This window comes from Paenibacillus sp. OSY-SE (genome assembly GCF_000283315.1).
In the GTDB taxonomy this organism is placed as follows: domain Bacteria; phylum Bacillota; class Bacilli; order Paenibacillales; family Paenibacillaceae; genus Paenibacillus_B; species Paenibacillus_B profundus.
Genome location: NZ_ALKF01000186.1, coordinates 57,672 through 115,342 on the forward strand (window position 1 = coordinate 57,672; position 57,671 = coordinate 115,342).

At 48.3% G+C, this 57,671-nt stretch carries 56 protein-coding genes, 1 tRNA gene and 2 pseudogenes (2 of these 59 cut by a window edge); 17 read left to right on the forward strand and 42 right to left on the reverse strand.

Features of this window, described 5'->3' with window-relative positions; genetic code table 11:
* On the forward strand, nucleotides 1-370 hold the end of the coding sequence (locus tag A372_RS0116970) for an acyltransferase family protein (protein WP_019422077.1). 1,556 nt of this gene lie to the left of the window's left edge; 370 of the gene's 1,926 nt are visible here — the last part of the coding sequence; the start codon falls outside the window, past its left edge; its stop codon occupies nucleotides 368-370.
* Nucleotides 371-914: 544 nt separating this feature from the next.
* The gene (cdaS, locus tag A372_RS0116975; RefSeq protein WP_019422078.1) at nucleotides 915-1,547 is read left to right on the forward strand and encodes a sporulation-specific diadenylate cyclase CdaS; all 633 of its coding nucleotides are present in this window, start codon (nucleotides 915-917) and stop codon (nucleotides 1,545-1,547) included.
* A gap of 46 nt (nucleotides 1,548-1,593) precedes the next feature.
* Here the strand turns inward: cdaS and A372_RS0116980 are convergent, their stop codons facing one another.
* From A372_RS0116980 to A372_RS0117080, 21 genes are all read right to left on the reverse strand, one after another.
* Nucleotides 1,594-2,205 carry a flavin reductase family protein gene (locus tag A372_RS0116980; protein ID WP_019422079.1) on the reverse strand — a complete coding sequence of 204 codons (612 nt, stop codon included), beginning with the start codon at nucleotides 2,203-2,205 and terminating at the stop codon, nucleotides 1,594-1,596.
* A gap of 27 nt (nucleotides 2,206-2,232) precedes the next feature.
* Nucleotides 2,233-2,844: an alpha/beta hydrolase gene (locus A372_RS0116985; RefSeq protein WP_019422080.1), complete on the reverse strand. Its 612-nt coding sequence runs from the start codon at nucleotides 2,842-2,844 to the stop codon at nucleotides 2,233-2,235.
* Nucleotides 2,844-3,791: a ring-cleaving dioxygenase gene (locus A372_RS0116990; protein ID WP_019422081.1), complete on the reverse strand. Its 948-nt coding sequence runs from the start codon at nucleotides 3,789-3,791 to the stop codon at nucleotides 2,844-2,846. Before A372_RS0116990 ends, A372_RS0116985 begins: the two co-directional genes overlap by 1 nt.
* A gap of 163 nt (nucleotides 3,792-3,954) precedes the next feature.
* Entirely contained in the window at nucleotides 3,955-4,110 is a 156-nt protein-coding gene (locus A372_RS37430; RefSeq protein ID WP_019422082.1) for a hypothetical protein, read from the reverse strand.
* Nucleotides 4,111-4,271: 161 nt separating this feature from the next.
* On the reverse strand, nucleotides 4,272-4,526 hold the full coding sequence (locus A372_RS0117000) for a hypothetical protein (RefSeq protein ID WP_019422083.1): 255 nt from the start codon (nucleotides 4,524-4,526) through the stop codon (nucleotides 4,272-4,274).
* Nucleotides 4,527-4,622: 96 nt separating this feature from the next.
* Nucleotides 4,623-5,687, reverse strand: a complete 1,065-nt coding sequence (locus A372_RS0117005) for a hypothetical protein (RefSeq protein WP_019422084.1) — start codon at nucleotides 5,685-5,687, stop codon at nucleotides 4,623-4,625.
* 166 nt (nucleotides 5,688-5,853) lie between these two features.
* Nucleotides 5,854-6,429 carry an ATP-dependent Clp endopeptidase proteolytic subunit ClpP gene (gene clpP / locus A372_RS0117010; protein WP_019422085.1) on the reverse strand — a complete coding sequence of 192 codons (576 nt, stop codon included), beginning with the start codon at nucleotides 6,427-6,429 and terminating at the stop codon, nucleotides 5,854-5,856.
* 18 nt (nucleotides 6,430-6,447) lie between these two features.
* On the reverse strand, nucleotides 6,448-7,182 hold the full coding sequence (locus A372_RS0117015) for an RNA polymerase sigma factor (protein ID WP_019422086.1): 735 nt from the start codon (nucleotides 7,180-7,182) through the stop codon (nucleotides 6,448-6,450).
* Nucleotides 7,183-7,498: 316 nt separating this feature from the next.
* Complete coding sequence (locus A372_RS39595; RefSeq protein ID WP_019422087.1) at nucleotides 7,499-7,942, reverse strand: YrvL family regulatory protein; 444 nt, start codon at nucleotides 7,940-7,942, stop codon at nucleotides 7,499-7,501.
* On the reverse strand, nucleotides 7,836-8,093 hold the full coding sequence (locus tag A372_RS37980) for a hypothetical protein (RefSeq protein WP_192813619.1): 258 nt from the start codon (nucleotides 8,091-8,093) through the stop codon (nucleotides 7,836-7,838). Before A372_RS37980 ends, A372_RS39595 begins: the two co-directional genes overlap by 107 nt.
* A gap of 153 nt (nucleotides 8,094-8,246) precedes the next feature.
* The gene (locus A372_RS0117025) at nucleotides 8,247-9,230 is read right to left on the reverse strand and encodes a phosphotransferase family protein (RefSeq protein ID WP_019422088.1); all 984 of its coding nucleotides are present in this window, start codon (nucleotides 9,228-9,230) and stop codon (nucleotides 8,247-8,249) included.
* Between the two features lie 155 nt (nucleotides 9,231-9,385).
* On the reverse strand, nucleotides 9,386-11,191 hold the full coding sequence (locus A372_RS37985) for a Gmad2 immunoglobulin-like domain-containing protein (RefSeq protein ID WP_019422089.1): 1,806 nt from the start codon (nucleotides 11,189-11,191) through the stop codon (nucleotides 9,386-9,388).
* Between the two features lie 317 nt (nucleotides 11,192-11,508).
* Nucleotides 11,509-13,503 carry a transketolase gene (gene tkt / locus A372_RS0117035; RefSeq protein WP_019422090.1) on the reverse strand — a complete coding sequence of 665 codons (1,995 nt, stop codon included), beginning with the start codon at nucleotides 13,501-13,503 and terminating at the stop codon, nucleotides 11,509-11,511.
* A complete protein-coding gene (gene zwf / locus A372_RS0117040) occupies nucleotides 13,487-15,031 on the reverse strand; it encodes a glucose-6-phosphate dehydrogenase (RefSeq protein WP_019422091.1) in 1,545 nt (514 codons plus the stop codon). The genes tkt and zwf overlap by 17 nt, the downstream gene beginning before the upstream one ends.
* Before the next feature lie 133 nt (nucleotides 15,032-15,164).
* On the reverse strand, nucleotides 15,165-15,752 hold the full coding sequence (locus A372_RS0117045; RefSeq protein ID WP_237728549.1) for a peroxiredoxin: 588 nt from the start codon (nucleotides 15,750-15,752) through the stop codon (nucleotides 15,165-15,167).
* Nucleotides 15,753-15,791: 39 nt separating this feature from the next.
* Nucleotides 15,792-16,037 carry a glutaredoxin family protein gene (locus tag A372_RS0117050; RefSeq protein WP_019422093.1) on the reverse strand — a complete coding sequence of 82 codons (246 nt, stop codon included), beginning with the start codon at nucleotides 16,035-16,037 and terminating at the stop codon, nucleotides 15,792-15,794.
* A gap of 62 nt (nucleotides 16,038-16,099) precedes the next feature.
* Nucleotides 16,100-17,026: a thioredoxin-disulfide reductase gene (gene trxB / locus A372_RS0117055; protein WP_019422094.1), complete on the reverse strand. Its 927-nt coding sequence runs from the start codon at nucleotides 17,024-17,026 to the stop codon at nucleotides 16,100-16,102.
* Between the two features lie 344 nt (nucleotides 17,027-17,370).
* Entirely contained in the window at nucleotides 17,371-18,108 is a 738-nt protein-coding gene (locus tag A372_RS0117060; RefSeq protein ID WP_019422095.1) for a winged helix-turn-helix domain-containing protein, read from the reverse strand.
* Entirely contained in the window at nucleotides 18,078-18,482 is a 405-nt protein-coding gene (locus tag A372_RS0117065) for a Fur family transcriptional regulator (protein WP_019422096.1), read from the reverse strand. Before A372_RS0117065 ends, A372_RS0117060 begins: the two co-directional genes overlap by 31 nt.
* Nucleotides 18,483-18,821: 339 nt before the next feature.
* On the reverse strand, nucleotides 18,822-19,034 hold the full coding sequence (locus A372_RS0117075) for a hypothetical protein (protein ID WP_019422098.1): 213 nt from the start codon (nucleotides 19,032-19,034) through the stop codon (nucleotides 18,822-18,824).
* A 57-nt stretch (nucleotides 19,035-19,091) separates the two neighbouring features.
* Complete coding sequence (locus A372_RS0117080) at nucleotides 19,092-19,964, reverse strand: LysR family transcriptional regulator (protein WP_019422099.1); 873 nt, start codon at nucleotides 19,962-19,964, stop codon at nucleotides 19,092-19,094.
* 242 nt (nucleotides 19,965-20,206) lie between these two features.
* Between A372_RS0117080 and A372_RS0117085 the strand changes: the two genes are divergently transcribed.
* Both A372_RS0117085 and A372_RS34130 read left to right on the forward strand, forming a co-directional pair.
* Nucleotides 20,207-20,851, forward strand: a complete 645-nt coding sequence (locus tag A372_RS0117085; protein ID WP_019422100.1) for an HAD family hydrolase — start codon at nucleotides 20,207-20,209, stop codon at nucleotides 20,849-20,851.
* 206 nt (nucleotides 20,852-21,057) lie between these two features.
* Nucleotides 21,058-21,357, forward strand: a complete 300-nt coding sequence (locus A372_RS34130) for a hypothetical protein (RefSeq protein ID WP_019422102.1) — start codon at nucleotides 21,058-21,060, stop codon at nucleotides 21,355-21,357.
* A gap of 160 nt (nucleotides 21,358-21,517) precedes the next feature.
* On the opposite strand, the gene A372_RS34135 is transcribed toward A372_RS34130, so the two are convergent.
* On the reverse strand, nucleotides 21,518-22,078 hold the full coding sequence (locus A372_RS34135; RefSeq protein WP_019422103.1) for a hypothetical protein: 561 nt from the start codon (nucleotides 22,076-22,078) through the stop codon (nucleotides 21,518-21,520).
* Between the two features lie 440 nt (nucleotides 22,079-22,518).
* Between A372_RS34135 and coaA the strand changes: the two genes are divergently transcribed.
* The gene (coaA, locus tag A372_RS0117105) at nucleotides 22,519-23,439 is read left to right on the forward strand and encodes a type I pantothenate kinase (RefSeq protein ID WP_019422104.1); all 921 of its coding nucleotides are present in this window, start codon (nucleotides 22,519-22,521) and stop codon (nucleotides 23,437-23,439) included.
* A gap of 185 nt (nucleotides 23,440-23,624) precedes the next feature.
* Here coaA and A372_RS39600 read toward each other — a convergent pair.
* From A372_RS39600 to A372_RS0117125, 4 genes and pseudogenes are all read right to left on the reverse strand, one after another.
* Nucleotides 23,625-23,744: pseudogene (locus A372_RS39600) on the reverse strand (hypothetical protein); the annotation flags it as partial.
* A 1,003-nt stretch (nucleotides 23,745-24,747) separates the two neighbouring features.
* Nucleotides 24,748-25,689: a helix-turn-helix domain-containing protein gene (locus A372_RS0117115; protein ID WP_019422106.1), complete on the reverse strand. Its 942-nt coding sequence runs from the start codon at nucleotides 25,687-25,689 to the stop codon at nucleotides 24,748-24,750.
* Between the two features lie 25 nt (nucleotides 25,690-25,714).
* Nucleotides 25,715-26,719, reverse strand: coding sequence for a Gfo/Idh/MocA family protein (locus tag A372_RS0117120; RefSeq protein WP_019422107.1), 1,005 nt, complete (start codon nucleotides 26,717-26,719; stop codon nucleotides 25,715-25,717).
* Nucleotides 26,720-26,835: 116 nt separating this feature from the next.
* Nucleotides 26,836-27,576, reverse strand: a complete 741-nt coding sequence (locus A372_RS0117125) for an aspartate/glutamate racemase family protein (protein ID WP_019422108.1) — start codon at nucleotides 27,574-27,576, stop codon at nucleotides 26,836-26,838.
* A 150-nt stretch (nucleotides 27,577-27,726) separates the two neighbouring features.
* On the opposite strand from A372_RS0117125, the gene A372_RS0117130 reads away from it, so the two are divergent.
* On the forward strand, nucleotides 27,727-28,269 hold the full coding sequence (locus A372_RS0117130) for a hypothetical protein (protein ID WP_019422109.1): 543 nt from the start codon (nucleotides 27,727-27,729) through the stop codon (nucleotides 28,267-28,269).
* Nucleotides 28,270-28,399: 130 nt separating this feature from the next.
* Here the strand turns inward: A372_RS0117130 and A372_RS34140 are convergent, their stop codons facing one another.
* The 4 genes from A372_RS34140 to A372_RS0117150 form a co-directional block, all read right to left on the reverse strand.
* Nucleotides 28,400-29,101 carry a 4'-phosphopantetheinyl transferase family protein gene (locus A372_RS34140; protein WP_019422110.1) on the reverse strand — a complete coding sequence of 234 codons (702 nt, stop codon included), beginning with the start codon at nucleotides 29,099-29,101 and terminating at the stop codon, nucleotides 28,400-28,402.
* Between the two features lie 159 nt (nucleotides 29,102-29,260).
* Nucleotides 29,261-30,589, reverse strand: a complete 1,329-nt coding sequence (locus A372_RS0117140) for a hypothetical protein (RefSeq protein WP_019422111.1) — start codon at nucleotides 30,587-30,589, stop codon at nucleotides 29,261-29,263.
* 152 nt (nucleotides 30,590-30,741) lie between these two features.
* Complete coding sequence (locus A372_RS0117145) at nucleotides 30,742-31,131, reverse strand: cupredoxin domain-containing protein (protein WP_019422112.1); 390 nt, start codon at nucleotides 31,129-31,131, stop codon at nucleotides 30,742-30,744.
* A gap of 191 nt (nucleotides 31,132-31,322) precedes the next feature.
* Nucleotides 31,323-31,982, reverse strand: coding sequence for a DUF1232 domain-containing protein (locus A372_RS0117150; RefSeq protein WP_019422113.1), 660 nt, complete (start codon nucleotides 31,980-31,982; stop codon nucleotides 31,323-31,325).
* Nucleotides 31,983-32,252: 270 nt separating this feature from the next.
* Between A372_RS0117150 and A372_RS39605 the strand changes: the two genes are divergently transcribed.
* From A372_RS39605 to A372_RS0117180, 6 genes are all read left to right on the forward strand, one after another.
* On the forward strand, nucleotides 32,253-32,507 hold the full coding sequence (locus A372_RS39605) for a DUF3973 domain-containing protein (RefSeq protein ID WP_443146842.1): 255 nt from the start codon (nucleotides 32,253-32,255) through the stop codon (nucleotides 32,505-32,507).
* Nucleotides 32,495-33,115 (forward strand): sporulation membrane protein YtaF, encoded by a 621-nt coding sequence (gene ytaF / locus A372_RS0117160; RefSeq protein ID WP_019422115.1) that lies wholly within the window; start codon nucleotides 32,495-32,497, stop codon nucleotides 33,113-33,115. The genes A372_RS39605 and ytaF overlap by 13 nt, the downstream gene beginning before the upstream one ends.
* A 132-nt stretch (nucleotides 33,116-33,247) precedes the next feature.
* Nucleotides 33,248-33,320: transfer RNA gene (locus tag A372_RS0117165), tRNA-Lys, on the forward strand.
* Between the two features lie 134 nt (nucleotides 33,321-33,454).
* Nucleotides 33,455-34,579 (forward strand): endospore germination permease, encoded by a 1,125-nt coding sequence (locus A372_RS0117170; protein ID WP_026011124.1) that lies wholly within the window; start codon nucleotides 33,455-33,457, stop codon nucleotides 34,577-34,579.
* Nucleotides 34,551-36,056: a spore germination protein gene (locus tag A372_RS0117175; RefSeq protein ID WP_019422117.1), complete on the forward strand. Its 1,506-nt coding sequence runs from the start codon at nucleotides 34,551-34,553 to the stop codon at nucleotides 36,054-36,056. The genes A372_RS0117170 and A372_RS0117175 overlap by 29 nt, the downstream gene beginning before the upstream one ends.
* Nucleotides 36,053-37,249, forward strand: a complete 1,197-nt coding sequence (locus A372_RS0117180; RefSeq protein WP_019422118.1) for a Ger(x)C family spore germination protein — start codon at nucleotides 36,053-36,055, stop codon at nucleotides 37,247-37,249. Before A372_RS0117175 ends, A372_RS0117180 begins: the two co-directional genes overlap by 4 nt.
* A gap of 74 nt (nucleotides 37,250-37,323) precedes the next feature.
* On the opposite strand, the gene A372_RS0117185 is transcribed toward A372_RS0117180, so the two are convergent.
* Nucleotides 37,324-38,205 carry a LysR family transcriptional regulator gene (locus tag A372_RS0117185; protein WP_019422119.1) on the reverse strand — a complete coding sequence of 294 codons (882 nt, stop codon included), beginning with the start codon at nucleotides 38,203-38,205 and terminating at the stop codon, nucleotides 37,324-37,326.
* Nucleotides 38,206-38,339: 134 nt separating this feature from the next.
* Here A372_RS0117185 and A372_RS0117190 point away from each other — a divergent pair, with 134 nt between their 5' ends.
* Nucleotides 38,340-39,617: an adenylosuccinate synthase gene (locus tag A372_RS0117190; RefSeq protein ID WP_019422120.1), complete on the forward strand. Its 1,278-nt coding sequence runs from the start codon at nucleotides 38,340-38,342 to the stop codon at nucleotides 39,615-39,617.
* Between the two features lie 97 nt (nucleotides 39,618-39,714).
* On the opposite strand, the gene A372_RS0117195 is transcribed toward A372_RS0117190, so the two are convergent.
* From A372_RS0117195 to A372_RS0117225, 7 genes are all read right to left on the reverse strand, one after another.
* Nucleotides 39,715-39,930, reverse strand: a complete 216-nt coding sequence (locus A372_RS0117195; protein WP_019422121.1) for a cold-inducible protein YdjO-related protein — start codon at nucleotides 39,928-39,930, stop codon at nucleotides 39,715-39,717.
* A gap of 137 nt (nucleotides 39,931-40,067) precedes the next feature.
* A complete protein-coding gene (locus A372_RS0117200; RefSeq protein ID WP_019422122.1) occupies nucleotides 40,068-40,397 on the reverse strand; it encodes a DUF4870 domain-containing protein in 330 nt (109 codons plus the stop codon).
* A gap of 202 nt (nucleotides 40,398-40,599) precedes the next feature.
* Complete coding sequence (locus tag A372_RS0117205; protein WP_026011126.1) at nucleotides 40,600-41,013, reverse strand: arginase family protein; 414 nt, start codon at nucleotides 41,011-41,013, stop codon at nucleotides 40,600-40,602.
* The gene (hutI, locus tag A372_RS0117210) at nucleotides 41,003-42,298 is read right to left on the reverse strand and encodes an imidazolonepropionase (protein ID WP_019422123.1); all 1,296 of its coding nucleotides are present in this window, start codon (nucleotides 42,296-42,298) and stop codon (nucleotides 41,003-41,005) included. The genes A372_RS0117205 and hutI overlap by 11 nt, the downstream gene beginning before the upstream one ends.
* Before the next feature lie 44 nt (nucleotides 42,299-42,342).
* A complete protein-coding gene (gene hutU / locus A372_RS0117215; RefSeq protein WP_019422124.1) occupies nucleotides 42,343-44,007 on the reverse strand; it encodes a urocanate hydratase in 1,665 nt (554 codons plus the stop codon).
* Nucleotides 44,008-44,054: 47 nt separating this feature from the next.
* On the reverse strand, nucleotides 44,055-45,590 hold the full coding sequence (gene hutH / locus A372_RS0117220) for a histidine ammonia-lyase (RefSeq protein ID WP_443146843.1): 1,536 nt from the start codon (nucleotides 45,588-45,590) through the stop codon (nucleotides 44,055-44,057).
* Nucleotides 45,591-46,389: 799 nt separating this feature from the next.
* A complete protein-coding gene (locus tag A372_RS0117225; protein ID WP_019422126.1) occupies nucleotides 46,390-47,304 on the reverse strand; it encodes a transposase in 915 nt (304 codons plus the stop codon).
* A 487-nt stretch (nucleotides 47,305-47,791) separates the two neighbouring features.
* Here A372_RS0117225 and A372_RS0117230 point away from each other — a divergent pair, with 487 nt between their 5' ends.
* Nucleotides 47,792-48,649 (forward strand): alpha/beta hydrolase family protein, encoded by an 858-nt coding sequence (locus tag A372_RS0117230; protein ID WP_019422127.1) that lies wholly within the window; start codon nucleotides 47,792-47,794, stop codon nucleotides 48,647-48,649.
* Nucleotides 48,650-48,672: 23 nt separating this feature from the next.
* On the opposite strand, the gene aspA is transcribed toward A372_RS0117230, so the two are convergent.
* Nucleotides 48,673-50,097 carry an aspartate ammonia-lyase gene (aspA, locus tag A372_RS0117235; protein WP_019422128.1) on the reverse strand — a complete coding sequence of 475 codons (1,425 nt, stop codon included), beginning with the start codon at nucleotides 50,095-50,097 and terminating at the stop codon, nucleotides 48,673-48,675.
* A gap of 328 nt (nucleotides 50,098-50,425) precedes the next feature.
* Here aspA and A372_RS0117240 point away from each other — a divergent pair, with 328 nt between their 5' ends.
* Complete coding sequence (locus A372_RS0117240) at nucleotides 50,426-51,070, forward strand: metal-dependent hydrolase (RefSeq protein WP_026011127.1); 645 nt, start codon at nucleotides 50,426-50,428, stop codon at nucleotides 51,068-51,070.
* Between the two features lie 93 nt (nucleotides 51,071-51,163).
* Here the strand turns inward: A372_RS0117240 and A372_RS0117245 are convergent, their stop codons facing one another.
* The gene (locus tag A372_RS0117245) at nucleotides 51,164-52,036 is read right to left on the reverse strand and encodes an AraC family transcriptional regulator (protein WP_019422130.1); all 873 of its coding nucleotides are present in this window, start codon (nucleotides 52,034-52,036) and stop codon (nucleotides 51,164-51,166) included.
* 170 nt (nucleotides 52,037-52,206) lie between these two features.
* Between A372_RS0117245 and A372_RS0117250 the strand changes: the two genes are divergently transcribed.
* Nucleotides 52,207-54,420 carry a GH92 family glycosyl hydrolase gene (locus A372_RS0117250; protein WP_019422131.1) on the forward strand — a complete coding sequence of 738 codons (2,214 nt, stop codon included), beginning with the start codon at nucleotides 52,207-52,209 and terminating at the stop codon, nucleotides 54,418-54,420.
* An 87-nt stretch (nucleotides 54,421-54,507) separates the two neighbouring features.
* Here A372_RS0117250 and A372_RS34150 read toward each other — a convergent pair whose 3' ends face one another.
* On the reverse strand, nucleotides 54,508-55,074 hold the full coding sequence (locus A372_RS34150; RefSeq protein WP_036704512.1) for a YkoP family protein: 567 nt from the start codon (nucleotides 55,072-55,074) through the stop codon (nucleotides 54,508-54,510).
* A 298-nt stretch (nucleotides 55,075-55,372) separates the two neighbouring features.
* Between A372_RS34150 and A372_RS34155 the strand changes: the two are divergent.
* Nucleotides 55,373-56,164 (forward strand): annotated as a pseudogene (locus A372_RS34155) (IS256 family transposase); the annotation flags it as partial.
* Nucleotides 56,165-56,472: 308 nt separating this feature from the next.
* Here the strand turns inward: A372_RS34155 and A372_RS0117270 are convergent.
* A protein-coding gene (locus A372_RS0117270; RefSeq protein WP_085981976.1) for an MFS transporter crosses the window boundary here: on the reverse strand, nucleotides 56,473-57,671 show its 3' portion. It continues 22 nt past the right edge of the window; 1,199 of the gene's 1,221 nt are visible here — the last part of the coding sequence; its start codon lies beyond the right edge, outside the window — the gene reads right to left on this strand; it ends in the stop codon at nucleotides 56,473-56,475.

The window sequence follows — 57,671 nt, forward strand, 5'->3', positions numbered from 1 at the left end:
GCTGCAGCAGCTCAAAGAACAAGGTAAACTGGGCGAGTATCTCATTGTTGAGTTGGGAACGAACGGGGTATTCAACAAGAAAGAATTGATTGCCTACTTGAGTTCGCTGGAGGGTGTCCGACAAATCGTATTAGTAAACACCCGTATGCCGGATGAATATGAGAGTCAAGTCAACTCCGCTTTGAAAGAAGTCGCTGAAGCACTGCCTAATGCCACACTCGTCGATTGGCACGCGGCCAGCAAAGATAAAGACTCCTATTTCGCACCTGACAGAGTGCACCTGAATAAGTCCGGAGCCAAGTATTATGCCTCGCTCGTAGCCGAAGCGGTACGAGTAGGATTAGCGCCTGCGAAACGAAATGACGGATAAAATGGTAGGACATCGTGCTCACACAAAGTACGATGTCCTTTGATTTAAGCTAGAACTAAAAGTCATCCAGCGCAGCTCCTCTTAACAAGCGAAAAGGCAGCGATAAAAGCTGAGCCGTGTCCTCCTTGTCTCATCCTACATTGGATTCTGTCCAATGGAACAGCACGTAAACCTCTTTGTCGGTAGGTTTGATTGGAGATCGTCCAATGTTATGACACTCATTTCGCCGCAATCGCAGAAAACAGCCCGATCCACTGTACAAAATACAGTTAAAATGCCGTACAGCCGCCTCATCCATACATTCTACTGTAAATTTTCCAATGGAACTTACTTTGACTGCGGAAAAACAATGTAGATCAACCTATATAGCATTTTTAATCCAAACATCGATTCACCATACAGTTCTATCGGGGACTCTGACATTATTGCAAGGTGCAGTCGGTGCTGGCATTAGTCCTTTCATGAAGTTTCCAGTATAAACAAGTAACTGGCAGTCTACATTAGATTTACATGAAGTCTAAGGCATGATAAGGAGTCTATTGTAATGCAGACTGAAAATTGCAATATGTCCGCAGTGAAACGTAATTTGAGACAACAATTGGAGCAGGTATTTGGCGATATCCGCCACAGTCTGGATGTGCTCGATCGTGAAAATAACTGCTTGCTCGGTATGTTTGAGCATATAAGGAAACAAATCATACAGATCGAATCGACAGCCGCTTCGTTCTATTTGAATTGTTATTTATCTCCGTATACTGACAAATATGCCGAGTTGACATTAGGCATTAATCATTTGACACAGCGAAGGCTCGGTGCGTTGATTGTCGTGCAGCGAGAAGATTCGCTTGAAAATTTGATTCAGCCGGGCACTCCTATTGGTGCAACCTTAACCCATTCGCTGCTCGAGTCCATCTTCATTTCAGGCAGTCCCCTCCATGACGGCGCCGTCATCATCCGAGCGAACGAAATCGTGTCGGCTGGCAATATTTTGCCCCTGTCCCATTCCGTCCCTGCCGGAACGAAAGTAGGAACCCGGCATCGTGCCGCAACGGGATTGAGCGAGCGCAGCGATGCCCTTGTGCTCGTCGTCTCTGAAGAAAGAGGAACGGCATCATTCGCCTTGAATGGCAAACTCTATCCAATTGCTCCCGTTAATCCGAACGACGAACAGCCATAACCACCATCTGTACGACCAATGGAGGTTATGGCTTAATTGCACTCCACTATTGTGGACGCTCTATCGAAAACAGCTTTCCTAATGTGGAATAATAGCTTCCTGCCAAACGGCTGACCGGATTTAACTTTTCGGGATCAATACGGCCATTGTCATAAATGTCATCCGCGATCTGGAAGCGAACGACACGAGCGATAAGCAAATCGCAGGTCGGTATTTCGCCAGTTCCCCCGAGCGGTATGGACCTTTCCAACACACATTCCATTCTGACCTTCGCTTCAGCGATGCCCGGGACGGCAATCGTTTCGCTTGCAACCGGCGTTAAACCGGCTAACTCGACTTCGCTCTCATGCGGTGGCAAGTTGGCCGCCGTTTCGTTTACGGCCGCAATGGCGGCTTCATCCACGATGTGAATGACAAGCGCCCCCATCTCGATTGCATTTCTGGCTGTATCCTTCATGACTCCGTTTTTGCGTTGCACCGATACCGACAGCATCGGCGGCGTACTCGAGACGATCGAGAAATAGCTGAACGGTGCGGCATTTAATACTCCATCCTGCGAGAGCGTCGTTACGAAAGCAATGGGTCTCGGAATTACACTGCCGATGAGCAGCTTATAATTATCCCGTTCGCTTTGCATTGCCGGATCAATCGATATCATATCTATCCTCCTGTTCACCCTGCGCAATTATTTCAAAAATTGTTCCCGAAACCAAGTCGCTGCTGCTGCCGCCTCCGAAGCTGTCAATTGATGGCCGAAGTGCTCCCAATGGATGGCAACCGATGCACCCGCTTCGCTGAGCAGCTTGTTAAGCTCTTCTGTTTCCTGAGGCGAACAAATCGGGTCATTTGTGCCCGCCCCAATAAAGATAGGGGTGTCTGATAAGCCAGGAAGCTCTATGCCTCTCCGTGGAACCATGGGATGATGGAGAATGGCGCCCTTCCATGCAGCTTTATAATGAAATAGCAGGCTGCCTGCAATATTAGCCCCGTTGGAGTAACCGACGGCAACCAGGTTCGTTCTGTCGAGTGAATATTCATCAGCAGCCTGCTCCAAGAAATCGTACACTTCTTTTGTCCGGAAGATCAGATCTTCCTCATCGAAGACGCCTTCGGCCAACCGTTTAAAAAAACGTGGCATCCCATGTTCCAGTACATTGCCCCGGAGACTGAGCACTGAGGATTCAGGCGAAATGATATTGGCGAGCGGCAGCAAATCTTGCTCCGTTCCTCCGGTTCCGTGAAATAGAACTAGCGTCGGCGCCTTTGAATCGGCACCCTTTTCGAAAATATGCTTCATTATTTCCCCTCCTCCAATGTACGTACTTGGATCGGATGCAAGTTTGCTTCAATTGCAGAGCGATGCGGTTCAAACCATTTTGGCAGCATCAATTTCTCGCCTAACGCGTCTGCGTCTTCATCGCGCGCAAAACCTGGCGGATCCGTCGCAATTTCGAATAAGATGCCGCCTCCTTCCCGAAAATAGATGGCATTGAAATATTGACGATCAATTATCGGCGTCGATTGATAGTTGTTATGCTCTACTATGTTTCTCCATTCCTCGTGCTCCGCAAAGTCTTTCGCGCGCCATGCAATATGGTGTACGGTGCCTGCACCCCCATTTCCAGCCTCCAAGCTAGTCAGTGGCACATCAATGAGGTTGCCAAGATCGCCTGCAGCCTGAAAACGAACATATTGGACGTCTTCTCCGACTTTTTTTAATCCAAGTATATTTTCGAGTGTATCTATCGTCTTCTCTGTATTCGTGCTGAATAACACGGCACCGCCAAACCCTTTAATCGCCTTGTCGGTCGGAATGCCACCAAATGTCCACTCGCTATGTGGACCTGCTTGTCGTTCGACGAGTTCGAGCCGCAGCCCTTCATTGTCCGAGAATTGAAGATAATCTTCCGCAAACCTTGTCGCTTTCATGACCGAAATTCCGAAGCGCTTCAAGCGATCTTCCCAAAAACGAAGCGAGCCTGGGGGTACGACATACGTCGTAATTCCCACTTGACCGCCACCGATACGTCCTTTACGCGAATTAGGCCATGGGAAAAATGTAATGATCGTGCCTGGGCTTCCCGCATGATCGCCGAAGTAAAGGTGGTATACTTCAGGAGCATCGAAATTAATCGTTTTCTTGACGAGCCGCAGACCAAGCACTCCAGCGTAAAAGTCGACGTTTGCTTGCGGATCTCTTGCAAAGGCCGTAATATGATGAATTCCTGCAGTTTGCAATGTCATATGTGTTCTCTCCTTTATCGTTCACCAATATAGTCCGATTTCGAACCGTATCCTATCCTAAAAACGTCATAATCATTTACCTATTAGTTCGATGCTTATTATCTTCATTTCGAGATATCATTCCAAAAAAGTTCCGCTGCTAAATAGGATTGTGAGACTATCCTTATTGAACTCTCGGCATGAATGACTCTGCGGTCTTCCTGGCGCCATTACGTTTCATATCATAAACCTCATGATCCATGAGGGTCCGATAGACTTTGGAAAGGACGACGAACAGCTTAAGCGAAACGGCCTGGTCATTATCCATCGTACGGTTCATTCCATGTCACCTCCCGGATAAAGTCTTTACTTTAATTATCTTGAATTAAAGATATTATATTTTCATACTCTTGTCAAGTCAGTACATCCTCTCAACTTTGGGGATTGAAAAAGAACCTGGCGGCAATAATACCGTCAGGCTCAGCAGTACTTACAATTCGATTATAATCCAAACCGGTACCGCTGCCTCTTGGTTCCCGAAAGCCGCATAATCGTTTCCGCGGCGCGCAGTCGATGCTCCTCGTGCTCGGAATCGAGCAATTCAACGAGCACGCGCATCGCTTTATCGTGCACTTCACCCAGCTGCGTTCCTGCCGCGCTCTGCTTCGGCCGCATCCACATCGTTCGCGCTTCCAGCTCGATAGCGGCCTGTTCCATCTCGATCTGTTTCTGTGCGGAATAGTAATCAGGCTGCACTTCAATCACCTCATTCTATAATCGATTCAACCTTTCAAGCTGCCGTCTATGCCTCAAATCTCCTTGTCCCTTGCCGTATTATTCCATCCTTTGACCTTATGAGCTTCCATCCGCGCCCAAACGACCGATGTACATTAATTTGCCTGCCTCGTAATCGTCTGCGCCGCCATCCAAGATGCGCCGCACGTCTTCCAGCGTAACCTGCAGCGATATCCATTCGGCCTTCTTGTTCGTATAAGGCTCCGCGATATAGAACGGCTGGGTGAGAAAGGCTTCCAATCGCTCTCCGCGGCGATACGTCTCGACTTCGTTGTCTGGGATATGCTCCAATCCGTGCACAGTGACGAGCGCGTGCAATTCCCGATAACGGCGCAGCAGCTTCCGCGCGCGTTGTTGAACCGTCAAGTGGGTCGCCTCTAGCTGGGCCCCCTCCAAAATCGTAGAAGTGGAAGCAATCGGGTCCACCGCAGGAAATAATCTGCGGCTCGACAGCCCCATGTCGAACCGCCATAGTGTATCGAGCGGTCCATATGGCAGCTCGGCGTCGACGGACTCACCGCGAGTATCCACGAGCGTAATCGTGACCGGCCGTTCTCCCGGTCCTTGCAGCCGCTCCTGCAAAGCCAGCAGTTCTCCCGACAGCACTACTTCGCGGTCGGCTCCGAGAATGACATCCCGTTCGTCACGCAAGCTCGAGATATGCTCACACACCTCATCCATCGACCTGCATGTAATATCGGCCGCATCGACCGCATCGCTAACCCCGGCGCTTTCATCCGCGGGCATCCAGAACACGGCTGTGAACCCGCGCTGGCGAAGCCGATGGAAGATTTCCGCCAGGACGACCAGCTGTCCCATCCCTGGCCGCGCGACCAGACCGACCGTACCGCCCCGCACAAGCGGAGCGAACAAATCCAACGTTTTTACGCCTGTCTCGATCATGCCCATCCCACTCCCCCGAATGATCAATTCATCTAATGTACAGCCGGCAAGCGCGGCGAGAGTAACCAACGTTCGGACTTCCGCTCGCCCAACGGGTATTTTGCCGGTACACAGGTTCGATACGGTAGCTGGCCTCAACCCGGCTGCCTTGGCCGCTACGGTCAGATTCGGAACCCGCCGCCGCAGCAATGGAACATTCAACTGTAAATGCTCACTCACTTATACTCCCTCCTTTGTTACTTTATATAGTAATTATATTTACTCTAAAAAGCAATGCTTATTTGCATGATTATTCCATAAATCCGCACTAGTCCAAAACAACGCACAAAAAAACCAATCGAACAATATCGAGTTCGATTGGTTTTTCGGTTGTGTTATACCTTTATTACTGGACGATCCGGTCGATCAACCCGTATTTTACAGCCTCCTCCGCATCCAAAAATCGATCGCGGTCCGTATCCTGCTCAATCCGTGCGATTGGCTGGCCGGTATGCTCAGAGAGGACGCGATTAATCTTGTGCCGGGTCTTTATGATCCAATCAGCATGAATCTGGATGTCAGCCGCCTGCCCACGCACCCCGCCGAGTGGCTGGTGAATCATCACCTCGCTGTTCGCGAGCGACAGCCGCTTGCCCTTCGCGCCTCCCGCGAGCAGAACGGCGCCAAAGCTTGCCGCCATCCCTATGCAGATTGTAGATACATCAGGCTTAATGAAGCGCATCGTATCATAAATGGAGAAACCGGAGGTCACCGAGCCTCCCGGACTATTAATGTACATTTGAATATCCTTTTCGGGGTTCTCTGCGGCTAAAAACAGCAGCTGAGCCACAATCGAATTGGCCATCTGATCTTCAATTTCTCCGGATACCATGACGATTCTGTCGCTTAAGAGCCGGGAATAAATATCGTAGCTGCGCTCTCCCCGGCTGGTCTGCTCTACCACATACGGTACTAAATTCATGGGACGCTTCTCCTTTCATTATGCCGCCAACATGGAATAGAAGCTGTAGACGGTGTTTGTCCCCATTCCCTGACTGCGGCGGGCGCGGTGCTCGAGCACTGTCCCTATGCATACAACAGGCTCGATGATATCGTTCATTCCCAAAGCGACGAGCCGGTTCGCATCACCATTGCGAAATGCGGACAGATAAGCTTTCAACAGCTCTTGTTCCGCGTCCTGATCCCAGGGGTCGGGAAGCCGTTCGGCTTCGGAGTCGCCGAAGGATCCAAGCACTGTGCGGGCACGATGAAGCGCTGACTTAATTGCTCCTTCCGTAGTGTTGAGCAGTGTTGCGGTATCGGCTGATGTGTATCCGAACGCCACCCTCAGCAGAAATACGGTCCGCTGCAGCGGCGACAAGTGCTTGAGCATAATCCACAACGCGGACTCCAGCTCCAGTCGGGTATCGACGCCTGACTCAATCGGAAGTTCCGTCGCGTCTTGAAGCCGCTTAGCGGCACGCTCCTTGCGGATGCGGTCAATCCAGGCATGCTTGGCTGTCCGCAGCAAGTAAGCTTCGGGATGAACTGATTCGCCGCCTGTTCGGCGTAAAGCCGGCAACGCCTTGAGGCAAGCTTCCTGAACGAGATCCTCCGCTTCCCACTTCGAAGCAGTCAGGGATAGACAATAGTTCCGGAGCGAAGGGAGCGCCCCAATAAGAGCAGCATGCACCTCAGCTTCGGATGATTGGAAATCGGATTTCACAAAGGCCATGGAAAGGGCCCTCCTTTGCTAAGTCCATCATTTACACTAAGTAAACGTATGAACGATTGAAAAAGATACGCGGCTTCAAAAAATGCATAAATCCCCTATAATTGAACGGGCTGGCGATATCCGCTCCTTCTTTTCTTCCAAAATAATTGTACGGCTATTCTCCTACGGAATTTCTTGCAAAACTCGAAAAAAACGAAGTGAGAGCATTTAAACTACTGGCTCGAGCCACTAAAAACAAGATACGGATACAGGATCTACATACGAAGCAGGGGCGGGAAAATAAGCAGGTACGGCAGAGATCTTCAACTCATGCAGCTTATTCATTTCTTGGTTTATCTGACTCGCGTTTGCTCGAAGATATGGATGTATCAATCAGATATATAATGAGCACAAAACCAATCTCAGAAAGAATAGAGAAGTGAACCGAGGTCATCAATTCATCAATAATATGAATAGCAGAAAAGTCGAGTAAAATCCGAAAAATGGCGGCGTGCCGCTTCTTGACAATTCGCCCGGTTTTATGAAAGTATCTAGCTTTAAAAAATATTAAAATCACATTGACAATAGCATCGGCAATCAATGAAAAACCAAAAAACATTAATATCGACGTCCATGATTCATATTCGACTCCTAATAATTCGAAAATGCCGATATTAAAAAAAAGAAAAAAACAAACAACTCCAATCAGTATAGAAAGCAATAAAATACTTACAATAATGATGGGAATTATCTCTTTTAACATTTCCTTTTTTCTTTTCATTTTTTACCTCTCTCGTTATGATGTGGCTAATAAATGTCATAATTACTTTTGCAATTGCCTCAGCAACATCTTTTGGAACTTTAACCGCAACTGCTGCTTTCACTATTGCCCCTTCTGTCCATTTCTCAATAGAGTCAAGCGCATCAGCCATTTTCGATGAATACTTTCTTACGTTTTTAGCCATCTCTTTGTTAAATAGTTTGAGAAAAGGTTCTAAGGCCCATCCTCCGATTCTTAAAGCATGTTTAATAGTCTTGGCCGTGGCAAAAACAGGGCGCGAATCTTGCAGTTTCCGCTAAAGTCGTCAAAAAGGCGCATATTCATGCAATGTCTTAGTGACTAACCGCTTTAAATCAAGCACTCGGTTTGGCGCCTCTGCCGTCGAATGATTCAGCATATCACATAAGGCAATTAGATCTTCTAACTTAGACAGCAGCTTCCAGTTGGAAGGAAGAACTCCGCCGGATTGCACATACGAGCGAATAAAATGGCGCTCAAACGTAGAGTCGTTCTCTTCATAGCGTAACATGTTGGCGATATCCACAAGCCGGCTTCCGGAAAAAGCGAATTCCCAATCCAATACTGCCGACACGGTGCAGCCTCGCGATTGCTGGATAAGTATATTTAATCCGTTAAAATCGGAATGGACAAGAACTGGTGCTTCCAGTTGCTCCGATAACTGCGGACCATATCGCTGGCTGAATGACCACAGAGCTTGCGCAAGCTCCTCCCCAAGCCAATACCCAGATTTCTTTACAAAAAGACTATCCTCGATAAAAGCAAGAAAATGATCGGAATCCATCCTAAAAGAGTGAGTTACATCGAGATTTTTACCGAAAAATCCGGCTACGGGAAAGGAATGGGCATGAATTTGGGCGAGGCTGCTGCCGACGGAAGCCGCTGTCGCAATGACATCTTCGGCAGCGCCTTCTCTTAGCACATCTCGCAAAAGCGCCCCTTCTTTCCACTCGAGTACGGCCCACGGCCTCTCGAATCTGGTGCAGCTCATATCGGCACACAGAATATGCGGGACAGGGACGGTGTCCTGAACGAACCGGGAAATTGCAAGTTCTTTGTCCGCCACCTCTTCGCCTCCCCTATATAAGCGAAGCACGTAGGGCTTATCTATTCCGTCAAGTTGGATCTTATAGTTGGTATTGCTGTATCCTTCGCTAATTCGTGTTGCAGCAGTCAGTCGTTTGCTGTTAAATAAGGGGCCGACCAGCGCCTCGATTTCAAGCAAGTTAAGTGCTACAGGAGCTTCCGTTCTTTCCCAATTGTCTTTCATAATACGAGCCTCCCTCATGTTCAACATTTTCATTGTAACAGAGCCGCACCTTTATCGCCCCTCCTTGTCTCATCCATTGGATGTTGGGCTACTGCGACCAAGCCAAAAAACCAACCGAACACAAGGCTCGATTGGTTATGACAATACTTCAATCATTAATGTAAAGGCACCATAAGCTTATGTAACTGTTTCGGGCCTTCCTCCGACGGATTCTCTTCATACAGAATGAGCGCTACCGATGATTGCGGTTTTTCTTCAAAGTTGATCTGTATTTCAAACTTGCCCCAGTCTGGACCTCCAGCACTTGCAGTAGTAAATGACTTAATAATCGGCTTCGAATTTTCCATAACTTCAAATTGTACGGTCCCCTCATATACTCGGGCTTCGCCTTTCACGACATAATGGCCGGGTCTTATTTTGTGGATCATTAGGTTGCGGAATGCTTCATTTCCAAGGGGGGTTTGCTTCTCGCCGGCTTGCAGCTCTGCTCCATATATTTGAACGAACTGTCTAATCGGGGTAAAGCTCGTTCCATTCCAATGCAGGACGGTCTCGAGTATTCCCAACCGATCTGCTTCATACTGACCAATAATGTTTTGAGCGGCAGTCAAATCGTAAGTACCGTTTCGTTCGTAATCAATCGGATACAGCCCGCCTACATTACCTACTTCTCCTGTCATTGGTTTTATCAGTTTTCCATTTTGATCATAAATGGATGCCAAATAATCGGCACCTTTATACGCGATATCAATTGTATACTTGGTGCTCATCTGACGATTGATGACATCCACTTTGAAGTTGTCTTTATATACGACATCGTAGTTCTCTTTCGTTTTGTTGTAGATTTCAGAATCAAATATACGTTGAAAATGATCATTCTTAAAGGAATATAGATTAGCGTATATGATGCCGCCGCTTCCTCCAGCATCGATTACAATAAAAATGTCGTCCACTTTATCACCGGTAAAATCCCCTAAAAATATCGTCGGATTGTATCCGGCATTTGCGGCAAGAGGGATTTTTGTAATGTTTTTGGTATGGCCGTCTTGCACGAATAGGTCAATATTATCGAAAAATGGACTTCCTGCTCCGAAAGGTTTGTTTCCCGTCAAAAAGACCCGATCCGGCACCCTATCTCCGTTCACGTCTCCATGCTTCATATCGAGTATCAGGCTGTTAATGCCTTTGGCATCGGCCTTGGGCTTCGATTGAGTATGCTCAAGCTCCTGCTTCAGCTGAAGCAACTTCTCTTTCGATGGATAAGGATGAGGAAGACTGAGCGCATGCTCAATCGATTTCAACGCTAAATTTGGCATGCCTGCCTTGGCCTGCGCGTCGGCAAGATAGTACCAATAAAATGAGAAGCTTGGATGCTCCTTCACTAATGTTTCGTAATAAGCTGCTACCCGTCTGAAGTAATAAGGGTATACATCCTTAGCCGGAATCAGTCCTGCCGGGCTCCAACGGTAAATTTCAACTGTATACGCATCTCCTGTATCATGTTCCCATAACGCGATTTCAGCTTTTCCGTCCTTTCCGTGCTTGCCAGGCATATCTTCGACCTCGAGCTTGCTGAAATAGATTCCCTTAGGAAACAGGTGTTGAAAACCGTGTGGCGTCCATTGCAACCCATCCAATTCCGACCATATGCTTCCAATCTGCCACCCCATGATAATATTATGGGCATTACTTCCTGTAACCGGCGCCGCCAACAAGTTCGTTACGTTATAACCATTCCCCTTTATGACCGCCGACCTTCTCCAAGTGCCGTCAGATTGCTTCAATATCGTGACATATAATTGTTCTTGGTCTTTATATACGGCGACGATCTCATTCTGGCCGTCTCCGTCTACATCAGCAACGATATATGCCGGTCGGTTATTCGGCAATAGTGCAATTTCTGCTCCGGGCGGGAGTGAGCCGGTTATTTCGTGCAAGTAATCAGTGTGATTGACGCTCATACCGAATTCCTCCTCCTTTCTCTGACCGCCACTAAGGGTCATCAGATTGTATGCCGAATCCCGTCATGAACATTCCTTTTGCTGCAATATGCCGCATGATTCAAGCGAATAATAACAAACACCACCTCCCATTTACGGGAAAGTGGTGTATTTGTTAATCCATTCCGAAATCTATCGTTCCAATACATTTTGAACCCAGATTGAGTCCCATTTTACCTAAACCGATTAACCCGACTCTCATGATGCATTGACTTCAAGGATGATGCGTAGCAGGTTATAGCCTTTCTGCATGTTAGCATGTCGTATATTTCGGACTTTCAAACGTTCAAAAGCTGCTTCGCGATGCGTACGGCGTTCTCGACCGTGAATCCGAAATGCTCCATCACTTCATGTCCCGGTCCGGAAGCGCCGAACGTGTCGATCGAGAGCACGTTGCCCTGTGAGCCTGCATATCTTTCCCATCCCATCGAAATACCGGCTTCCATCGCTATCCGTGCTGTCACGGATGGAGGCAGCACCGTTTGCTTATAGTCAGCGGATTGGCGTTCAAACAATTCCCAGCTCGGCATGGCCACGACGCGGACGGAGACACCTTCGCGCTCCAGTTCGGCCTTCGTCTGCACCGCAATGGCCACCTCGGAACCTGTCCCGATAAGAATAAGCTCTGGATTGTCATTCGTCTCGGCTAAGACGTAAGCGCCTTTGGCCAGGGCATTCACATTCGCGGTCGTAGCTTCAAGCACCGGCAAGTTCTGGCGGCTCAATACGAGTGCAACCGGACCGTCCATTTGCTGCAACGCATATGCCCAAGCGCTAGCCGTCTCGTTCGCATCGCTTGGGCGAATGACCGTCAGCCCCGGGATAGCGCGCAGAGCAGCCAACTGTTCGATCGGCTCGTGCGTAGGCCCGTCCTCGCCGACGGCGATGGAATCATGCGTGAACACGTACACGACTGGCAGCTTCTGCAACGCCGCCAGACGGATAGTCGGGCGCAAATAATCGTTGAAGACGAAAAATGTGCTCACGAACGGCTTCACGCCGCCGTGCAGCGCGAGACCGTTGGCGGCCGCTCCCATGGCATGCTCCCGGACTCCGAAGTAAACATTGCGGCCTGCGTACGATTCAACCGCGAACTTCTGCTCCTCGCGAATGTCTGTCATGGTAGAATGAGACAGATCCGCGCTTCCCCCGAATAGGGATGGCACGATCGATACGTAATGATTGATCGCTTCCCCGCTTGCGACACGGGTGGATACCATTGTCCCCGGTTCAAAGGTCAAAATGTGCTGCGGAGCGATTCCTGCCTTACCAGCGATGGCATTCTCCAATTCATCGTGCAAGGCGGGATGTTCCACTTTATAGGAAGCCATCAATTGCTGCCATGCCGCTTCCTTCTCCGCACCTGCTCGCTGCTTCTCTTCGAAATGGGCCTTAACCTCGTCCGGCACGAAGAAGTCTTCTTCGTATTGCCAGCCGTATGCAGCCTTGGTCGCTTGTGCTTCCTCAGCGCCGAGCGGATTGCCGTGCGCTTTGTTCGTTCCGGCGACCTTCGGGCTGCCATATCCGATAATCGTGCGGATTTCGATCAATGTCGGCTGAGCCGTATGCTGCTTGGCCGCTGCAATCGCCTCCGTAATCGCAGCCACATCATTGCCGTCCTCGATCCGGATATAGTGCCAGTTTGCAGACTCCATCCGTTTTTCTATATTTTCCGAGAATGAAAGGTTCAATGTTCCGTCCAGCGAAATGTCATTGGAATCATACAGAACAATCAACTTGCCGAGCTTCATATGACCGGCCATCGACATCGCCTCGTACGATACCCCTTCCATAAGGTCACCGTCTCCTGCCAGCGCATAAGTATAGTGGTCGATAACCGGAAAGCCTTCGCGATTGAACTTTGCAGCCAGATGCGCCTCTGCCATTGCCATGCCAACCGCGGAGGAGATGCCTTGCCCAAGCGGACCGGTCGTCGCTTCAACGCCATCCGTATGTCCGACTTCGGGATGGCCCGGTGTTCTGCTATGCAGCTTCCGGAATTGCTTCAGGTCATCCAGCGTAACTTGATAGCCGAACAAGTGCAGCAGGCTGTACAGCAGACTGGAACCGTGACCCGCTGACAAGACGAACCGATCGCGATTGAACCAGCCCGAATTGGCAGGATTGTGCTGCAAATGGTTAGCCCAGAGAGCGTACGCCATCGGCGCGGCTCCCATCGGCAAGCCGGGATGACCGGAATTGGCCCGGTTCACCGCATCGATGGACAACGTTCGAATTGTAGTAACGCTTAATTGCTCAACGGACGGGTTCATATTTGCACTCTTCTCCTTTTTTGTTGACGATATGTGATACCGTTGCTGCATCTGAATCGAGAGCAGGCCACCAATGAAAGCCGTCTTCTTCCAGAAGGCCCCGGGACGCCTCAGGACCATCGCTGCCTGCTTCATACAAGTGAAGAGGCACAAAATTGTTGGCCTTATCTTCGAACGCCTCTAGAATCGGCTGCACCCATTTCCAGGACAGCTCCACTTCATCCCAACGGGCAAAAAATGTTGGATCACCCACAAGCGCATTATGGATTAGGTTCTCATACGCTTCAGGGACATCGTCCTGATTGGCGGCATAATGAACGCGGATCGGTTCTGTCTTTAAATCGTTGTTTGCATCTTTCACATTCAGCTGGAAGGAGATCCCCTCGTTCGGGCCGATATCGATGATCAGCAGATTCGGAGTGGTCGGCTCATTTGTCCGGCTATATTTATCGAGCGGATCTTTGAATTCGATGACGATGCGGGTCGATTTCTCCGCCATCCGCTTCCCTGTTCGAATATAGAATGGAACCTCGCTCCAGAAGTAATTGTCAATCCACAGTCTTGCGGCAATGAACGTATCATTGTTAGATGCTGCTCCGATACCGGGCTCTTCGGTGTACCCTGCAACAGGCTTGCCATCGATGTATCCTGACGTATATTGGCCGCGGATTACATGATGGATAACTTCTTCCTTGTGGAACTGCCGCAGCGAGGCCAACACCGATCTCTTCTTGTCGGCGACGTCCTCGGCCGTGCTGTGTCTCGGGAGCTGCATGGCGAACATCGTCAGCACTTGCAGCATATGGTTCTGGAACATATCGCGAATTGCGCCGGCCTTGTCATAGTAAGCCGCGCGCTCCTCGACGCCAACCGTTTCGCTCGCCGTGATTTGCACATTGGCGACGTATTGGTTTTTCCATAACGCCTGCAAGATCGGGTTCGTGTATTCCAACATTTGCAGGTTCTGAATCATTGGCTTGCCGAGATAGTGGTCGATGCGGAACACTTCCTCTTCGGCGAATACGCTGCTTAACTGCTCGTTCAAGGCGCGGGCCGATTGCAAATCTCTGCCGAACGGCTTCTCGATCAAGAGACGCTTCCATCCAGACACGCTGCCCAAGCCACTTTCCTGGATGTTCCGCGCAATCGTCTCGAACAATTCCGGAGCGACTGACAGGTAGAAGATGCGGTTCTCGGGAATGCTAAGCTGTTGCTCGCGCTTGCGCACCAGCTCGAGAAGCTGCTCGTAATCTTCCGGAACCGCCACGTTCAGCCGGCAATATCGGAACAGATCCAAGAAAGCGTTCAGCTCGGCCTCATTCACTGCCGGCCGTCTGGAAAATATCCGGATCGATTGTTCCACACGGCTGCGAAAATCGGACTCCGTCCATTCTGTTCTTCCAAGACCAATGACGGAAAACGATGGGGACAATTTACGATCTATATATAAGTTAAAGAGGGCCGGATAGATTTTGCGCTGTGCCAAATCTCCAGTAGCTCCAAATAGTACAAAGGTTGCTGCGTTCATTCAAAACCCTCCTGCCTGTTGTCGAGGTTGTTCAAATAGTGACCTTTTTGAACTCGTATTATTATGAAGTGAAATAATCGTATGAAAAGAAATCCGCTCGGAGGAGCGGATTTCCCATGATTGCGCATGTGCCTCAGCCTAATGTCTTCTGGCCGGGTCTCCAGTTCGCAGGACACAGACCTCCCGCTTGGAGCGCCTGCAAAATGCGCAGCGTTTCGTCGACGCTGCGGCCCACATTCATATCTGTCACCACTTGGTAACGAAGGATTCCTTCCGGATCGATGATGAACAAGCCGCGATGCGCAGCTGCCGTCTCTTCATCGAGAATGCCATAGCTATGAGCAACCTCTTTTGTGAAGTCAGATACCATCGGATAGTTGATCGGACCGATGCCGTTGTGGTCGCGCGGCGTTTGAATCCATGCCCGGTGAGTATGAATGCTGTCGACGGAGGCGCCGAGAATCTCACAGTCAAGCTGTTTGAACTCCTCGTAGCTGTCGCTGAAGGCAACGATTTCGGTTGGGCATACATACGTGAAGTCGAACGGCCAGAAGAAGAACACGAGCCATTTCCCGCGATAATCCTCCAAAGAAATACGCTCTTCGAGTGTCTCGATATTCTTCGTCGAGAGCAGGTTGAAGGAAGGCGCAGGAAGGCCTACTTTGGCAAACGGATAGTCGGTCGTCATTGTCGTAGCTGCTGTCATGGATGTTGGTTGCATCATTTGATATCTCCTCTTACGTTTCGTATTTTCGTATTTTTATTGAAGTTCTGCCAGAGCTTTGTTCAATTGGATTTGGTTGAAACCAAGAATGTTTGCGTCACCGATGACAGTGACCGGTACGGATCTCATCCCGGTATTCCACAATTCCTCGGCATACGTTTCATCCTTGTCGATATTCCGTTCTTCGAATTCGACGCCTTTTTCGTTGAGGAATTTTTTTACTTGCGTGCAATATTGGCAATGCGTGCTGGAATAGACGATTACTTTTTTATTATTGGACATTGGTTTCTCTCCTTTATTAGCTTCATTAAGCCTATAATATTTATCCTCATCAAAAGGGTACATTACGAATGAACGGATTCCAGAAATCGTTCACAATCAAGTGCCGCCATACAGCCGGTACCGGCTGCGCTGATGGCCTGACGATATCGGTTATCCTGAACGTCTCCGCAGGCAAATACGCCTGAAATGTTCGTTGCCGTCGTTCCTGGATTGACCAGCAGATATCCGTGCTCGTCCGTCGTCAGCTGACCGCCGAGGAACTTCGTGTTCGGTGTATGGCCGATTGCCACGAAGATGCCTTGCGTCTCGATGATTTCTTCCTGTCCGGTATCGTTGTTTCTTACCTTCAGACCAGTCACGCCATGTTCTCCTGCTACTACTTCAAGCGGTGTCCGGTTCAAGCTCCAGCTAATTTTGTCATTTTGGCGCGCGCGTTCCTGCATAATTTTCGAAGCGCGCAGCTCAGTGCGACGGTTGACGAGAACAACCTCAGAGGCGAAGCGTGTCAGGAAATTAGCTTCCTCCATCGCCGAATCCCCTCCTCCGATGACGATAATCTTCTTGTTGCGGAAGAAGAAACCGTCACAAGTGGCGCATGTGCTGACACCCCGTCCGACATTGTCCCGCTCTCCGGGAATACCGAGATATTTGGCGGATGCGCCTGTCGATACAATCAACGTCTCCGTCTGGATCTCGCCGAGTCCATCAACCGTCAACGTAAACGGGCGTTGAGACAGATCCGTTTGACTCACCCAGCCCGAACGGAATTCAGCTCCAAAGCGTTCCGCTTGCTTGCGCATATTGTCCATTAATTCCGGCCCCATAATTCCATCAGGGAAGCCGGGGAAGTTCTCGACTTCAGTAGTCGTGGTCAACTGGCCGCCTGGTTCCGGTCCTTCGATAATTAAAGGATTCAAGTTCGCACGGGCCAAGTAAATGGCTGCGGTAAGTCCAGCAGGTCCCGTTCCGACAATTACTGTTTTGTACATGATATCAGCTCCATCATTTATCTCAATTTAGATTTAAACTTAAACTAAATATAAGTTTGTGTTTAAAAAGGCCCTTTTCAGCACCGAGAAGGTTGCAAGAACCCGAAGAAGGAGGAGCGGAGTGTAGGCAAGACTACATGAGCACCGGACTTCAAGGGTGAATGCAAGATTCGATGTCGAATTTACTTCAAGGTATATACTTCGTGATCAAAAGGAACTTTTTAAACTACCTCTATAAATCTTGCTTACAAAAACATCATACCATCGGTGCAACGCTGCATCATGAAGGTATGATGAAGACAAAATGAACCCTTCATGAAGAATACATGAAGGGTTCATGAAGATTAATCAGCTATTCGATAGCCGATCCCTCTTACGGTAACGATATACTTTGGATTTTTGGGGGCATCCCCCAGCTTCTGGCGCAAGCTTTTAATATGAACGTCGACGGAGTTGCTGCCTCCGAAATAATTTTCTCCCCACACAAACTCCATAATTTCCTGTCTGGTCATCACGCCGCCGCCTTTTAACAAGAGCCCTTTGAGCAGATCGAATTCAGTTCGGGTCAGTTCGATTTTCATTCCTGCTTTTAGTACAATAATGCGCTTCAAGTCAACGACTATATCCTTGAACCGCAATTGGTCATTGCCTTCCATCGGCTGCAGGGAATCATTCGAGCTTACCAGTTCCTCGATCTTGGCCAAGGCGGCTTCGATCGGGCAAGGCCACAGCAGAACCTCTTTTCCTTGCGTATCTGAATCCTCCCCTTCACCGTGCAGAAGGAGCATGGAACGATGATTTCCGGGAATGGAAGCCGACTTATCGGCAGGAACGGTCCGCGTCCGATCGACGATAATTAAGTCACTGTTCATCGATAGCAAGACAGGATCTTGTTCCTGATGGAACAGCAGAACATCATAACAGCGGATGGTGAGGGCGACGAACAGTGAACGAATGGATGCCGGGAACGGACTGACGATGACGACCCGTCGCGTCGTCTCGCAGAACTGCCCCTCTTCGAAGCTCGTTGCAGAACCTGTTGCGTTATCATTTATTGGACTGTTTTCTTCGAATCGCTGCACGCCGCACACACTCCTTTAAATAGAAACTCCTCTTCCGTAATAGCGAAACCTGTCTCCTCAGCTATACGCTCCAACCACTCCTTAGGCTTAGAGATGCATACTTCCTCCACCCGGCCGCACTTGACGCACACGACATGCTGGTGATCATCCGTGCGCGCATCATAGCGGCTTGCGTCTCCTTCCAGCTTCAACTCGCGAATGAGACCTTCCTTCGTCAAGTACCGGAGAGAATTATATACCGTCGCATAGGCGAAGCTATGTCCGTGTTCCTTGAGACGATCCATGACGTCCGACGCGGTCGGGTGATCTGATGAATGAGATATGATATCATATATCGTTTTACGCGGAATCGTTAACATTCCTTTGCGAGCCATGAGGAAACCTCCATTTTTATACTTAGTTTAAATATAAAAAACATCGCCTCATAAGTCAACCTCACTGCATCCCCCGTGAAAAAGTAAGGCGGAAGGGTTGGGCGTGTCAGCGTGCCCACTTGTCCCATCCATTGGATTTGATCCAATGAAACAGCAGCGCATATCTCTATACCGTCGCTTTGATTGGAATTGATCCAATGGTTTGACGCTTCATCCGCGCGAATGGCTGAAAAACGGTCCGTTCCATTGGACAAATTACAGTCCACATGCCGTTTAACCGCCGCGTCCGTACACTTGACTATACATGTTCCAATGGGACTAACTTCGACCACTTCGACCTCACCCATGGAAAAGAAAAAAGCGAGTTCTGCGTCGCCACGCAAACCCGCGTGTCGTTTTCTGCTCCGGGTTCGGGGTCTGCTGGCCGACCGTTGGCGGCGTCGTTCCACCCGTACACCCAACTAACAGAGATACGGCCATGATGAATGCTAAGACAGGGCTGACAGCTTGCTTAAGCTTCAATTGAATGCGTTGCTGCATCAATCTCAACAACCAATAGCAGCCACTCCTTGCGAATGGCTGCACGTACGGCTTGCCGAAGTTCCTCTTTTACCGGGCACCGTACAGGCTGGCCAACAGCTCTGAAATAGAAGCGGCCAGACTCGAATTTTCAATTATTTTTAACGTTGCCGCGTACACATTATGCTTAGGAGGCTGCCATGTTAATTCGTGTTCCAAAATATGAAGCTCTTTATTTTCAACATAACTCTTAACGATCGACTTGGGAATTAGGGTAAACCAATTTTCCTCCAAGCAACGTTTCATCACAATCGTTGTCTGATTGATTTTAAAGGCAGGCATATACCTCTCACCCATTTCATGGTAAAACCAATCCATAAACGGCTTGCCCCAGTCATTCAGCACAAAATTCGATCGGTGCAAATCATCCATCGTGATCTTGCGACCGAACGGTTGACGAGCGACAAAAACATAATCATCTTCGATGATGTGGTGCACCGCCAGTCTCGGATGGCGCGGCTTCATATAAGTAATACCCACATGAATAATACCGTCAATGACCTTCTCTAACGTATTCTCCGAAGAGTGCGTCAATAATTCGCAAGCAATAGCGGGATGGTTGTGCTGGAATTCCCGCAGTTGCTCTCCGAATATATACATCCATGCTGAAGTAGGTCCCCCGATCACAAATCTTTCAGAATACTTTTCTTGCAATTTTAATGCCTCTATACTTTCCGCATACAGAGAAATCATTCTCTCGGCATAGGGCAAGAAGGACACGCCTGCTGGTGTTAAAGCTACGTGTTTGTTGTTTCTTATTAGTAAAGGTGTTCCCATTAACTCCTCTAATGTCTTAATTCTTGCCGTTACCGTCGATTGCGCCACATGCAAGCTCTCTGCGCTTCTGGTGAAGTTCTTGCTCTTTACTACAGCAAGGAAAGCTTGCAATTGCTCAATATCCATTTCAATCCCTCCTCTTTAGAGGTTGTTTAAAAGTTCCCTTTTAATCACGAAGTATTTTGAGAGGCAATTCAACATCCAATCTTGCATTCACCCTCGAAGTCCCTTGTTTTGAATCGAAATATCCGATTGTTACCATGCAATATATTCGTTATACAAATTCAATGCTAGCAAATATAATGGGACAAAGCCAGCGGGACACTTATCTTACGTAAAGTGTGACTTCGGAACAGGAGGATGTACAATTGTATAATTGCATCATATTTGATGTTGACGGTACTTTGATTGATACGGAACAGGCGCTTATCGCATCATTGAAGCAAGTGTTATATGAAGAGCTTGGGGCGGTGTATGAAGACGAGCAGTTGCATCTCATATTGGGGATTCCCGGCCGTGACGCGCTGATGAAGCTTGAAGTGAAGGAGATTGACACAGTGCAAGCAAAATGGAATCAATATTTGCAGGAAAATGCGCATCTGACAACCGTATTTTCAGGTATCGAACACGTGCTCAAGACGCTTCATGAGAGAGGGATGGCTGCGGGCATTGTAACTTCGAAGACGCGGCAAGAATTGATCGACGACTTTGTGCCATTTGGGTTAAGCAGCTATGTGCCGAATGCGATATGCGCCGATGATACGCTGCGCCATAAGCCTCATCCAGAACCATTGCTTGCATTTATCAAGAAATATGGCGTGGATCCGACGAAAGCCATCTACATTGGTGATACAAGCTACGATATGGAAGCTGCGCACGGAGCAGGGATCGATTTTGCTTTGGCGTTATGGGGCAGCAAGAAAGAGATATCCGGTCATGTCCGTTATCAGCTTCAATCTCCACTGGACATATTGCAGTTGATTGCCCCGTTATACCCGCTAGATGGTGCGTAATAAGAATGGCGGCGATTGAGAATCCCAAGCCCATCCTGGCCAAGTTAACAAACCTATCGGATTATGATAAGAATACGGAAGTGTGCACGGATTCATTAGGGTAAGGAGTTGCCAGGTATGACGGATACGATTGAGCCGTCGGTAGAAGAATTGCTGTCAGCCGGTTCTTCCGGCGGCAAAATGACGATGAAGCAAGCCCGAATTTTGTGAGCCTGTTCAAAATCGTGATGCAAGAGCTCCCCTTTCACCCTGAGCTGCATGCGCAGCTGCAGAAAGTGATCGTGTCTCAGATTAAAGAGCGCGTGGAGGCTGTCATTCGCAAATTCCAGGCTGAAGGGAAGTTGGTCAATCTCCCGATGGGAACGATTATTCGCCTCACCGCTTCCATTATCGTGGGATATATTTTGACTAGGGCGACCTTTGGCATGCGGGATGATTCTGGCTGGGACGATGAGTTAGAGCGCGAGGCAACCATTACGTTTATTATGAAAGCTCTGTCGCCATAATAACAGCGTAATCGAACCGCCACGGAGATGCGACGTGGCGGTTTTTTGGACTGAAATTGTAATTTAGAACATTTCATATTGATTCGGATTCTATCAGAATATATAAAGACCTTTCACTGGAACTGCATTGTATCCAGTGAAAGGCCTTTGTTATACTCTATTATCGTTTGACCAAGTCGACAAAGAATTGATTGTTTTTCTTCTGCACATCCATCGTCAAGTCCAATGCTTTGGCTATCATACGTGCAGGTACGTACAAACTTCCGTCTCGTGCGACAGGACCGCGGTATTTTTCTTTGATTACTTCACAATAATCCGATTCAGGCTGGCAGTTCAGTTCCGGCTTGTATACTACGGCATCATTTTCCCAGCTTTCCTCGCCCGCAGCACGAATGTTAATCTGATACCCCCGATAACTGTTCCCCCATACCAAGACCGTATGATCGCCGGCTGCAAGCTTATAGTCATGATACGTAAACAGTTCATCAGTAAGGGAGTATGTGAGCGGGAGCCCAAAAGCCGCTGCCAACTGCTTCAGCGAGACAAACATCTGTCCGTTCTGAATGAACATATCCGTTTCGTTCGCTTGCTTACCTTCCATGTAAAGCACATATTTGACGCTTTCTTCAGCATGGACAGATGGGATTGAATCGCTCACAGTCATCGTTATCGCGGCGATCAGTCCGGTTATAACGATGGCCGTTCTTTTCATAAAGCGCATGCGAGAACCTCCTCGTGTAAAAATATTTTAACTTTATTTTACAGCAAAGGGGTTTCCTTCGTTCTCAGGGACACGATCTTCAATTTGATTGCAGACCGATTGCGTAAGAAAGGAGGAGGGAAACACAAAAAAGAGTAGGACGAATCAACGCCCTACCCGATGTGTCCATCGAACCCAGCCCGGGTGTAAAAGGTGTCGCTCCCCGCTTCTTGCAAAAAACAGGAAATAAATCATCGACCTCTTCACACCTCCTGTCGTAAATTGTATAAATTATACAATGAGCTGCTTGAGATTACAAGTTCCATAACATCATTCATCCGTGAAAATTGTTGAACTACGAACGGAACCTCTTGACAATTGTTTTATATTGGGGTCATTATTATTGAGACAATATGTCAATGAATCATACCGAACATATTACTCCGATTGCGAGGTATAGTATGCATATCTTCAGTCCCTACATAACAATCGAACGGGAAGACTGGTCCAGGCTTCATGAGCAATCTCGCCTGTCTTTATCTCCGGAACGATTTGAGTCCTTGAAAGGCATTAATGAGCGCATATCTGTGGACGAGGTTGAAGACATCTATCTTCCCTTGACGAAGCTGATTAACCTCCATGTGGCGGCAGCGCAGCAATTGAGAGCGACAACAGCTTCCTTTTTGCAAAAAAAGACAGACAAAGTGCCGTACATCATTGGAATCGCCGGGAGCGTTGCCGCAGGCAAGAGCACGACAGCACGGCTGCTTCAAGCACTGTTGTCCCAATACGAAGAGCATCCCGAAGTGGAAATCGTGACGACCGATGGTTTTTTGTATCCGAACCGGATACTTGAAGATAAGCGCATGATGAACAAGAAGGGATTTCCCCAAAGCTATGATACGAAGCGGCTCATACAATTTCTGACGGACATTAAAGCAGGACAAGCCGAGGTGCATGCTCCGGTCTATTCCCATTTGTCGTATGATATCATTCCAGATGAGACTATAAAGGTCAAGAAGCCTGACATTCTCATCCTCGAAGGCATCAACGTCCTGCAGGTGAGCAGGGAAGCCAGTGTATTTGTCAGTGACTTTTTCGACTTTTCCATTTATGTGGAAGCGCGGGAACCCGACTTGGAGAAGTGGTATGTCGAGCGTTTTCTGCTTCTGAGGGATACGGCCTTTCAGAATCCGACGTCTTACTTTCATCGCTATGCCGAATTGACGGAAGAAGAGGCCATTACTAGAGCAAGAAGTATTTGGAGAGACATCAATCAGGTGAACTTGACTAAAAACATACTGCCGACCAAAGGCCGCGCCAAGCTCATCCTAAGCAAGGATACCGATCATCGAATCCAGAACGTTCACCTTCGCAAGTAATGGATTCACGCTTCTAAGCATACACTTCTGTATCGAACGGGCCTATTCGCCTTCTGGCTGTCGTCGGCATCTCTCTCCTTACCTTCGTATTGCAGGGCGCTGTAAATATAGGAACCGGCCGCGATCGACCGGACGACAAAGAGGAACGCAAACTCCCTTAATTATCTCACCCCATAAAAATGGCAGTCCGGGTATGTTGTTCGGACTGCTATCGCATTATTTACTCCACGATTAGCTACAGTACGGTCGCTGCCAAGTAAATTCGAACGGTACACCAGTTCATCCAATCTATCCCTATAATGGATAGGATGATAGAAAAAAAAGGTGCCTCTTGCGCATCATAAGAAGATACCAAGCTACCTCAGCACCTATTATCACTCACGTCAATTATAAGCTTCGAACATAGCGCTGCCTCTGCCTCTATAGAACCTCCTACTCTGACGTTTTCAGAGCCCACCAATATAAGAGTCGCCTTCCTAGTAGACATGAAGTTCATCCACCAAGTGCCACCCTCCCCGAACCGCATGAATCACAATTTGCTGTCTCTTCTGTTCGTTCTCAACCATTTAGCTTCATTCTCCCCTTACTTCAGGAAATAGTGTATTGCTCTTCTGTCTCCCACAGTTCGGGCGATGAAATAGGTGCAATCCATATGACCAACTGCTTCCTGTAATGAGGTGAGCATTCGCCCGCTGTCTCTGTACTGATTGGATGGAAGATTAGGCATATGCATCAAGCAACTTCATTACGATCATTAGAGGAATTGACCACATGGCAATCAACAGAGGAATTGGCTGCATAGCGGTCACTCAAGTAACTGGCTATCTGACAATCGCTAGAGTAACAAGATACCTGCCGCACGAGCTCTGCTAGAGTGATGACTGCTAGTATTAAACTCAGGAAAATCGATGCATTACATTTTAGGAATCATAATTATTTGACGCTTAAGTTAACATAATAATGTTTATGTACAGAGCGGAATCCGCTCTTCCTGCTTCAATGTCAGCACCTAATTGGATAGGTGTCCAATCAGAAAGGCTGGCCTTCTTCATACAATGAATTATTACGGTAAGGTGAAAGGGGTTCAGCATACATGGCGAACAGTTGTGCTGAATACAGAAGGTCGTCCCCCGCTTTGACTCATACGGATATCATCCTCGTTCTTTTCCTGCTTTTGGTCATCGTATGTCTGCTGTTGTTCGGATGCTGAAGCATTCCTGACGAACTTCATTTCAGACATCACCAGCCTGCATGCTATATGAACGAAAAAGCTCTGCTATATTTCGCATGAAATACAGCAGAGCTTCGCTATCTGGACTTGAACTCCCGCTCGCGATATTGCGAAGGGGTCATTCCGAATCGTTTGCGAAATACGGCGTGCAAATAATTTGCGCTTGCAAACCCTTCGGACACGGAAATTTTTTCAATGGGAAGCCGCGTTTCCACCAGCTTCCGGCACACCGCATCCAGCCTCACTTCCTCCAAAATAGCGCAGAACGACCAATTATCATGGTGCGCTTTCAAAATACGCTGAAGCTGGCGCGAGCTTATATTCAGCTTCTCGGCCACATCCTTCAACGTCATCATGCCCGCATAATTGGCACGTATATATTGCAGAGCGAGCCGATAGCGGTTCGCGTTCAAGTCGCGCGATGGAAGACTGGCTGGCATGTCTTTCATATCATAGGCTTTTACCGCGCGCAGCAAGATTTGGATAATGCTGTGCTTAATCGCCGTGTACGAACCTAAGGTATTGTCGCAGCGAGCCTGATAAGCTTCAAGAAAACAACACATCGCGTCATGTTTATCTATGGCTGGCTGCAGCGGCAAGGATTCCAGCATTTCAATACAACTGCCGGAGTCTGCGATTTCCCACTTATCTACATTCCGATCATCGCCGATAGATGGGGCCGAGGAACGGTCCACGATATCGATATGCAGGCATAACTCGTCCATCGCTTCGCTCGCATCGGCTTCTTGATAGTGCATGACTCCAGGGCCCGTTACATAGAACATGCCTGCGGTTAAATCGAACGATCGATCCTCCATGATCACTTTACCTTTTCCCCGGGGAATGAAGTGGAATTCAAACTCTGAGTGTTTATGAAATCCTACCGTTTTGCCAGGTGGAAACGTCGTTAGATGGAACCGGAGCACCCGGATTTCATAATGTCCCCAGCGGATCCGCAAATCAAGGCGTTCCAATGCATCCTTACGCTCCCACATCACTTCGTATGGAAAAGAATTCATTGAATAACACCTCCTGAAATTCGGATTAGTGTTCCAGCTCCTCCAGACCAATGGCGCGACGTTCTGCAACCGAGCGGTTGGAGGCTTCCATTAATTTGGTCAATTCCACCGCCATTCGGATATTCTCCTCTGCCTTCGTGTTATTTTGAATATGACTGACCCATTGATGGAAAGCGCTATCCCGATTGGACAACAACGGCTGTTCTTGCCAATCGTGTGCTAGTTCAGCTCCTTGGCGGTTAGTCCGAAGCAGAAGCTTCGCTTCCGGGGTTCCGTACAGGAGTGTTCCTTCCGTTCCATGCACTTCCACCGTGAACGGTGAATACGAATTCACGAAGCCCGCTTCGACGATGCCTACGGCACCTGATTGCGTCGAAAGCATCGATACCGCGTTATCTTCCACCGCTTTTCCTGTAACATAGCCATATTGAGCCGAGACATCAACCGGTTCTTCTCCTAGGAATAGCCGCGTTAAGTACATCGGATGGCAGCCAAGATCGATCAGCGCGCCGCCTGCACAGTCCTCCAGGCTATAAAAATGATCTGGCAGCCACCCGGCAATCGCGCCGTTATGAGATAAGCGGACACGAACCAACGTTACTTTTCCGAGCAGCTGTTGGGCCAATATTTGCTGAATCGTCAACGTATAACCATCATTCAAACGGGGCAGCGACACCGTTAACTTCACGCCGTTCTTCTCCACCGCTTCCAAAATTTCATTAACTTCTTTCAACGTGGGCGCAAGCACTTTCTCGGTGAAAATATGTTTGCCGGCGTTAGCTGCCGCAATCATCACATCCCGGTGCATGCGAGTCGGCGTATCTACAATAACGGCGTCGATATCACTGGCCAAAATGTCATCAAGCGAAGCATAGAAAGGCACGCCCAGCTTCTCTGCCGCTTGCTTGCCGCGTTCCGGATTTTCATCCCATACCGCACTTATTATCGTCTCAGGGTGTTCTTCCGCCTGTTTTGTATAGTCCCAAGCATGCACGTGCCAATAGCTTAATTTTCCGATGCGAAGTGACACAGCCATCTCTCCCTTTGTATATAAAATAATGACACCTGCATTCAATATAACACAGCTCACTCGAATTAAAAGTTTAATATGGCGACATCAAGTGTGTAAATTTACGACATGAAGCATCAATCCGTTATGCACTCTTTTACAGCGGACAAGGCCGCGCCACTCGGCACGCCCAACGCAAAATCGACAGCACATTGAGCATGAATTTTTGTTGTATCATAAACGGGTATACTGCAATTATGTTGTGAGATGAGCAGCCCTATTTCAGTACATCCAAGAATAACGGCTTCAGCTCCCTGTTGAATAAGATTATCAATAATTTTTACATAGGATTGCTTAGACTCTTCGTTAATAATTCCAAGACATAGCTCATGATAGATGATATCGTGTACAATCCCCCGCTCTTCTTCATCCGGAACCACGACATCCAGCCCATACTTGTCAATGAGTCTGCCTTTGTAAAAATTTTGTTCCATCGTGTACGCGGTTCCCAGCAAAGCGACTTTTTTTACTCCGTCTCTTATGATTTCATTCGCAGTTGCATCAGCGATATGCAGTAAAGGGATAGATACCGATTCTTCTACTTCGCTTGCCATCTTGTGCATCGTATTCGTGCAGATGACGATACAATCGGCTCCGCCAGCTTCCAGTTTTCGCGCTGCATCAATCATCATTTTTGTGGCTTCATCCCAGTTGCCTAGCTGTTGAAGGGATTTGATTTCTTGAAAATCTACAGAGTACATCAGACTTTTTGCAGAATGATGCCCGCCTATCTTTGCTTTTACTCGCTGATTTATAATTTGGTAATAAAGTAAAGATGACTCCCAGCTCATGCCGCCGATAAGGCCTATTGTTTTCAAAAGCGAAGCACCCCTAATCCATTTTTACTCCATTTTCGCATAAATGCTCATGCAGTGCCATACATGCTGCTCCTTCCTTTACTGATGAGGTGGCGTTGTACTAAGATTGATTATAAATAAAGAAGGTTAGAACGACTGGAGGCATAAGCAATGTTTGACCCAACGATATTCGACAATCTGAAAGTGGTATTCGAAGGCAAGCTGTATGATGTGGAAAGAGAAGCTGGCATACTGATCGTCGGACGCGAAGATATTATCGATCTGGCGGGATACAACCGGACGTTTCGAATGAGAGTAAAGCCGCAGGATGGCAGTTGTATCGCCGAGCTTCAAATTTCGAGCGGCTTGGCTGATTTCACCGGTGAGCTTCGCGGCATACGGATCGTTGATGAAGAGCCCGGAGCAGAGCTCCAGCTTACCTTCGAGTTGCCTGGAGAGCAGGCGGTTCACTCCCATCACGTTCATGAACAATTAACTGCTCTCTGGGCTGAATCGGCGGATATTATTCACGAGCGCTCATATCAATTAGAGCCATACGGCGATGCAACAACGAGTATATCAGCTGAGCCAGCCGACAATGGGGTATATCGAATCAGGGCGAAGTTTCGCCAAAAAGTGAATGAAAGCCATATCGATGACATCGATTCCTTAATCGATCATGTATTGAAGTCGATTGAAGCATTGGAATCTTGAGCAGCCAGCACCTCACGGAGATTATTGAGTGTTTCGATTTCGAATAAAAAACAAACCGCTCGTCCGGCGAAGGAATGAAACAATCATGTCCTTCGTGCCGAATGGCGGTTTGTATATGAAAATACGGTCTTTATGCAAGCGTCAAAACGTCTCTTCCGCAAAGCGCCTCGGTTATCGCTGACACCGACAGCTTGCATGGCTGATCCGGGAACTCGCAGCCGCTTGCGCACACGGCTAGCATATGTTCCGGGTCGGGAGCATACATCCTGAAACGATAACGGTATTCTTGATTCCGTGCAGCCATCTGAATGTCATCCATGCCGCCTACGGTGAATGCGAAGCTGTCAAGGGGGACGGTAAGCCCTGTCCCTTCCGCCTTCACGAAGCTTTCCTTCAATGTCCAAATCTTATAGAACATCGGAAGTCTTTCCGCTTCGCGCAATGACAGGATCGCCTCCGTTTCAGAAGCGGCAAAGAAGCGTTCTGCAATCGACAACTCGATGGGACGGATTTGCTCGATATCTACGCCCAGCGGAAGATCCGCCACGGCGCATGCGACCCAATCCCCCGAATGGCTGACATTATAGTGATAATCGGGATGGCTTGCCGCATAAGGCTTGCCATGCGTGTGCCGTTCAAATCGAATGTGTTCATTTGAACACCCGTATTGGGATATGATCAACGCGCGCACGATGCATTCGGATAGCAGCGTTCTCTTTGCGTCGATCTCTTGTCTGAAACGAGCAATGCTACTTTTCCGCTCTTCGCTTATATAAGGAAGCAGCTCTTCCATATCCCAGCATCCGTCAACCGGAACGATGACCAATTGCACCCCGCTACACCTCCCTAATGAGTATTAATTGTTCCACTACTATGACATTTCCAGTTCCAGACTCAAGCTTCGTTTCATGATGAACTCCTTCTTTCATCCCGTGATTCAGCTATAGCTGATACAGTCTGCAGGTTGCTTTACTGAGCAGGAAGCCATACGTTACCACTGCAAGGGCTGTTCTAGTCCCTTCCATACGATCCATCGAGCCAGTTCCCGATGTGCAGCGGTCCCTATCGCGTAAGGGTCACGTTCATCCGTATCCAAATCCAGTAGATGGAGCATGCCTCCGTACGAACCGACAGCTAACCGCTTGCCCGAAGGACTGACCGTAATGCCCGATATCGTGCTGCCCAAAAAATGCTGCCACGACAATGCTCCGTCAAGCCTTACGGTTCTCAAATAACCGTAGGCATCTCCTAGAATCATCTCATCGCCACGAACAGCAGCGGCATACACACGGGCCCCGTCTTCAATGATATCCTCCTCTCCGGCCTCCAGCGGACTTGAAGCAAGTGCCTCTTGTATGGAAGCGGACAGCGTAATGCCATTGTAGAAATGGCAAGAATTGAACAATATGCGTTCATCATCTCCGCTAAATAAACAGCAATGCGGATAGCTGCTCTCGGGATAGATTTCTGCCTTCAAATTACCTTCCGCGTCGTATAGCAGGTGTGAGCTTCCTTGGCTTCCAAGAGCGATATGCTTCTCATCGTGCGACAGCGCAGCATGAACCATATCAAGCCAGATGGCTTCAACATCGTCACTGCTCCAATCCTCGATTTCTTCTGCAGACGGATGAAGCAGCTTCGCTACTCCGGCTTCAATCAGATAGATTCCTAGATTGGACACAACAATCAGCTTCTTACCGTCAGCAAACGGGATAATTTCCGTGAGTTGCTCATGAGGCTGCTCTGCGTCCGCCAAGGACTGCATAGGACACCCCAAACTCTTAATGGAGTCGAGTATGTCGTTCCAAGAAAAAGAGTGCAGCAGCTCTCCTGTCAAATCATTATGTATTCCACGTAAAGTGCGGATGCCTTCCTCGTCGACAAGCGCATACGTTTCACAATTAGGAGAACGACCGACGAGCGTGATGTGCTCGAATTGCCTCGTGTCCCCTTCTTCGCTGCCGACATATATGCAGCCCGCTTCCCAGGTTGCGCCTGCTCGGAAGACAATGGTATGCTCATCGATGAAAAACAATGATTTCACCGCCTGAATTCTATCCTCGAACGCTCCCAATAACGGCCACGTGGCCGGCGGAAGCGCGCTGCGCAGCTGTTCGATATCTCCTGCTTCATTCGCGGCGGCTACCATTCCGAATACTTGTTCCGCCAGCTCGCGGCGGCCGTCCTCCTGCAAAGCACCCTCGTCCACTGCATCCCAGCCCTCGGTCAACCCTTTGCGCACAAATTCATTGACATTCTTGGCGTACCGCTCTCCTTCTTGACGCCATCGCATGGCAACGAGTTCATTCAACCACGTCATATCTTCACCTCTCCAATTCGCTTCCTTAATGCAACGAGCTCTTTTTCCATTATATACGAAGCTCATGTAGACGGACATGAACGAATTGCTGACAAAACAAAAACGCATGATCCATGAATTGATTGGACCATGCGCTGCTTATTATCTAATCCTTACTCGACGATGATCTTGCCGACCATATCATTATGACCGGTGCCGCACATAATCGAGCATTTGAATTCATATGTTCCCTCTTTGTCAGCCACAAACTCAGTCGATCCCGGCGAGTCTAGCTTCACTTTCAAATCCGGTATTTCTACACCGTGCATCCCTTGACTATTTTCAAGCGTCAATTTGACCGTTTGGCCCTTCTTTACCCTGATTTCTTTCTGATCAAATTCAAAATTGGACGCTTTCAACGTGACGGCTTGCACATCGCCCGAAGAAGCGGTTGCTGAAGTACCTTCATCTTTTGCCGCTGAATCGTTCCCCTGGCTGCCGCATGCAGCCAAAGCCACGGCGAGAAGAAGTGTGGATGCCGCAATGGCAAATTTCTTATTCACATCAATGCCCCCTCAACTCATTCACCCTGTTCACGAATTGCCGCGAACGGTTCGGTATTGGAAAAATGTTCTTCCCTGCTATCTATTGTAGCTATAAATTAAATCACAATTATTAGTCCAATATGAACGGAAGGTGAACGATGTTTGAACGAACAGTGACAAATACTGGATCGGATGCTCCCGCAATTCGCTCAAGCAATCGAATTGTCAGAAGAAGACAGACGCTCCATGGCGAGCTGCACAGCTATGACATCATCGATATAGCCGATAGGGAACAAATAGTCCGGAATAATATCTGCCGACAAAATAAAATACAAGAGCGCGCTTCCCAAGATATACCGATCTTCTGGAGTTACGCGTTCGTCGCAATATTTTGAGAACATGTAATGCAATTGATTGATGAAGGGCCCCCATCCGCTTACTTCTTTCACTTTGCTATGAAAAGATTCCAAAATGATGCGGTTCCCTTCTTCCGTTTGCGCATATTGCTCATATTTCGCCAGTTCTTGGCGAACGTGCTCTGCCGTCACCTGATAATCCAGCAGCCGGATAGAATGCAGCAATTCCTGAATGGTCGCCACGGAATCACCGATCTCCTCGCGCAGTTCTTTATGCTGCGTCCCTTTATTCAATCCTACCGCTTCCAGCAATTTATCCATCGGGAGATGAAGGTGCTCCGCGAATCGGCGCAGATGGTCGAGCTTTGCCGGCTGCTTGCCGTTGATAATTCTGGAAATCGTTGCTGTATCGATATTCGTGAGCCCGCTTAATTTTCGCATGGAAAGGGATTGTTGCTTCAACGAATCTTTCAACAGCATTCCCAAGTCCTCTGTCCCTTGATGGTCCGACATTGTCAATTCAATCCTTTCCTGTGAAATATGGAACACGGTCTATCGCTATCAGTATATGCACGAATGAGGAACGTCTGCTCACCAATCTTGCCGTCTTTCGCCCATTTCATCATTTTCGACAGGCCCGGATCGCAATGTTGAAGATTTCTCAATTCATAGCTCAGCCCGATGCACCTTTCTCAACAGATGCACATAAGATATCTCAACAGTCAGACCCACAGGGTCGGCGTAATGACAACAAGAAGGGGAGATGGTAACATGTACTATTGTATGTCATGTCTGCATTACCACCTGGAAAGTGACAGGGATGCTCACGTATTCAAGAATGTGTACTACATCGATGAGGTATTCAAGCAGCAATTTCACATGGGCGTGTGCAGTGAAAACAAGAAGAGGAAACCTACAAAAATCGTGCCCCCATCCTATTCTGAATCGTCCCACACTATGATGAATGAGGTGCGTCTTTTACTTCATGCCCACACGGAACACAATGACAAGGAGGTGCTTCAACAATGGCATGGTTAATGATTTTGGGGCTTGCGGCGGCATCGAGCATTGACAATTTAGGTGTAGGCATATCGTATGGAATCCGGAAAATTCGCATCGGCTTACTCTCGAACTCCTTTATTGCGGCCATTTGCTTCTTGTTCAGTATGTCAGGAATCTTATTCGGTCAATGGATTTCAACCATTCTTCCCGGCATTCTCCCAACCTTACTGGCAACATTCATATTGCTGGTCGTCGGAGTGCGCATCGTGCTGCTGACCGTGCCCCGGAGCAAGCGGGCTTCTGCTCCTGAGACAGGGAATATCGGCCTCGAAGGTTTAATATCCAATCCGGAAAAAGCCGATTTAGACCGTTCCGGCAGCATTAACCTTATCGAAGCCGCTATACTCGGCGTCGCTCTTTCCGCGAATGCATTGACCAATGGTCTCAGCGCTGGATTAATCGGGCTGTCCCCTATCGCCATATCATTGACGGCGGCAATTGGCAGCTTCATCACCCTATGGCTGGGTGCGATTATCGGCCAGAAGGTGGCCAACATACGCATAGGCTCCTTCACTGTAGGGCAATTCAGCACCGTATTAAGCGGAGCCATCATCATAGTGGTTGCATTCAATGCATGGCTATAAAGCAACGCCTATTAGAATCGCAGGCCGCTCCTTCCTAAAGGAGCGGTCTGCGGTTCGGCCTCTGCCGAACGAAGCGTATATTGGTTGACCCTTTACGCCCATTATATGTTATAATTAACATATCAACAACGAAGGTCCGTAGCTCAGTTGGTAGAGCAGGTGACTCTTAATCATCAGGTCGTGGGTTCGAGCCCCACCGGTCCTACTCCTATAAGAAGGCAGCAACCATCAGGTTGCTGCCTTCTTTTTGCTGTTTATGGGATGATTTTCATCGATTCGACTAAAACTACTGTTGTCAAAGCAATTCTGGTCAGCTTGTAGCTGCACGAAGGAGAACAGATGATGTCGCCACGCCAATCCATTACCTACCTGCAAACCTGTTTCATCTTGGTAATGTCCACCGGGTTGTTGAACCATGTCACCATCATTCCGCTATTATTGCGGCAGACCCATAAAGATGGTTGGATAAGCGTATTATTGGCGCTTCTTCTCAGCCTGTGCTGGATTCCCCTACTCATGTGGATTATGCGCAAGAAAGGCACCGACGCGCTGTTCCCCTGGCTTTGCAGACAAGGCGGAACGGCAATTGCATGGATTATGACCATGCTTTTTGTCCTATATTTGCTGTTGGCCGTGTTTGTCACGTTAAAGGATACAACCACATGGACGAAAATATCCTACTTACCCAACACTCCGATGATTGTCATTACCGCTGCAATGGTTATTCTGTCTCTGGCAAGTGCTCTTTCGGGCATTCAGGCTATTGCCATCTGTGCTGGAATTCTTCTGCCGATTGTCATCATATTGGGTTATTTCGTGATGGGAGCCAATTTTCGCACTAAAGATTATTCGCTTATTCTGCCGATGCTAGAGCATGGCTTCGTACCGGTCATACAAGGAACGATGCTTATCGGCGGCGGAATGGCCGAATTGATTGTCGTCATCTTGCTGCAGCCGCATCTGTCCAAGAAGCCGGGATTCTGGGGCATGGCGGTATTGGCGATTGCCCTGGCCGGATTGACTATCGGCCCGTATCTCGGATCAATCGCTAACTTCGGCGCCGAAAATGCGGCCACGATGCGTTACCCGGCTTTCGAACAGTGGAGGATTGTAGCGGCAGGAAAATATATCGACCATGTCGATTTCCTTTCCATTTATCAATGGTTGTCCGGTTCATTCATCCGGATTTCACTGGGGTTGTTTCTTATTATAGATTTATTGCCGCTGCGGGGCCCGCACCAGCGAGTCGGGACCGGCCTGCTGGCAGCAGTCATTCTGTGCGCAGCCACACTTGCAGGTAATGATGACATCCGTTTTGTAAAGATGCTGCATTCCTTTTATTTTCCTGGCGTAACGTGTGGGCTTGTTCTGCTGTCATTGCTGCTTGCCCTTCTGGCCGCCAGGCATCACCGACAATCCGAAGGAGCGACTGTCCATGAACAAGAACCTTATTCCGACTCCTGACCCGTTCAATGAACATGAAAAACAAATGCCGTTGTCTGTCGGCAGTCTCAAATCCTGCTTGGCGGAGTGCGGAGATATTCGAATTGAGAACCATTTATTCGGCCCCGGCGACAATTGTTATAACGTAACCTTTATTTATTGCGAGGGCTTGGCGGACATCAAGCAGATGAACCAATATATCGTTCCACAATTTAGATCCTTGCTGGAAGATGCGCATTCTTTGGATTGCCTGCATCGCAACAATCCGCTTGCGATTCAACCCTTCGATCCGGCAGCAGGAATAGAGGCGGCCGAAGCAATCCTTTTTTCGGGTCAATTGATGATTGGATTTGAACGAGAGAACCAGTTCTTCTCCGTCAATATCGCCGACCCGCCAAATCGTTCCCCTGAAGAATCCAATACGGAAATTTCAATTAAAGGTCCGAAGGATGGATTTACCGAGAGCTTGTCCATGAATATGGCGTTGATACGCAAGCGGATGCGAACCCGTTCATTGAAGTTTGAATCCTTTACCATTGGACTCCGAAGCCAGACCAGAGTGGCATTGCTATATATATCCGATATCACGAATCCGGAGATGCTCGATGAAGTCAGGGAACGGCTCGGGCAGATAGATACCGACGCTGTAGTAAGCAGTTCCCAGCTCGGGGAGGCGCTGGGCGACTCGAAATACGCCCTGTTCCCGCTGCTCGATTATATTGGACGTCCTGATTATGCCGTTCAAGCGCTTGTCCGGGGTCGATTCGTCATCATTGCCGAAGGATCGCCAATGGTGCTTATCGGTCCGGCAAATTTGGTATTGACGCTCAAATCTCCGGAGGACATCCATTTTCCCTTTTTCTTTGTCACGTTCCAACGGGTATTGCGCATCATTGGGTTGCTTGTATCTATCTATATGCCAGGGTTCTGGATTGCCTTAATCGCATTTAATCTAGAGCAGCTCCCGTTCCCGCTCTTAGCGACGGTTACGAATTCCCGGATGGGACTGCCGCTGTCCGCGCCGATGGAAATGATGCTCATGCTCGGCTTGTTCGAAATCTTTCGCGAAGCAGGGATACGCTTACCGAAGGCGGTAGGCCAGACCATCGCAGTCGTCGGAGGATTAATTGTCGGAGACGCTTCGATTCGTGCGGGACTTAGTTCGCCTACGACGCTCGTCGTAGCGGCTGTCACGGCTGTTGCGACCTTTACTCTCGTTAACCAGACGTTAAGCGGGACCGTCAGCATATTGCGTCTGTTCGTGCTCGTGAGCTCTTCCGTGCTGGGCATGTATGGTTTTTTCATATCGCTGTTAGCCATACTGGTCTACTTGTCAACGCTGCAATCTTTCGGCATTCCCTACCTTGCTCCGCTATCGCCTCCTGTCTTTAAGGACATGCTCCAATCGCTGATTGGAGTTCCAGTGAAATTATTGAAACGGCGGCCGGTCATGCTTAAGACGACCGACGATACGCGCCAAGGAGAAGACACGACATGAGCAAATCACGCTATAGACAGAACAGCTTCAAACCAAAGAGAGTGACTAACATCACCACCCTCGTCCTGTGCTGCATATGCTTCATATCCATGTTCCCGCTTGCAGGATGCTGGGATATCAAAAATGTGCAGGATATAAATTATATCACCGCCATAGGCATCGACCACGTGAATGACAAATTTGTAGTCTATAGTCAGTCTCTTAACTTCTCCAATGTCGCCAAGCAAGAAGGCATGAGGGCTACAAGCAAAACACCGGAGTGGATTGGACGCGGGGAAGGCTTCTCTCTGGATGCAGCGGTTAACGACATTTATTCCGCTTCTTCGCTTAAAATTCTATGGGAACATACAACCGCGATTATATTGAGCGAAAAGGCGTTGCAGCAAAATGTGAACAAAATGTTAGATACACTGCTACGTTATTATGGAATTCGCTATACGCCGTGGGTTTATGGGACAAAGGAGTCCCTTTCAGATTTGTTTACCGTTCCAATTCCATTCAACATGTCACCGATCACATCCATTCTCCACAATCCGGAAGATATGTTCAAGCAGCACTCCTATATACGTCCCATTCAGCTTCACAGGATGGTTGTGGAGATGAACGAACCGGGATCGACGCTGCTGCTGCCGAGTATGTCAGTCAATCACAATCACTGGCAAGAGAACGAAAAAAAAGTGGGACAGTATAAGATCGACGGCGCATTTGCGCTGCAAGAGGGCACCTACCGGAACTGGTTCGCAATGAACCACATACATGGCATACGATGGCTATCTAGTAAAACAGTGCAAACCCCTCTGAACATTGGAAGGGGAGAGAAGCCTGATGCGGTGCTTACCATGACCACTCCCAAATCGAACATTGCCGTGACTTTTCGAGGGTTGATTCCCAAGTTTAATGTGAGTATTCATGTCAACGGATTCGTAGATGAAATAACCGGCAACTTGTCCGAGGCTGAAATAATCTCGCTTGCCGAGCAAAGCATTCGCGATGAAGTAAAGAAAACATTCGAGCAGGGGCTTCGAAAAAAAATGGACGTATTTTCGTTTCGGAACTATGTCTACCGCAACCATATCAACAAGTGGAAACGGGAGGGGAATGGAAAATCAATACAACTGACACCGGATTCGCTAGATTCGCTCAATGTCAAAGTTCAAATCGAGCACTCTGGAATGAACAGATTGCATCGATAATGATGCCTTGGCTGTGGTATTGCCACCGCCAGGGTATTTGTTGAACTTCTGCCTGCAGGAGTAACATCTTATCCTTACGCTTGCAGCAACTGAAGGAAATGACTTGCCGCCACGGAAAGAGGCATTTCTCTTGATGTGATAATACCGATGCTGCGCGGGGGAATGGGATTTTCGAGCGCAATCTCGAAAAGAATCCCCTGCCTCAATTCATCACGGATATAATCCTTCACCACGCAAGAAATCCCCAGGCCTATCCGTGCAAATTGGACCAATAGATCAACGCTGCCCAGTTCAATTTCCGGTTGGATATCCATACCCGCAAGCTGAACATAGCGGTCGATATACCTTCGTGAGCTGCTCCCTTTTTCGAGCAGGATAATCGGATATTCACTCATTTCTTGCATAGAAACAGGCTTCGTTGCAACATGCTTATATTTTTCTCCAGCAACAAAACAATCCTGAATGACGGCGATTTCGCGAATTTGGATTTGTTTGTCCTCGATCGGCAAGTTGACGATGCCGAAATCGATCTTCCCCTCCTTCAACAATTGAACGGTCTCTAACGAAGTCCGGTTGGTGACTTGAATTTTAATATCGGGAAAAGATGCATGAAAGCTCTCCAGATAAGGCAATAAGTAATGCTTGCATAGGCTGTCGCCCGCTCCAATACGAACTTCGCCGCGCAGCATTTGATGCATTTCGGCCACTTTCCTCTCCGCAGCAGCTAAGAAGCCATATGCTTGCTCAATGTGCTTGAACAGCACCTCCCCTTCTGCCGTTAACGCCACCCCTTTCGGTGTCCGGGAGAACAGCTTCCCGCCCAGCGCCATTTCCAGCTGCTTTATTGCATAGCTAACGGCAGGCTGAGTAATAAACAGAGCTGCTGCAGCTTTGGAGAAGCTGCCCTGCGTGGCTGTCACATAGAACACGCGATACCAATCTAAATTTGTCCTCAACACATAAACCACCTTTATATCAAATATAAAAGTTATTAATTATATTTATTTAAATACTTTCATTATAATGAAGATACAGAAAGGTTTCAATGTTGACAACAGTTTAATCAAATCGGTTATATGGAGGCGTTAGGATGACAGTAACAGCGATTGTCGGAGCGAATTGGGGCGATGAAGGCAAAGGGAAAGTGACGGATGCGCTTGCGGCGGAATCCAACTATGTCGTTCGTTATCAAGGAGGAAGCAATGCAGGACATACCATCATTAATGGCTATGGAAAATTCGCACTCCATTTGCTTCCGTCAGGCGTATTTCACCCCAACGTTGTCAATGTCATTGGACCAGGGGTGGCACTCGACATGACTGCTTTATTGTCGGAGCGCGACGCTCTGTTGGCCAGAGGCGTGCCGGAGCCAAAGTTGCGCATCTCTGATCGTGCGCAGGTAGTCATGCCCTATCACCGTATGTTTGACGAACTGGAAGAAGAACGATTAGCAGATCGTAAATTCGGTTCTACTAAATCGGGCATCGCGCCCTTTTATTCGGATAAATATTTCAAATTAGGTATACAGGTTGCGGATTTGTATCAGGAAGCGCGGTTAAAGTCACGCATCCAAGCTTCACTTGAAGCAAAGAACGTGTTGTTGACTCATCTGTATAACAAACCAGTGCTGGATGCGGAGGCATTATTGCCACAGTTATTGGAAGAGGCGGAGAAAATAAAACCATACTTGTGCAATACGACAGTCTTGCTGCAAACAGCGCTGCAAAACGGTGAATCCATCTTGCTGGAAGGACAGCTAGGTGCGCTGCGCGACCCGGATCATGGGATATACCCTTACTCCACTTCTTCGTCTACATTGGCGGGCTTCGCTGCGGTCGGTGCGGGACTGCCTCCGTCTGCGATCAGGCATGTGGTCACCGTCGTTAAAGCGTATTCCAGCTGTGTAGGCGCCGGCCCGTTCGTCTCTGAAATTAGGGGGAACGAAGCGGATGAATTGCGACGGCGTGGCGGTGACGCCGGAGAATTCGGCGTGAAGACTGGACGTCCGCGACGCATGGGATGGTTCGACGTTGTGGCTACCCGATATGGATGCGCTGTGCAGGGTGCTACCGAAGTTGTGCTGACTAACCTGGATGTGCTTGGTTATTTGCCGGAAATACCGGTGTGCGAGGCATATGAGCTTGACGGGGTCGTATCGGGTCATTTCCCTGTATCGGCCCGGATTGATGAAGCGAGACCCGTATTGAAATCCCTGCCCGGATGGATGTCCGATATTTCCGGCATACGCCGCTTCGATGAATTGCCGCAGCAAGCCCGAGATTATGTGCTGTACATTGAACGCCAGCTTGGCGTTCCGATTCGCCGGATTTCCGTCGGACCGAATCGTGAACAGATGATAGAAAGATAAACGTTATCGATATAAAATCTTCGTAGCAATCGAAAAACAGAACCGTGTACGCGACCTGGAGTTGCTGCGGTTCTGTTTATGTGCTTATGTAATTTTATTAAAATTCCGATTTCCGCTTGCGCGGTTGCGGCTTCACCTTGTTCTGAACGGCAGGCAGGTGCTTGATGCTTCTGAGCATGGGGCCGTTACAGAGCGGACAGCTTTGCTCGGCAGTTGCAAATTCGTCTCTCACCCACGCCTTGCACTCCGAATTTCTGCATTTCAAGATTTTAGTTGGCAATAATTTCGGCTTTGTGTCTTCGCTTGTTGTCATTTCTATTACATCCCTTTCCTATCTGCGATCGCATCAAAATGCCGATAAAATATATCATTAAACTAGAATTGAAGTCAAAGAAAATAAAAACCATCCACCCCGTTTAGAGGGTGAATGGCTGGCTAACCAAGCTCTGATTACTTTGCGATAGATGGACTGTTCAGTACGCGCACGCCTTTCACGATATTCCAGAAGAAATAATAGACTCCGGTCAGTATGAAGGCTGCGTAGGTCAAAAATAAACCGATGCCAAATGTCGCTATATCCTGAACACCGAATCCGACCGCAGCAGATATCGCAAGACCGATAACAACAGACAAACACGGAATGAGATGCGTCCACAGCGCTTTTTTTGCGTGAACCTTCACTTCATCTGTTGCAATAAGAAGTACGATAATAGGAAGCAGCAGCGGTGCGAATAGGATGCTGAAATAACATAAAGACGATAACACATGATTGGATCTCACCAAGACCACCTCTTCATTTTGGTTTGCTAATTTGATTGATTACAATATTATTTTTACATACCAGTCGAAAAAGTGCGATGGATTTTCCTTACACAAAGCTGGCAATTTCGTAAGGATCAAGTGCGGAATTACAATGGAAGTGCTATGAACGCAAGAAAGCTGCCGGGATATCCCGGCAGCTGCAGTTCGGTGTCAATTGGATTTACGATCGCTCTGCCATTCCGCTCAAAAAGCTCAGCATGAACTGGACGGCCAATCTTGATGTCACATTGCGGACATCAACCGTTGGGTCAATGCAGACGAAGTCCAGTCCCTGGACTTGTGGCAGCATGCCAAGTCGGTATAATGCGTCCCACGGGTCCATTCCTCCCGTACCGATGGCTGGACATCCTGGAGCGAAAGCCTGATCGATGACGTCAACATCAAAGCTGACGTATATCGCTTCCGTTCCCTCACCTGCCCATGCCAATGCTCGGTCTAAGATCGCATCGATGCCCAAGCGGCGCACGTCACGTGAAGTGAAGCTCCGTGACCGGATACATAGTCGTGGTACGGCTTGGAATTCATGAAGCCTCGGATGCCACGCAGGTGAGGAATGCGGGAGCTCATCGCGCATTTCCTCCTTTCCCCGTCAAGGCACGGTTCCAGACGACTGGTATTCCGTTCTTGATAACACCGAATGTGTGATTGATGCCGAAGTGATACGGTAAGTAGGCCAGATTGGGCGCATCGAAGATGGTCAAGTCCGCCCGCTTGCCTCTTTCGATGGAACCGATGTCGCCTGCACGCCCAATTGCCGCGGCAGCATTCAACGTGCATGCGGTCAATATTTCCTCAGGTGACATCTTCAAGTTCAAGGATGCCAACATAATGATGAGCTGGATGGATTCGGTCGGGCATGATCCGGGATTGTAATCAGTGGACAGAGCCACCGGCAGCCGGAACTTGTCGATCATGTCACGGGCCCGGGCATGATGGGTCAGGCCCAGGTTGAAGGACGTTCCCGGAAGCAGGACCGGGACGACGTTCCCTGCGGCCAGACTGGCCAGCCCTTGATCGGTCGTCGTCAACAGGTGCTCGGCAGAGATCGCTCCTACCTCGCCGGCCAGCTCGGAACCGCCAAGCGGCACGATTTCATCCGCGTGAATCTTCGGATGTAAGCCAAGACGCTTGCCTTCCGCCAAGATGCGGCGCGACTGCTCTACGTTGAATACGCCTTCTTCGCAGAACACGTCGCAAAATTCCGCTAACCCTTCTGCCGCAACGACCGGCAGCATGTCGCGGATGACCAAGTCCACAAATTCATCTGCGCGTCCCTTGTACTCTTCCGGTACGGCATGCGCGCCCATGAAGGTGGACACGACGTCCACCGGATGTGTATCATGAAGCCGACGCGATACCCGCAGCTGCTTCAGCTCCGCTTCAAGCGACAAGCCATAGCCGCTCTTGGCCTCAATCGTTGTCACACCTTGCAGCAGCATTTCATCCAGGCTTCTACAGGCCTTGTCGTATAGCTCTTGCTCGCTCCAGGACCGCGTAGACTTTACGGAGCTCAGAATTCCACCTCCCTGAGCCAATATGTCCAAGTACGGCACACCGGAACGCTTCATTGCGAGCTCATGCTCACGCGATCCGCCATGAACGAGATGGGTATGCGGATCGACCAATCCGGGGGTTACCATACGACCACCGACGTCGATTGTTTCGACAATATGAGCGCCCTCCAAAGCCGTAATCACTTCGTCTTTCTGTCCAGCTAGCACGATTCGGCCTTGTTCAATGGCTACAGCTGCATCTGTCATTTGGCGAATATGCCCCATCTCTTCCCCGTATCGGGGTTGAATACCTTCAGGCGTATACAAACATCCGATTCCGGTAAGAAGCAATTCAATCTGTTTCAAAGAAGCCAACCTCCTTCACTGCTCTTCTGAATATGACATGTATGTCAAGATTGCTCGCGCATCGGTATGCAGATCCCGTGCTGTTCCGCGGTCACAATCGCTTCGTCATAACCCGCATCGACATGGCGAATGACACCCATGCCTGGGTCCGTCGTCAAGACGCAGCGCAATCGTTCCGCCGCTTCTTCCGTACCGTCGGCGACGACGACCATGCCAGCATGCAGCGAGTACCCCATGCCGACGCCTCCGCCATGATGTACCGATACCCAGGAGGCCCCAGCCGATGTGTTGATGAGCGCATTCAGAATCGCCCAATCGCCGACCGCATCGGAGCCATCCTTCATGCTCTCCGTCTCGCGGTTCGGGGAAGCGACGGAACCGCAATCGAGATGATCACGGCCGATGACAATCGGGGCGCTCAGTTCTCCAGTCTTGACCATCTCATTGATGGCTAGGCCGAATTTCGCACGTTCCCCATAGCCCAGCCAGCAAATGCGTGCCGGCAGACCTTGGAAAGCGACACGCTCTTGGGCCATCGTAATCCAGCGGCGCAAATGGCCATTGTCCGGGAACAGCTTAAGCACGAGCTCGTCTGTCTTGCGAATATCCTCCGGATTCCCCGATAATGCCGCCCAGCGGAACGGTCCCTTGCCCTCGCAGAAGAGCGGACGGATATAAGCTGGAACGAAGCCTGGAAACGCGAAGGCATTGTGCACGCCTTGGTCGAATGCGACTTGACGGATGTTGTTGCCGTAATCGAACACGACCGAGCCCATCTTCTGCAAGTCCAGCATCGCCTGCACATGAACAGCCATACTGGCCTTCGATAGCTCGATATAGCGTTTCGGATCGCGACCACGAAGATCAGCTGCTTCTTCCATGCTGTATCCGGCTGGGATGTAACCATTCAACGGGTCATGGGCAGAGGTCTGGTCAGTGACGAAATCAGGCTTGATCCCGCGACGCACGAACTCTGGAAAGATGTCTGCCGCATTGCCAAGCAACCCGATAGATAGCGCTTTCTTCCCGTCCAGTGCTTGCCGAGCAAGCTCCAATGCCTCATCGAATGATTCGGCCAACACATCACAGTAACGCGTCTCAATCCGGCGTTCAATCCGGGAACGGTCCGCCTCGACCGTAATGACGACGCCGTCATTCATTGTTACAGCAAGGGGCTGTGCGCCGCCCATGCCGCCGAGACCTGCTGTCAGCGTCAGCGTGCCTCGCAATGTTCCTTGCGCGTGCTGGCGTGCAGCTTCAGCAAACGTTTCATACGTTCCTTGAAGAATGCCTTGAGTTCCAATATAAATCCAGCTTCCAGCAGTCATTTGCCCGTACATCATCAATCCTTTGTGTTCGAGTTCACGGAAGTGCTCCCAATTGGCCCAATTCGGGACGAGCACGGAGTTCGACAAGAGCACGCGGGGCGCCCGTTCATGGGTACGGAATACGCCGACGGGCTTGCCAGATTGGATTAGCAGCGTTTCGTCGTTCTCTAGACGCTGTAGCTCACGCACAATCGCATCATAGGACGGCCAGTTGCGTGCCGCCTTGCCGATACCGCCATAGACGACCAAATCTTCAGGCCGCTCAGCAACGTCCGGATCCAAATTATTCATCAGCATGCGCATGGCAGCTTCCTGAACCCAGCCTTTGCACGTCAACTCTTTTCCCCGCGGTGCGCGGATGCTTCGCTTCACATCATTCATCTTGTTACGCCTCCTTTTAGTGTGAATCCTCGTAAAATGAAATTCATTTAATACAACGGTCCAGATACCTTCTCCACAGCATGAAGGAATTCTCCCTTACTTAGTACAGACGCAATAATTTCAATCTCCTTGCCGAGGGAGCGATCTGTTGTTAGTGACGGTACGAGTTCACGCACCTTGTCGAATAACGTGCGTGTCGACGGCGCAAGCTTATCTACTCCTCGAAATACTGCTGCTTCCGCTGCACAGATGAGTTCAATCGCCAGCACCTTGGCCGTATTGTCGATAACTTGCGCCGCGTGGCGGGCAGCCGTTGTGCCCATCGATACGTGATCCTCCTGATTGGCGGAGGACGGGATAGAATCGACGCTCGCCGGATGAGCCAGCACCTTGTTCTCGGATACGAGAGAGGCACTCACGTATTGTGGAATCATCATGCCGGACGCCATGCCCGGCTGCTGGCTTAGAAATGCAGGAAGTCCGCCGGATAATGCTGGATTGACAAGCCGCTCCGTACGTCGTTCGGAAATATTGGCAAGCTCGCTCATCCCGATTTTTAAGAAATCCATTGCAAAAGCCATCGGCTGTCCGTGGAAATTCCCACCCGAGATGACTACACCCTCTTCCAAAAACAAGAGCGGATTATCGGTTGCGGCATTCATCTCCACGTCAAGCTTATCCTCCACATATGCAAGCACCTGACGTGTTGCACCATGAACCTGAGGCAAGCAGCGCAAGGAATATGCATCTTGAACACGGATATCGCCTTGTCTCGTCGTCAATTGGCTGCCGTCGAGCAGCTTTCTCAGATTGGCTGCAACGCCGATCTGCTCCGGATAAGGTCTGACGCGCTGGAGCTCATCCGCGAACGCATCCGTAATTCCCTGCAAGCATTCAACCGTGAGGGCGGCGATGGCGTCCGCCGTCTTGGCAAGCCGCTGTGCATTCACATAAGTCAACGCGCCGATCGCCGTCATAATCTGCGTGCCATTGATGAGCGACAGACCTTCTTTCGCTTGTAGCTGAATCGGCTTGAGGCCTGCCTGGGTCAACGCTTCATGTCCCCCCATACGCTTGCCATTATAGACTGCTTCCCCTTCCCCCATGAGAACAAGTGCCAAGTGCGACAGCGGAGCTAAATCCCCACTTGCGCCGAGCGATCCTTGCTCGGGAATGATCGGATGCACTCCCCGATTCAGACAATCGACTAGCAATTGAAGCGTTTCCAGACGAATGCCAGAGTAGCCTTTTGCCAAGGCATTCGCCCGTAAAAGCATAATTGCGCGTACGGTGGCTTCGGGCAAAGGAAGGCCCACAGCGCACGCGTGACTGCGGATTAAGTTAGCTTGGAGCCCGGCCGAATCTTCTGATGAAATCGTGACATCGCTAAACTTTCCAAATCCGGTTGTAACCCCGTATACCACTTTATTCGCTTTCACGAGTTCCTCTACCATTTCACGACAACGGTTGACACGTTGTACCGCGTCAGCACCAAGCACGACTGGATTGTAATCGCAGGCGATGGCGGCCAACTGATTAAGTGTCAGCTGCTCTCCTTTTAACGTGATAGGTCCTGTTTGCATTTCTTGCTGTGATTGTTTGACAGCCAATACATTCATCTCCTTTCCTGCTTTAACAAAAGAAAGAGGCTGTGCGGAAGTTCTCTACTTCCACACAGCCCCTTGTTGAAAAAGAGCGACCTATGAAATTGTCATCCCATTGATAATGATGAACGCGCACCATATTGCATCGCCCTTTCATTTGGATTCGGTATTTATATCCATTTGCTCTACTATTACATGTGTATGCGCTTCTGTCAAGTATGGTGCATCGACAGAAGATAGTGCAGATATTATACGATACGCATGATGATCATCTCGCCGCTGACATAGTCTATCCATGTTCAGTGACGTGACGGCACGGTACTCCAGTTACAGAAAACCCGTTTCGTTTCCGAGGAATGATGTTCGTACTCAAGCCTTAGCGACACTCTCCCCTTGGCTCAGGTACATAACAAGTTGGATCCAAGAAGACCACGAGTCTAACAAATTCGGCTCGTTCTTCACATTTTGTCTTCGCATGTTCAGTCCAAAAAATGTAGGTTCATCGCTGTTTGTTTTTTGAACAACGCAAGCATATCATCGCGATATAACTGCAAAATTGACTAAAGCATGCTTCATGTCTGCATGCCTCAGGTACGGTGCAGGCACGATCATGTCTCGTGATCCCAGAAACGTTGCTGGACGCGCTTATGTATGCACAAGGACAGAACGTCGCAAGCAAGCTGCATAATCTACATGAACTGAGAAATTAAAAAGGCGACGATGTCAAAATGAATTCAGATATAATAGAAGTTAGCGTTTCACGTCTGCATGAACTCGGTTACGCAGCGGATTGTGCGGCAGAAGAAGGACTTGTGTCATGATGGGCAAAAAGATGTTCCAAGGCAGCGGGAAAAGACATGCACACGCATAAAAGTCGCTCCCACGTGGACGTAGGTTGAGTAGTTGCATTCAAACGGAAACAAAATTCATCCAGGTACCTCTGAAGATACTTCTCTCCAATTCCGTGAAACGTATCGTTCATCCAGCGACGTGCCCGATTGAAGGCTTGATATAAGCGATTATCCCTACGAGTTCGGTAAGGATGCCGGATAATAGTCGTCTCGAGAGCGGTCTCCGTGACGTGAAGAGCTGTGAAATGGTCACAGCCTGAACGAAGCAGCAACTTCCCCGAAAGATGCTCCTGCTTCACAAGCTTCATCTTGAATTTGCTCTCCAGCCCGTCTTCCTTGACGGATGCAGAAACGATAAGGGGGTACTCCCGGGGATGAAGCTCCAACATAGAATGGTACGTGAGGCCTTGAAAGGCAACGATACCTTGAACTTTGCCTTCTAGTGGCCGCGCGGCGTCGGCATGGCTGATCGCTGCCCGAATCTTGTGCAGCATCAACCAAGCTGTCTTATAGGTTACCTTGATGATCGAGCTAAGCTGAACGGCGTTAATGCCAGCATCCGGGCGAGAGGCCAGCCAGAACGCCGTGAACCATTTCTGCAAGGGGGTGCGACTACCTTCCATGACCGTGCCGGTGGTAAGCGAGCTCTGATGCCGACACATGCGGCACTCGTACAGAGGCAACCGGCGTGTCTGAATAATGTAGGCATGGCCATGCCTACAACGCGGACAGACAAAACCCTCCGGCCACTTCATCTGATACAATAAGCTTGCACATACGGATTCCGAATGAAAATAGTTATGTAACTCTTCCAGCGTATCAATGGATTGCCATGCTTTCATAGGTCGCCTCCTTGCTACAGCTCTTTCCGATCCAAAATCAGAACATTTGTTCCTACATATTGATTATACCGAACAAACATTCCTATTTCAAGAGGCTTTATCAATTATTTGAGACTTCGAATTTCACGTAACTTTAGCTTCCTAGAATTTCAGTTTCTTAAGTGTGTTCTAGCATGAATCCGCCGTGACAAAAAGTTTTGACTGAGCGTTAGGGAGAGTGTTGCTAAGGGCATAATCACGATGATCATCGTTGGCACAAGAACGGCGAAAAGACTGCTAAATATTCGATGACTATCACTTTTCCGAAAATAAGAAATACCGCAAAACACATCAGAAACCAACGGATGAACAACACCTCAACGAACTCTACCGCATATCGGGACATGCTGCGGCCGCTTAAAGCGGGAGATACAATATAATTGTGTCCTATTCTTCATGTTGATATTATCGTGGATAACAAGACTAATGAGAGGGGCATATTCACAAAATGATCTATCACATTACATACTTATCGGATGGATTACGTGTAAAGGGGTATTTGAGCCTCCCCTATGGCCATGAACGTCCAGCCAGCGAAATACAATCCAATATCGAACGATTCTATGGTGAAGGTAATCTGCCCGTTACGGAAATAGCCCATCCTTTGAACCGGGCGAACCAAGATTTACATGAGCAACAATGGCCTGTTCTTATCTATTGCAGAGGAGGCATGGGTAAATTTGGCCGGGTCAAATCGGACTGGTTAGAGCAGTTCTCGCAATTCGGACATCTTGTCTTTGCTCCTACCTACCGCGGCAATGAAGGTGGCGAAGGACGAGATGAATTCGGCGGTGCTGAGCAAGAAGACGTTCGTTCGGCTTATCGTCTGCTGCAAAGTCTTTCGTTCGTCGATCCTAGCCGTATTTCGGTCATGGGCTTCTCACGCGGTGCCATCAATGCTGCACAAACGGCGGTCGGCATGCCGGATATTCACCGGCTCATCCTCTGGAGTGGCGTGTCAGACTTGGCGCAAACGTATGAAGAGCGTATGGAGCTTCGCAGAATGCTGAAGCGCGTCATTGGCGGGAACCCCGTCAAGAAACGAGAGTCTTATATTGCTCGTTCTCCCCTTTATATGGCGGAAGATATCTCCTGCCCGATTCTCCTTATTCACGGGACCGAAGATGCTCAAGTGGATTTCAGTCATGGACTCCAGATGTTTAAGAAGCTGCAACAAGATGGAGCAGATGTGGATATGCATACATTTGATGGATATGGACACCTTTTTCCGCCTGATATTCATCAGCAATCGGTGAAACGCATGTTTGCATGGATATCGAGAGACACAACAAAGAGACACCCATAGAATGGGCGTCTCTCAAGTCAGAATTACTCTCGCTCGAACAAAGCTGCACCAGCGATTCCCGGCTTGGTCATTTCATAAGGATCGAGAATCGTATCCAGCTCCTCTTCCGTTAGCACGTTGTATAGCAAGCACAGTTCTCTTACGGACTTGCCGTTCTCCGTCGCTTCGCGGGCGATACGGGCGGACACTTCATAACCGAGATGAGGGCTTAAGGCTGTAATGATGCCAACGCTGTTCTCCACGTATTCGCGGCAACGCTCTTCATTGGCTTCAATCCCCTCTAGACAGTGGGTACGGAATACCTTAAAGACGTTGTTCATCATGCTGAGCGATTGGAGCAGATTGTATACGAGCACAGGCTCCATCACGTTCAATTCAAACTGGCCGGCTTCCGATGCCAGACATATCGTATGGTCGTTGCCGATAACTTGAAACGCCACCTGGTTCACGACTTCGCACATTACCGGGTTGACCTTACCCGGCATGATGGACGAGCCTGGCTGACGGGCTGGCAGACGTATTTCACCGAAGCCGGCGCGAGGACCGGATGCGAGCAAACGCAGATCGTTCGCCACCTTGGACATGTTCATCATGCAGACCTTGAGCGCTGCCGATACTTCCGTGTAAGCGTCCGTGTTTTGCGTGGCGTCCACCAGATGCTCTGCATGAATTAACGGGAATCCGCTTATCTCGGCCAATAGTTCCACTACCCGGTGAATGTATCTCGGATCGGCATTTAGTCCTGTTCCGACTGCGGTAGCGCCCATATTAACTTCATACAGGTGCTGCTTGGATTGCTCAATACGCTTCATGTCTCGCAACAACACTCGGCTATACGCTTCAAAGGATTGTCCCAATCGAATGGGAACAGCGTCCTGCAAGTGAGTGCGTCCCATCTTGATAACGTGATCGAATTGAGCCGCCTTCTTCCGATACGTCTCGTACAATTCTCCCATCGTGATCAAGAGTTTATCGATAAGCGTCAACACCGCAATATGTATAGCGGACGGAAACGCATCGTTCGTAGATTGCGAACGGTTGACATGATTATTCGGGCTTAAGCTGGCATAATCCCCTTTTGCTTTCCCAAGCAGTTCAAGTGCCCGGTTCGCAATGACTTCATTCGAGTTCATGTTCATCGAAGTGCCTGCTCCGCCCTGGATCGGATCGACAATGAAATGGTCGTGCCATTGCCCGTCAATGATTTCATCCGCGGCTCGAACGATGACCTCGCACATCTCCTCCTGAAGCTGCTTCACTTCCATATTAGCCAGCGCCGCAGCCTTCTTCACGATAGCTAAACCGCGAATCAGCTCCTCATTCATGTGTGCGCCCGTAATCGGGAAATTCTCCACAGCGCGCAGCGTCTGAATTCCGTAATACGCTTCGACAGGAACTTCCTTTTCTCCCAGAAAATCTTTTTCGGTACGGGTTAAATGATTCGTCATTTTGATCCCTTTCCTTCTCTTATGATCGGTTTTTGAAACGCTTTCATACTGCGTCATAAAAATGAGCACGTCCCCATTTACGTGACAAAGATAGAAAATGTAATGTGCCCACTATGATTGTAGCTCCCTTTTGATAAATGATCAATTTTTAAGATAAAAAACATTATATTTCACTTATTTTGCACGCCGTATAGAGTCAAGTTATTAACACTTCTCTGCACTGGCTATGAAAGGCTTGCTAATTCTGTTCGAAAATAGGTATAATGGCTAGATGCAAACATATGTTTGTGCCTCCATCAGGATATTAGCAACTATGAAAGGAGAACATATGAAAGGATCGACACACCTTACTATCGGTATTGCCGTCGGAGCTGCCGCAGCCGTGTATTATCCATTTACCTTGAAGAATGCGTCCTTATATATTGCGGTGTCGGCATTATCCGCCTTGAGTGCGGATCTGGACGGCCCTAGCATATTGAGCAGCAAAATCGGCAAGATTTCCAGATGGCTGCATGAAATACTCCTCTGGCTCGGTGTCTGTCTTGCCGCTGGAGTCATCTACCAGTATTCGACGCAGGCATTTGTCAGTCAAGAATTGAGTATCGTCTCGGTAGTCGTGCTGCTGCTCGGCTTTGTCGCCAAAGAAGGCGTCACCCGCAACATTATGGTAAGCATGGTTGGCTGCGGGCTGCTCTATTGGGGATGGACGTTGGGTTGGAATTGGTTGATCGGCTTGGGTGTGTTTGTTGCCTGGGTTCCATGGCTCAGTCATAGGGGGATGTCACATACCATATGGGCCACCCTGTTATGGGGTTGCATCGGATGGGGCCTGGAGCAACAGCTTCGCATTGAAGGCATCACTGCCGTATCCATCTGCGGTTATGCTTCCCATCTGATTGCCGATACTTTGACACCAAGAGGCGTTAAATGGCTCTATCCGCTATCTAACCGCTCATTCAAAATTCGCCTATAAGCATAGCTAGAAGATTGGGACTTCTGATTGGAGTCCCGATTCCCCCATCACACTTCTCCTCCCCCTCATGGATTAAAATAGGAATCACATGCATTAAATCAATTCAATGTTATTATGCTTGCGGTACAGGGTCGGTGTCATGCCCATCCGGGACTGAAACACGCGGATAAACGTCGGATAAGATTTGAACCCGGCCTCATAGGCAATGTCGGTAATTTTCATGTCTGTACCGATCAGCAAGTTGCAGGCATGCGCGACGCGGATTCGTTCCAGAAAGGAATAATAATTTTCTCCGACCATTTGTTTGAAGGCCGAGCTTATATAAGAAACGCTGTAATTGTACCGCTTCGATAGTGTATCCAGCGTTATATCTTCCTTGAAATTCTGGTACACGTAATGAACGACTTCCCACATTCCTCTGCGAGGGTTCCTTCCGTAGCTTTGAGGCCCTTCGTCCAACCTCTCCTGACGGTAACGGTCGAATAAGATGAACACCTGCGTTAGCTTGGCGAGAAACATCATCCGGCTCCACGGCTTCTCCTCACGCGCCTCCTCATGCATTTGCTGAAGCAGCAAATGCACCTCTCTTGCTGTCACCTCGTCCAGCTTGTATGTGGTGTTCTCGTCATTTTCCGCCCCCTTCAGCAAGCTGTGCAAGGCCAAGAACGAGTCTCCCGCGCCAAAAAAAGCCTTCAGACCGATCGCTCCCACATATAAATGCAATTCATCTCCGGGAGCGATGTCTAGCTCATGCACCTGATGGGGAAACAATAAAGTGAAGGTGCCCGGCGTCAGTTCCTTTTCTACTCCGTTGATGATTTCTTTTCCTTTGCCTTTCAAGGCATACGTGTATTCAATAAAATGATGCACATGGGCGGGCACAGGCACATTCAAACGATGAATTTTCAGTGTGAACGGAAATTCCCCGTGGATTTCGTCGTCTCCATGCAAGTTGTAAGGAAACATTCCAATCACTCTTTTCTTCCTAATATAAATGACAGCTATCCTTATTTTATCATGAAAAGTGATAGAAATTATAAAAATATGATAGGTGTAATATGACATATCACCATACAATATAACATGAAAGGCATATTTAATATGACATTCAATTTTAACATGAGGAGAGACAATAGATGAGCTTACTAAAGCATGTGAACCCTCTGCAAGGAACAGATTCCATTTATCCGTATTCGAATGGGAACACTCTGCCCCTGATTGCGATGCCGTTCGGAATGGCATCCTGGAGCCCGCAGACGAACGAAGCCGCTGGCGGCTGGTTCTTCAGCCCGAACCATAATCGTCTAGAGGGCATCCGGCTGACTCACCAGCCGAGCCCATGGATCGGCGATTACGGCCATATGACCTTAATGCCGCAGACTGGACCGCTTAAAGTGTGGGCGCCTGAGCGCTCGTCTTCGTTCCGCAAGCAAGACATGATCGTACGTCCGGACTACTTTAAGGTCCAACTGCTTCGCTACCAGACGACGATGGAACTCTCGCCGACAGCGCGTTGCGCCAGCATCCGGCTGACGTTCGATCGTCAGGATGAAGCGAGACTCATTCTGTCGACGTTCCCTGGCGAAGCGTCGATGACGATCGATCCGGACAAAGGCACGTTGACTGGCTACACGACGGCGAAAGCAGGCGGCACACCGGACAATTACCGCATGTACTTCGTCATGAAGTTCGACTGCCCGGTCGCTGCAGACGCAAGTGGCTTGTCCGATCATGAATACAAGCCGGTAAACAGCTTGTCGAAGACAGGCGAGCGCATCGGCGCGTATGTTGGACTGACCGTTCCTGAGAACGGCATCGTACATGTCAGCATGAGCACTTCCTTCATCAGCGAAGAGCAGGCTTTCATTAACCTGGAGCGCGAAGTTGGCAGCCGTACCTTCGATGAAGTGAGCAGCATGGCGACGGACACATGGGAAAAACAGCTCGGCGTCATCGAAGTCGAGAGCGACGACACGGATAAGTTGGATACGTTCTACACTTGTCTGTATCGGACTTCCCTCTTCCCGCACGCCATCCATGAATATGATGCAAACGGCAAACAAATCCATTATAGCCCGTACAACGGCAAGATTGAAGAAGGTCCCTTGTTTGCAGATATCGGCTTCTGGGATACGTATCGCACATCGTTCCCGTTGTACAACCTCCTCTACCCTTCTTTCGTCAATGAAATGATGCAAGGCTGGGTCAACGCATATAAGGAAGCCGGCTGGATGCCGAAATGGGCTTCCCCTGGCGAGCGGAGCATGATGCCGGGAACGTTGATTGACGTATCATTTGCAGATGCCGTCGTAAAAGGAAACACCGGCTTCGATGTAGAGACGGCGTTCGAAGGATTGTTAAAGCATGCCATGACCGTTTCCAGCGACAATCGATACGGACGCAAAGGCATGGGCGAATATTTGAAATACGACTATATGCCTGCTGATATTCACACGCATGAGAGTGTGTGCAATACGCTCGACTACGTATTCGGCGACTTCTGTATCGCACAGATAGCGAAACATTTAGGCCGTGAAGAAGAATACGAACAGCTTATGGAGCGCGCTAAGAACTACAAAAACTTGTTCGATCCAGCCATAGGCTTCATGCGTGGCAAGCTGCAAGACGGCAGTTGGCTCGAGCCGTTCGACCCGACGATGTGGGGCGGTCCGTATACAGAAGGCGGCGCTTACCAGAGCAGTTGGGCAGTGCAGCATGACCTGTTAGGCCTTGCCGAGCTAATGGGCGGGCGCGAGCAATGCAAGAAGCAGTTGGATGCGCTGTTCGCAGCAAAGCCGGAGTTCAAGGTTGGCTCGTACGGCTTTGAAATACACGAAATGTCTGAAATGGCAGCCGTCGACTTCGGACAATTCGCAATCAGCAACCAGCCAAGCTTCCACTTCCCGTACATCTTTGCGGCGCTTGGATACCCGTCCTTGACGCAGCATTGGGTACGCAAGACGATGGATGAACTGTTCAGCTCTCGCCCAGACGGACTTCCAGGTGACGAGGATAACGGCAGCTTGGCCGCATGGTACGTCTTCGGCGCGATGGGCTTGTACCCGCTCAGCCCAGGCGTTCCGGAGTATGTCATCGGAACGCCGCTGTTCAAGCGGATGACGGTCCATCTGGAGAATGGCAAACAACTCGTCATCGAAGCGGACAATAACTCCGCCGCGAATAAATATGTGGCAGGCGTACGCATGGATGGCGCACAAGTGGCGACGTTGTACTTGGAGCACGCTAAGGTGAAGAACGGAGGAACAATCTCCTTCGATATGGCGGATTCGCCACGTGAAGACCGCTATGACGAAGCAGCGCTTCCATACGCAATGTCAAAACAAGGTTAATGGCAGAAAAGGGTGCCCCCTCGGTGAATACTCGGGGCACCCTTTCTTTTTATGAAATGAGACGTGTCAGCAGTTGTTCCGGTTCGTCTATGTAGAAGGATGGCCATAAATTTTTTCAAGCTTGTTTTTGGACATCACTAAATATGTCGGGAGATGCCGCTTCTTGAATCGATTTATCGGATTTGACACCGAAATTAAATGAATAGGCAGTTGATTAATCCATTTAAACCCCCGATATAACGGATTGGAAATAGGCACCACGTCAAAGCCGAGTTGTCGGCATCCCCGATTTAGCATGGTGATTCCAATGATGGCTTTGATTTCATTCCCTCTCGGATGGTTCTGGATGAATTGGCACACGCCCGGCAACGAACGATCCACGCACCGATAAATGATGCGCCCCTTTTGAACGTTATTCGTTACATGCAACACTTGACGCAACAATTGTACATTGTACAAATGAATCTTTACTAATAGATCCTTGTTCCGGATGCGTGTTCCGTCAGACATCGCTATTTCCTTACCTCGATAAGTTAGCAGTTTTACCCTGAAAATATTCTGGTTCGCACGGTCGATATAAGTAAGCCGTCTCAGTGAGCAGTATATGGGATCGAAAACGTTACATGTGGATAACAGATACATTTTTAGTTTCATGCGACATTCCCCTTCATAATCGGCCAATGATGATTAATTTGCATATTTATAAGGAATTTATGATGGGAGTTGAAGGAAAATAATTGCACGAAATAATGTTTTTTCCGACACTATAGATAAAAACGGTTAGGTATAATGAAAAAACCTCCCTGGTTACTCTGTAATATTAAAGACAAGTAATTGTACATGATGTTTTATTACACCATAGCTTGTTTATAATGTTACACATATTATTAAAATGCGCATTACAAAAAGTAAATTTTAGTGGTGTGCATTTTAATTTTGGCTAATTTTATCACAGACTATATCTAATATGACCAAGGCGATGGTCGAACAAGTCGATGCCTTCGCTAAACGGACGCTAGCCAAGCGTTATGTTTGCGTCTACATCGATGCTACTTACATAGCAGTTAAACGTGAAACCGTCTCTAAAGAAGCCGTGTATCTGGCAGTCGGTATACGTGAAGATGGTTCTAAGGAAGTGTTAACGTATACCATTGCTCCAACCGAATCGGCCTATGTATGGAATGAGCTGTTACTGGACGTGAAAGAGCGTGGTGTAGAGGAAGTCTTGTTGTTTATCTCTGACGGATTAAAGGGCATTGTGGCAGCAATTGAGCAAGTATATCCAAGGGCAAAATACCAATCATGCTGCGTACATGTAGCACGTAATATTGCTCATAAAGTACGTGTATCTGATCGGGCAAGCATCTGTGATGACTTCAAAGCTGTGTACCGAGCAGAAGATGAGCAGTCTGGGAAAGCCGCTCTAGAGACTTTTTGTGACAAGTGGAAATCAGCTTACCCTAAGGTAATTAAATCTCTGCGTGAGAACCCATACATCTTTACGTTCTATAGCTTTCCGAAGACAATATGGAAAAGCATCTATTCAACCAATCTCATTGAATCATTCAACAAGCAGATTAAGAAATATACAAAGCGAAAAGAACAGTTTCCGCATGAAGAAGCACTAGAAAAGTTTCTGGTATCGCAGTCCGAGGGCTATAATCAAAGGTTCGCTACTCGATGCCATATTGGCTTTGACCAAGCACGCGCTGAGCTCCAAGCGATGTTCAGCACTAGGGACTAATGCAGTCTTCTACAAGAGAAGGTTATTTTCATTTACACAAAATTCTTGACGCTACCTAAAAAAGTCTGATCATTTATAATAAAGATTGATAATTTGTAAAAAAGTTTGATAAAAAGATCTATTTTGTAGAGTATTTCTTTGTTCAACAATCGGGCCATTTTATTGACAACATCCTATGCCTTATTGCATAATCTTATTTTTGTCATAGGCCAAAACGAATAAAGATAAGAAATAATTTATTCCTGATGTAGAAGGTAATACTATCCCCAAAATTAGATTTTGACTCTAACTTTTTGGGGAATTGATAGTTAGGACATGTATTTACTTTTGGTTTTTGATAAATTTTTTGTATTATTCTTTATTAAATGAACTATTAAGGCGATTAAAGGCAAAGCTGTTCCAATGAGTAAAGTTACTTCACTATTAAATTTATAGTAAGTATAACTTCCAATCCATGAACCAAAGGCTCCTCCCAAAAAGAAAATAGTCATATATAATCCATTAAGTCTGTTTCTTATCTCGGGATTCAAACCAAAGATAACTTTTTGACCTAATAATAAATTTCCGGATACACCAATATCAATACTAATGCCTGAGATAAGTATTAAAATTACACTAAATAGTGAATGGTCTTTAACAAAAAATAATAGTACGATAGATAATAGTACGAGCGCCATTGATACATTAGTCAATGTAAAAATATAACCTTTATCTGCTATTTTACCAATAGTAGGAGTTAATAAAGCTCCAGCTATTGCAAAAAAGCCAAATAATGCGATTTTATTATTTGAAAAATGTAATGGCTCAGCCCTTAATAAAATTGGGATAACTGTCCAATAAAGACTAAATGTTGCAAATAAACATGCGTGATAAAAAGCTCTTTGTTGTAAAGGAGATGTATTTATTAGTAGCTTCACCGTAGAAGCTATTAAATTTGGATATGACATGTTGCTAGTCGATACTACTTCATAGTTGGGCAAAAATTTTATAATTAACAGTAATACGACAACTAGCATTATTAATGAAAAAAGAAATACCATTCTCCAGCCGAACCAGTCAGCTATTCCGATAGATAATGGGCGAGCAATCATAATCCCAATCAATAAACCACTCATCACTTTACCCACATATTTACCTGCCTCTTCAATGGGCACAATCCTCATTGTTAGTGGAACTAACATTTGAGCCGCACAGGCTCCAATGCCAATTATGGTTGTTAATATTATAAAAACAATTCCATTTGTCGAAATAAGCGTACCAATTAATGAAATAATAGTAAGCCCGATAAGAATTCCTATTATTTTCTTACTTTTAAATATGTCAGCCATTGGTACGATAAAAAATAAGCCCAATCCATATCCAATTTGTGTCAGGGTAGTAAGCAATCCAGATAAATCAGAAGAGATGTTCAAATCTTTTGCAATGAATTGTACAATTGGTTGTGCATAATAAATATTAGCAGCAAGTGAACCACAACTAATCGCCAAAATAAATATTAGAAAATTTG

Bases quoted from the DNA above. Each gene is read 5' to 3' on its own strand.
- A372_RS0117180 (WP_019422118.1), top strand. From the start codon at position 36,053: ATGAGCAAATCACGCTATAGACAGAACAGCTTCAAACCAAAGAGAGTG.
- A372_RS0117225 (WP_019422126.1), bottom strand. From the start codon at position 47,304: ATGAAAGCATGGCAATCCATTGATACGCTGGAAGAGTTACATAACTAT.
- A372_RS0117050 (WP_019422093.1), bottom strand. From the start codon at position 16,037: ATGTCCAATAATAAAAAAGTAATCGTCTATTCCAGCACGCATTGCCAA.
- ytaF (WP_019422115.1), top strand. From the start codon at position 32,495: ATGGCATGGTTAATGATTTTGGGGCTTGCGGCGGCATCGAGCATTGAC.
- A372_RS0117065 (WP_019422096.1), bottom strand. From the start codon at position 18,482: ATGGCTCGCAAAGGAATGTTAACGATTCCGCGTAAAACGATATATGAT.
- A372_RS34135 (WP_019422103.1), bottom strand. From the start codon at position 22,078: ATGCGCTTTATGAAAAGAACGGCCATCGTTATAACCGGACTGATCGCC.
- trxB (WP_019422094.1), bottom strand. From the start codon at position 17,026: ATGTACAAAACAGTAATTGTCGGAACGGGACCTGCTGGACTTACCGCA.
- A372_RS0117080 (WP_019422099.1), bottom strand. From the start codon at position 19,964: ATGGATATTGAGCAATTGCAAGCTTTCCTTGCTGTAGTAAAGAGCAAG.
- A372_RS0117150 (WP_019422113.1), bottom strand. From the start codon at position 31,982: ATGTCGGACCATCAAGGGACAGAGGACTTGGGAATGCTGTTGAAAGAT.
- A372_RS0117025 (WP_019422088.1), bottom strand. From the start codon at position 9,230: ATGAAAGACAATTGGGAAAGAACGGAAGCTCCTGTAGCACTTAACTTG.
- A372_RS0117045 (WP_237728549.1), bottom strand. From the start codon at position 15,752: ATGCAACCAACATCCATGACAGCAGCTACGACAATGACGACCGACTAT.
- A372_RS0117115 (WP_019422106.1), bottom strand. From the start codon at position 25,689: ATGAATTCTTTTCCATACGAAGTGATGTGGGAGCGTAAGGATGCATTG.
- A372_RS0117245 (WP_019422130.1), bottom strand. From the start codon at position 52,036: ATGTTTCCTTACAACTTGCATGGAGACGACGAAATCCACGGGGAATTT.
- A372_RS39595 (WP_019422087.1), bottom strand. From the start codon at position 7,942: ATGAAAAGAAAAAAGGAAATGTTAAAAGAGATAATTCCCATCATTATT.
- A372_RS0117195 (WP_019422121.1), bottom strand. From the start codon at position 39,930: ATGACAACAAGCGAAGACACAAAGCCGAAATTATTGCCAACTAAAATC.
- hutH (WP_443146843.1), bottom strand. From the start codon at position 45,590: ATGCAAACAGGACCTATCACGTTAAAAGGAGAGCAGCTGACACTTAAT.
- A372_RS0117230 (WP_019422127.1), top strand. From the start codon at position 47,792: ATGATCTATCACATTACATACTTATCGGATGGATTACGTGTAAAGGGG.
- A372_RS37430 (WP_019422082.1), bottom strand. From the start codon at position 4,110: ATGAACCGTACGATGGATAATGACCAGGCCGTTTCGCTTAAGCTGTTC.
- hutU (WP_019422124.1), bottom strand. From the start codon at position 44,007: ATGAATGATGTGAAGCGAAGCATCCGCGCACCGCGGGGAAAAGAGTTG.
- cdaS (WP_019422078.1), top strand. From the start codon at position 915: ATGCAGACTGAAAATTGCAATATGTCCGCAGTGAAACGTAATTTGAGA.
- A372_RS39605 (WP_443146842.1), top strand. From the start codon at position 32,253: ATGTCATGTCTGCATTACCACCTGGAAAGTGACAGGGATGCTCACGTA.
- A372_RS0117140 (WP_019422111.1), bottom strand. From the start codon at position 30,589: ATGACGTGGTTGAATGAACTCGTTGCCATGCGATGGCGTCAAGAAGGA.
- A372_RS0117015 (WP_019422086.1), bottom strand. From the start codon at position 7,182: ATGGCCTTTGTGAAATCCGATTTCCAATCATCCGAAGCTGAGGTGCAT.
- A372_RS34150 (WP_036704512.1), bottom strand. From the start codon at position 55,074: ATGAAACTAAAAATGTATCTGTTATCCACATGTAACGTTTTCGATCCC.
- A372_RS0117205 (WP_026011126.1), bottom strand. From the start codon at position 41,013: ATGCGCGATGAGCTCCCGCATTCCTCACCTGCGTGGCATCCGAGGCTT.
- coaA (WP_019422104.1), top strand. From the start codon at position 22,519: ATGCATATCTTCAGTCCCTACATAACAATCGAACGGGAAGACTGGTCC.
- A372_RS0116985 (WP_019422080.1), bottom strand. From the start codon at position 2,844: ATGAAGCATATTTTCGAAAAGGGTGCCGATTCAAAGGCGCCGACGCTA.
- clpP (WP_019422085.1), bottom strand. From the start codon at position 6,429: ATGAATTTAGTACCGTATGTGGTAGAGCAGACCAGCCGGGGAGAGCGC.
- A372_RS0117175 (WP_019422117.1), top strand. From the start codon at position 34,551: ATGAACAAGAACCTTATTCCGACTCCTGACCCGTTCAATGAACATGAA.
- A372_RS0116990 (WP_019422081.1), bottom strand. From the start codon at position 3,791: ATGACATTGCAAACTGCAGGAATTCATCATATTACGGCCTTTGCAAGA.
- A372_RS37985 (WP_019422089.1), bottom strand. From the start codon at position 11,191: ATGAGCGTCAATCACACTGATTACTTGCACGAAATAACCGGCTCACTC.
- zwf (WP_019422091.1), bottom strand. From the start codon at position 15,031: ATGAACGCAGCAACCTTTGTACTATTTGGAGCTACTGGAGATTTGGCA.
- A372_RS37980 (WP_192813619.1), bottom strand. From the start codon at position 8,093: ATGGCTGATGCGCTTGACTCTATTGAGAAATGGACAGAAGGGGCAATA.
- aspA (WP_019422128.1), bottom strand. From the start codon at position 50,097: ATGACGAATCATTTAACCCGTACCGAAAAAGATTTTCTGGGAGAAAAG.
- A372_RS0116980 (WP_019422079.1), bottom strand. From the start codon at position 2,205: ATGATATCGATTGATCCGGCAATGCAAAGCGAACGGGATAATTATAAG.
- A372_RS0117170 (WP_026011124.1), top strand. From the start codon at position 33,455: ATGATGTCGCCACGCCAATCCATTACCTACCTGCAAACCTGTTTCATC.
- A372_RS0117250 (WP_019422131.1), top strand. From the start codon at position 52,207: ATGAGCTTACTAAAGCATGTGAACCCTCTGCAAGGAACAGATTCCATT.
- tkt (WP_019422090.1), bottom strand. From the start codon at position 13,503: ATGAACCCGTCCGTTGAGCAATTAAGCGTTACTACAATTCGAACGTTG.
- A372_RS0117130 (WP_019422109.1), top strand. From the start codon at position 27,727: ATGTTTGACCCAACGATATTCGACAATCTGAAAGTGGTATTCGAAGGC.
- A372_RS0117240 (WP_026011127.1), top strand. From the start codon at position 50,426: ATGAAAGGATCGACACACCTTACTATCGGTATTGCCGTCGGAGCTGCC.
- A372_RS0117190 (WP_019422120.1), top strand. From the start codon at position 38,340: ATGACAGTAACAGCGATTGTCGGAGCGAATTGGGGCGATGAAGGCAAA.